General features: G+C 58.7%; 44 protein-coding genes. 32 read left to right on the forward strand and 12 right to left on the reverse strand.

The window, feature by feature from the left end; all coding sequences use genetic code 11:
- Window positions 1-5: 5 nt before the first annotated feature.
- From aat to infA, 3 genes are all read left to right on the forward strand, one after another.
- Entirely contained in the window at window positions 6-686 is a 681-nt protein-coding gene (gene aat, locus BI292_RS15250) for a leucyl/phenylalanyl-tRNA--protein transferase (protein WP_101208372.1), read from the forward strand.
- A 58-nt stretch (window positions 687-744) separates the two neighbouring features.
- On the forward strand, window positions 745-1,452 hold the full coding sequence (locus BI292_RS15255; RefSeq protein ID WP_092270039.1) for an arginyltransferase: 708 nt from the start codon (window positions 745-747) through the stop codon (window positions 1,450-1,452).
- A 111-nt stretch (window positions 1,453-1,563) separates the two neighbouring features.
- The gene (infA, locus tag BI292_RS15260) at window positions 1,564-1,782 is read left to right on the forward strand and encodes a translation initiation factor IF-1 (RefSeq protein ID WP_002553999.1); all 219 of its coding nucleotides are present in this window, start codon (window positions 1,564-1,566) and stop codon (window positions 1,780-1,782) included.
- 376 nt (window positions 1,783-2,158) lie between these two features.
- Here the strand turns inward: infA and clpA are convergent, their stop codons facing one another.
- Together clpA and clpS are read right to left on the reverse strand one after the other, a co-directional pair.
- On the reverse strand, window positions 2,159-4,429 hold the full coding sequence (gene clpA / locus BI292_RS15265) for an ATP-dependent Clp protease ATP-binding subunit ClpA (RefSeq protein ID WP_092270042.1): 2,271 nt from the start codon (window positions 4,427-4,429) through the stop codon (window positions 2,159-2,161).
- A 30-nt stretch (window positions 4,430-4,459) separates the two neighbouring features.
- On the reverse strand, window positions 4,460-4,843 hold the full coding sequence (gene clpS / locus BI292_RS15270; RefSeq protein ID WP_092270045.1) for an ATP-dependent Clp protease adapter ClpS: 384 nt from the start codon (window positions 4,841-4,843) through the stop codon (window positions 4,460-4,462).
- A 224-nt stretch (window positions 4,844-5,067) separates the two neighbouring features.
- Here clpS and cspD point away from each other — a divergent pair, with 224 nt between their 5' ends.
- Window positions 5,068-5,373, forward strand: a complete 306-nt coding sequence (cspD, locus tag BI292_RS15275; protein ID WP_256592696.1) for a cold shock domain-containing protein CspD — start codon at window positions 5,068-5,070, stop codon at window positions 5,371-5,373.
- Window positions 5,374-5,461: 88 nt separating this feature from the next.
- Here the strand turns inward: cspD and icd are convergent, their stop codons facing one another.
- Complete coding sequence (icd, locus tag BI292_RS15280; RefSeq protein ID WP_101208352.1) at window positions 5,462-6,718, reverse strand: NADP-dependent isocitrate dehydrogenase; 1,257 nt, start codon at window positions 6,716-6,718, stop codon at window positions 5,462-5,464.
- 493 nt (window positions 6,719-7,211) lie between these two features.
- On the opposite strand from icd, the gene BI292_RS15290 reads away from it, so the two are divergent.
- The 25 genes from BI292_RS15290 to BI292_RS15415 all read left to right on the forward strand — a co-directional run bounded on the left by BI292_RS15290 (window position 7,212) and on the right by BI292_RS15415 (window position 35,664).
- Complete coding sequence (locus BI292_RS15290; RefSeq protein ID WP_101208353.1) at window positions 7,212-9,437, forward strand: NADP-dependent isocitrate dehydrogenase; 2,226 nt, start codon at window positions 7,212-7,214, stop codon at window positions 9,435-9,437.
- A 234-nt stretch (window positions 9,438-9,671) separates the two neighbouring features.
- Window positions 9,672-10,118: an NUDIX hydrolase gene (locus BI292_RS15295; protein WP_101208354.1), complete on the forward strand. Its 447-nt coding sequence runs from the start codon at window positions 9,672-9,674 to the stop codon at window positions 10,116-10,118.
- Between the two features lie 59 nt (window positions 10,119-10,177).
- Complete coding sequence (gene mnmA, locus BI292_RS15300; protein ID WP_101208355.1) at window positions 10,178-11,323, forward strand: tRNA 2-thiouridine(34) synthase MnmA; 1,146 nt, start codon at window positions 10,178-10,180, stop codon at window positions 11,321-11,323.
- Entirely contained in the window at window positions 11,320-11,943 is a 624-nt protein-coding gene (hflD, locus tag BI292_RS15305) for a high frequency lysogenization protein HflD (RefSeq protein ID WP_092270065.1), read from the forward strand. The genes mnmA and hflD overlap by 4 nt, the downstream gene beginning before the upstream one ends.
- Window positions 11,944-12,069: 126 nt before the next feature.
- A complete protein-coding gene (gene purB, locus BI292_RS15310) occupies window positions 12,070-13,440 on the forward strand; it encodes an adenylosuccinate lyase (RefSeq protein ID WP_101208356.1) in 1,371 nt (456 codons plus the stop codon).
- Window positions 13,441-13,526: 86 nt separating this feature from the next.
- Entirely contained in the window at window positions 13,527-14,696 is a 1,170-nt protein-coding gene (locus tag BI292_RS15315; RefSeq protein ID WP_092270071.1) for a cupin domain-containing protein, read from the forward strand.
- Window positions 14,689-15,114, forward strand: a complete 426-nt coding sequence (locus BI292_RS15320; RefSeq protein ID WP_101208357.1) for a GNAT family N-acetyltransferase — start codon at window positions 14,689-14,691, stop codon at window positions 15,112-15,114. Before BI292_RS15315 ends, BI292_RS15320 begins: the two co-directional genes overlap by 8 nt.
- A gap of 348 nt (window positions 15,115-15,462) precedes the next feature.
- The gene (locus tag BI292_RS15330) at window positions 15,463-16,224 is read left to right on the forward strand and encodes a secretin N-terminal domain-containing protein (protein WP_101208358.1); all 762 of its coding nucleotides are present in this window, start codon (window positions 15,463-15,465) and stop codon (window positions 16,222-16,224) included.
- Window positions 16,225-16,696: 472 nt separating this feature from the next.
- The gene (gene aceA / locus BI292_RS15335; protein ID WP_008032724.1) at window positions 16,697-18,022 is read left to right on the forward strand and encodes an isocitrate lyase; all 1,326 of its coding nucleotides are present in this window, start codon (window positions 16,697-16,699) and stop codon (window positions 18,020-18,022) included.
- A gap of 681 nt (window positions 18,023-18,703) precedes the next feature.
- A complete protein-coding gene (locus BI292_RS15340; RefSeq protein ID WP_003223812.1) occupies window positions 18,704-19,117 on the forward strand; it encodes an NADH-quinone oxidoreductase subunit A in 414 nt (137 codons plus the stop codon).
- 10 nt (window positions 19,118-19,127) lie between these two features.
- Window positions 19,128-19,802 (forward strand): NADH-quinone oxidoreductase subunit B family protein, encoded by a 675-nt coding sequence (locus tag BI292_RS15345; RefSeq protein ID WP_008146035.1) that lies wholly within the window; start codon window positions 19,128-19,130, stop codon window positions 19,800-19,802.
- Between the two features lie 72 nt (window positions 19,803-19,874).
- Window positions 19,875-21,659, forward strand: a complete 1,785-nt coding sequence (gene nuoC / locus BI292_RS15350; protein WP_101208359.1) for an NADH-quinone oxidoreductase subunit C/D — start codon at window positions 19,875-19,877, stop codon at window positions 21,657-21,659.
- 2 nt (window positions 21,660-21,661) lie between these two features.
- Window positions 21,662-22,159: an NADH-quinone oxidoreductase subunit NuoE gene (gene nuoE, locus BI292_RS15355; protein ID WP_092270083.1), complete on the forward strand. Its 498-nt coding sequence runs from the start codon at window positions 21,662-21,664 to the stop codon at window positions 22,157-22,159.
- Window positions 22,156-23,511 (forward strand): NADH-quinone oxidoreductase subunit NuoF, encoded by a 1,356-nt coding sequence (gene nuoF, locus BI292_RS15360; protein WP_101208360.1) that lies wholly within the window; start codon window positions 22,156-22,158, stop codon window positions 23,509-23,511. Before nuoE ends, nuoF begins: the two co-directional genes overlap by 4 nt.
- 137 nt (window positions 23,512-23,648) lie before the next feature.
- On the forward strand, window positions 23,649-26,363 hold the full coding sequence (gene nuoG / locus BI292_RS15365) for an NADH-quinone oxidoreductase subunit NuoG (protein ID WP_101208361.1): 2,715 nt from the start codon (window positions 23,649-23,651) through the stop codon (window positions 26,361-26,363).
- Window positions 26,360-27,367, forward strand: a complete 1,008-nt coding sequence (gene nuoH / locus BI292_RS15370; RefSeq protein WP_028623953.1) for an NADH-quinone oxidoreductase subunit NuoH — start codon at window positions 26,360-26,362, stop codon at window positions 27,365-27,367. Before nuoG ends, nuoH begins: the two co-directional genes overlap by 4 nt.
- A 12-nt stretch (window positions 27,368-27,379) precedes the next feature.
- Window positions 27,380-27,925, forward strand: coding sequence for an NADH-quinone oxidoreductase subunit NuoI (gene nuoI / locus BI292_RS15375; RefSeq protein ID WP_178076584.1), 546 nt, complete (start codon window positions 27,380-27,382; stop codon window positions 27,923-27,925).
- A 9-nt stretch (window positions 27,926-27,934) separates the two neighbouring features.
- Window positions 27,935-28,438, forward strand: a complete 504-nt coding sequence (nuoJ, locus tag BI292_RS15380) for an NADH-quinone oxidoreductase subunit J (protein WP_092270096.1) — start codon at window positions 27,935-27,937, stop codon at window positions 28,436-28,438.
- 2 nt (window positions 28,439-28,440) lie between these two features.
- Window positions 28,441-28,749 (forward strand): NADH-quinone oxidoreductase subunit NuoK, encoded by a 309-nt coding sequence (gene nuoK / locus BI292_RS15385; RefSeq protein ID WP_003223790.1) that lies wholly within the window; start codon window positions 28,441-28,443, stop codon window positions 28,747-28,749.
- Window positions 28,746-30,599, forward strand: coding sequence for an NADH-quinone oxidoreductase subunit L (gene nuoL / locus BI292_RS15390; protein ID WP_092270100.1), 1,854 nt, complete (start codon window positions 28,746-28,748; stop codon window positions 30,597-30,599). The genes nuoK and nuoL overlap by 4 nt, the downstream gene beginning before the upstream one ends.
- A gap of 40 nt (window positions 30,600-30,639) precedes the next feature.
- Window positions 30,640-32,172, forward strand: coding sequence for an NADH-quinone oxidoreductase subunit M (gene nuoM, locus BI292_RS15395; protein ID WP_101208362.1), 1,533 nt, complete (start codon window positions 30,640-30,642; stop codon window positions 32,170-32,172).
- A 7-nt stretch (window positions 32,173-32,179) separates the two neighbouring features.
- Window positions 32,180-33,643, forward strand: a complete 1,464-nt coding sequence (gene nuoN, locus BI292_RS15400) for an NADH-quinone oxidoreductase subunit NuoN (RefSeq protein WP_092270106.1) — start codon at window positions 32,180-32,182, stop codon at window positions 33,641-33,643.
- A gap of 251 nt (window positions 33,644-33,894) precedes the next feature.
- A complete protein-coding gene (locus BI292_RS15405) occupies window positions 33,895-34,245 on the forward strand; it encodes a toxin (RefSeq protein WP_101208373.1) in 351 nt (116 codons plus the stop codon).
- The gene (locus BI292_RS15410; protein WP_101208363.1) at window positions 34,235-34,549 is read left to right on the forward strand and encodes a DNA-binding transcriptional regulator; all 315 of its coding nucleotides are present in this window, start codon (window positions 34,235-34,237) and stop codon (window positions 34,547-34,549) included. Before BI292_RS15405 ends, BI292_RS15410 begins: the two co-directional genes overlap by 11 nt.
- A 332-nt stretch (window positions 34,550-34,881) precedes the next feature.
- Complete coding sequence (locus BI292_RS15415; protein ID WP_101208364.1) at window positions 34,882-35,664, forward strand: hypothetical protein; 783 nt, start codon at window positions 34,882-34,884, stop codon at window positions 35,662-35,664.
- A 289-nt stretch (window positions 35,665-35,953) separates the two neighbouring features.
- Here BI292_RS15415 and BI292_RS15420 read toward each other — a convergent pair whose 3' ends face one another.
- From BI292_RS15420 to BI292_RS15445, 6 genes are read right to left on the reverse strand one after another with little or no spacing between them, the layout of a single operon-like run.
- Window positions 35,954-37,696 carry an ABC transporter substrate-binding protein gene (locus BI292_RS15420; RefSeq protein WP_101208365.1) on the reverse strand — a complete coding sequence of 581 codons (1,743 nt, stop codon included), beginning with the start codon at window positions 37,694-37,696 and terminating at the stop codon, window positions 35,954-35,956.
- Window positions 37,697-37,744: 48 nt separating this feature from the next.
- Window positions 37,745-38,017 carry a DUF2160 domain-containing protein gene (locus BI292_RS15425; protein WP_027925091.1) on the reverse strand — a complete coding sequence of 91 codons (273 nt, stop codon included), beginning with the start codon at window positions 38,015-38,017 and terminating at the stop codon, window positions 37,745-37,747.
- A 10-nt stretch (window positions 38,018-38,027) separates the two neighbouring features.
- The gene (locus BI292_RS15430; protein ID WP_003232361.1) at window positions 38,028-38,828 is read right to left on the reverse strand and encodes a carbohydrate ABC transporter permease; all 801 of its coding nucleotides are present in this window, start codon (window positions 38,826-38,828) and stop codon (window positions 38,028-38,030) included.
- Window positions 38,829-38,836: 8 nt separating this feature from the next.
- A complete protein-coding gene (locus BI292_RS15435; RefSeq protein WP_092270120.1) occupies window positions 38,837-39,703 on the reverse strand; it encodes a carbohydrate ABC transporter permease in 867 nt (288 codons plus the stop codon).
- Window positions 39,700-40,848: an ABC transporter ATP-binding protein gene (locus BI292_RS15440; protein WP_101208366.1), complete on the reverse strand. Its 1,149-nt coding sequence runs from the start codon at window positions 40,846-40,848 to the stop codon at window positions 39,700-39,702. The genes BI292_RS15435 and BI292_RS15440 overlap by 4 nt, the downstream gene beginning before the upstream one ends.
- Window positions 40,848-41,942 (reverse strand): ABC transporter ATP-binding protein, encoded by a 1,095-nt coding sequence (locus BI292_RS15445; RefSeq protein WP_092270126.1) that lies wholly within the window; start codon window positions 41,940-41,942, stop codon window positions 40,848-40,850. Before BI292_RS15445 ends, BI292_RS15440 begins: the two co-directional genes overlap by 1 nt.
- Before the next feature lie 362 nt (window positions 41,943-42,304).
- Here BI292_RS15445 and BI292_RS15450 point away from each other — a divergent pair, with 362 nt between their 5' ends.
- Window positions 42,305-44,137: a sigma-54-dependent Fis family transcriptional regulator gene (locus BI292_RS15450; protein WP_101208367.1), complete on the forward strand. Its 1,833-nt coding sequence runs from the start codon at window positions 42,305-42,307 to the stop codon at window positions 44,135-44,137.
- 213 nt (window positions 44,138-44,350) lie between these two features.
- Here BI292_RS15450 and cysS read toward each other — a convergent pair whose 3' ends face one another.
- Window positions 44,351-45,733 carry a cysteine--tRNA ligase gene (gene cysS, locus BI292_RS15455; protein WP_101208368.1) on the reverse strand — a complete coding sequence of 461 codons (1,383 nt, stop codon included), beginning with the start codon at window positions 45,731-45,733 and terminating at the stop codon, window positions 44,351-44,353.
- An 18-nt stretch (window positions 45,734-45,751) separates the two neighbouring features.
- Window positions 45,752-47,452 (reverse strand): glutamine--tRNA ligase/YqeY domain fusion protein, encoded by a 1,701-nt coding sequence (locus BI292_RS15460; protein ID WP_101208369.1) that lies wholly within the window; start codon window positions 47,450-47,452, stop codon window positions 45,752-45,754.
- A 265-nt stretch (window positions 47,453-47,717) separates the two neighbouring features.
- Between BI292_RS15460 and BI292_RS15465 the strand changes: the two genes are divergently transcribed.
- Both BI292_RS15465 and lpxH read left to right on the forward strand, forming a co-directional pair.
- The gene (locus BI292_RS15465) at window positions 47,718-48,224 is read left to right on the forward strand and encodes a peptidylprolyl isomerase (protein WP_092270138.1); all 507 of its coding nucleotides are present in this window, start codon (window positions 47,718-47,720) and stop codon (window positions 48,222-48,224) included.
- A complete protein-coding gene (lpxH, locus tag BI292_RS15470) occupies window positions 48,221-48,973 on the forward strand; it encodes a UDP-2,3-diacylglucosamine diphosphatase (protein ID WP_101208370.1) in 753 nt (250 codons plus the stop codon). The genes BI292_RS15465 and lpxH overlap by 4 nt, the downstream gene beginning before the upstream one ends.
- Before the next feature lie 573 nt (window positions 48,974-49,546).
- On the opposite strand, the gene BI292_RS15475 is transcribed toward lpxH, so the two are convergent.
- A partial coding sequence (locus tag BI292_RS15475; RefSeq protein WP_101208371.1) for a DHA2 family efflux MFS transporter permease subunit occupies window positions 49,547-50,918 on the reverse strand: 1,372 nt, incomplete at its 5' end.

The raw sequence follows: 50,918 nt of genomic DNA on the forward strand, positions 1-50,918 counted from the left end.
ACGCCATGCTGACTTGGTTACAACGCAATTCCCTGACTTTTCCGCCGCTGGAAAAAGCCATGCGCGAGCCCAACGGTTTGCTCGCCGCGGGCGGCGATTTGTCCGCCGACCGGCTGATCCAGGCGTATCGCCATGGCTGCTTTCCGTGGTTTTCCGAAGGCCAGCCGATTCTGTGGTGGTCGCCGGATCCGCGCACGGTGTTATTTCCCGACGAACTGCACGTTTCCCGCAGCCTGAATAAATTGCTCCGTCAGCAGCGCTATCAGGTGACTTTCGATCAGGATTTTGCCGCGGTCATCCGCGCCTGCGCTGCGCCTCGGGAATACGCCGATGGCACCTGGATCACCGACGCGATGCAGGAGGCTTACCTGCAATTGCACCGACGCGGGTTTGCCCATTCGGTTGAAGTCTGGGATCAGGGCGAGTTGGTCGGCGGTTTGTATGGCCTGGCGATGGGTCAGCTGTTTTTCGGCGAGTCGATGTTCAGTCGCGCCGACAACGCTTCCAAATTTGGCTTTGCCACACTGGTGCGACATCTGAAAGACTCAGGCTTCGTGCTGATCGACTGCCAAATGCCCACGGACCACTTGCACAGTCTCGGCGCACGCGCGATCCCGCGCCGCGAGTTTGCCGGCTATCTGGCGCATCACCTGGATCAGCCCAATCGCGCGACCTGGGTTTGCTGAGGCGACTTTTGCGCGCGTGGCTTACACTTAATGCAAACGCTTATCCCGAGGGTTGATCATGACCGAGTTGGCGCGCTTGAAGTTCTATGCCACTCAGCCCCACTCTTGCAGTTATCTGCCCGAGGAGCAGGCCACTACGCTGTTTCTCGATCCTAGCCAGCCCATGGATGTGCATGTCTACGCAGACCTGTCGGAAATGGGTTTCCGGCGCAGTGGCGATCACCTATACCGCCCGCACTGCCAGAATTGCAATGCGTGCGTGCCGGCGCGCATTCCGGTGGCGCAGTTCACACCGAATCGTCAGCAGAAACGCATTTTCAAGCGCAACGCCGATCTGCAGGTGCGCCCGGCGCGCCCTGGATTCAGCGAAGAATATTTCGATCTCTATCAACGCTACATCGAACAGCGCCACGCCGACGGCGACATGTACCCGCCGAGCCGCGATCAGTTTTCGACTTTCCTGGTACGCGACCTGCCGTTTTCGCGCTTCTACGAATTTCGCCTCGACGGGCGATTGGTAGCCATCGCGGTGACCGACCTGCTGCCCAATGGCTTGTCGGCGGTCTACACCTTTTACGAGCCGGCCGAAGACCATCGCAGCCTGGGTCGTTACGCGATCCTCTGGCAGATCGCCGAAGCCCAGCGCCTGGGACTGGAAGCGGTGTACCTCGGTTATTGGATCAAAAACTGCAAAAAGATGAACTACAAGACGCAATATCGGCCTATCGAACTGCTGATTAATCAGCGTTGGGTCGTCCTGAACTAGGACAATCCGTAAACCACTTGGCGTAAACCCCATTTTTCGGGCACAATGCACGCCGCTTTTGCCTGGCGCAGTTGCACCGGGCCATTCATTGGATACCGAGGGCTTTACTGCATGTCGAAAGAAGACAGCTTCGAAATGGAAGGCACTGTCGTCGACACCCTGCCCAACACCATGTTTCGTGTGGAGTTGGAAAATGGGCACGTCGTAACCGCGCATATTTCCGGCAAGATGCGCAAGAACTACATTCGTATTCTTACCGGTGACAAAGTGCGCGTCGAGCTGACGCCCTATGACTTGAGCAAAGGGCGCATTACCTACCGCGCTCGTTAATCAGGTCAATACAAGACGCCCGGTTATGCCGGGCGTTTTTGTGTCTGGGGTTTGGGGTTTTGCTTTGAGCGCTTATCCGTCGCTGCGGTGATGGCGGCTGCCGCGAATGCGGTGGGTCAGTTGATGGATGTGCCAGCAGGCATGACGCCTTCGCGGGCAAGCCTCGCTCCTACAAGGGAATGGTGGTGGGTTTGGGCTTGGCACCGCTCCTGCAGGAGCTGAGCTTGCTCGCGAAAGCGGTGGGTCAGCTGATGAGTCGCCGTAAGTGCGAAACCCTGATCAGCCGCTACCGCAGCAACGGATACACACCCAAAAAAACCAGCCAACAAAAAAGGCGCCCGAAGGCGCCTTTCGCTTTACAACAGATCAACAACCGTCAGGCCATCTCAGCAGTCGTCTCAAACTCAAAGGTCAACTCACCATCTTTGAGATCGATATGCACCACCCCACCATGATCAGCCAACTCACCGAAGAGAATCTCCTCAGCCAACGGACGCTTGATCTTGTCCTGAATCAAACGCGCCATCGGACGAGCCCCCATCGCTGAGTCATAACCGCCCGCCGCCAACCAACTACGCGCGGCGTCCGTGACCTCAAGCTGCACACGCTTGTCTTCCAACTGCGCCTGAAGCTCGGTAAGGAACTTGTCCACCACGCTCTTGATAACCTCATGACTGAGGCGACCAAACTGAATAATGGTGTCCAGACGGTTACGGAACTCTGGAGTGAAACTCTTCTTGATCACTTCCATCGCATCAGACGAGTGATCCTGATGAGTGAAACCGATCGAGGCACGCGCCGCAGTCTCGGCGCCGGCGTTAGTTGTCATGATAACGATCACATTGCGGAAATCCGCTTTGCGCCCGTTGTTATCAGTCAACGTACCGTGGTCCATGACCTGCAACAGCAAGTTGAAGACTTCCGGATGCGCCTTCTCGATTTCATCGAGCAGCAGCACGCAGTGCGGTTGCTTGGTGATCGCTTCGGTGAGCAAACCGCCCTGATCAAACCCGACATAACCTGGAGGCGCACCGATCAGACGCGATACGGTGTGGCGTTCCATGTACTCGGACATGTCGAAACGAACCAGCTCGATGCCCAGCGCCTTGGCCAACTGCCGCGCCGCTTCGGTTTTACCGACACCGGTAGGCCCTGCGAACAGGAACGAACCAACAGGCTTGTCAGGCGATTTGAGGCCGGCACGCGACAGTTTGATCGCAGTCGACAACGAATCGATCGCCGCATCCTGACCAAACACGGTCAATTTCAGGTCCCGCTCGAGGTTACGCAGCAACTCTCTGTCGGAGGTGTTGACGTGCTTAGGCGGAATCCGCGCGATTTTCGCAACGATGTCCTCAACCTCAGGCACATCAATGCGCTTCACGCGTTTTTCGACTGGCTGCAGACGCTGGTAGGCGCCCGCCTCGTCAATCACGTCGATAGCTTTGTCCGGCATGTGCCGATCATTGATGTAGCGCGAAGCCAGCTCAGCCGCTGCGCGCAGGGCCTCATCGCTGTATTCGATGCCGTGGTGCGTTTCAAAACGCCCTTTCAACCCGCGCAGGATGCTGATGGTGTCTTCCACCGACGGCTCCGACACATCGACTTTCTGGAAGCGACGTGCCAAGGCACGGTCCTTCTCGAAGATGCCACGGAATTCCTGGAACGTGGTCGAACCGATGCAGCGAATGTCGCCAGACGACAGCAGCGGTTTGAGCAGGTTCGAAGCGTCCATCACGCCACCGGAAGCGGCACCCGCACCAATGATGGTGTGGATCTCGTCGATGAACAGGATCGCTTGCGGACGTTTTTTCAGTTCATTGAGCAACGCCTTGAAGCGCTTCTCGAAATCGCCACGGTATTTGGTCCCGGCCAGCAAAGCGCCCAGATCCAGCGAATAAACCACGGCGTTGGCCAGCAGATCCGGCACTTGGTTGTCGACAATGCGCTTGGCCAGGCCTTCGGCAATCGCGGTTTTACCCACGCCTGCCTCGCCGACCAACAACGGATTGTTTTTGCGACGACGCGCGAGAATCTGCGCGACACGCTCGACTTCCATCTCACGGCCTACCAGCGGATCGATTCGACCCTGGCGCGCGAGTTCGTTGAGGTTGCTGGCATAAGCATCCAGAGGATTGCCTGAAGATGAAGACTCACCGCCCTCGTCGTCCTGCATATCTTGCTCACCTTCAGAGTGATCGCCGTGCCCCGGTACTTTGGAAATGCCATGGGCGATGTAGTTGACGACATCAATGCGCGCAACGCTCTGCTGTTTCAGCAGGAACACTGCCTGGCTTTCTTGCTCACTGAAGATTGCGACCAGCACGTTGGCGCCAGTCACTTCGCGTTTGCCCGAGCTCTGTACGTGAAAGACAGCACGCTGCAGAACACGCTGGAAGCCCAGTGTGGGTTGGGTCTCGCGATCCTCGTCATGGACGGGAATCAGCGGCGTGGTGGAGTCGATGAACTCCTGCAGGTCATGCTTGAGTTTGTCGAGGTTTGCGCCGCAGGCCCGTAAAACGGTGGCGGCAGCCTCATTATCCAATAGGGCCAACAGGAGATGTTCGACGGTCATGAACTCATGACGCTTCGAACGAGCCTCCTTGAAGGCTAAATTGAGGGTGACTTCGAGCTCGCGGTTTAACATAGCTTCACCTCATACCCAAGTGGTCGGCGATTAACCGTCCTTCTCGATTTCACAGAGTAGCGGATGCTGGCTTTCCCTGGCGTACTGGTTGACCTGCATGGCCTTAGTCTCGGCGATGTCGCGGGTAAACACTCCACATACTGCTCGTCCTTCTGTGTGGACGGCCAGCATGACCTTGGTCGCCAGCTCGCGATTCAGGTTAAAAAACACCTCGAGCACTTCGACGACGAAATCCATCGGTGTGTAGTCATCATTGAACAAAACCACCTTGTACATCGGCGGCGCCTGTAAAGCAGGCTTGGCCTCCTGAACAGCAATGCCTGCGGAATCGTCGTCGTGTTCCTCCGGGTGTTCTTTCTGGAGAGTCGGGCGATCCTGATTGAATGTTAGTCGAATCTGGCTAATTGCATGCATGGAAAGAAAGGTTCGTCAGTTGTGCAAATACAGTGGTGGGGGCGGCTATCAACGATTTCAACTCCGACTGCCCGGTCACCTTGACTATCGGGGAAACGGTGTTACAACCAATAGAGCCCACAGTGGGTAAAAAAGGTCCGCGGAGTCAATCTTATTTATCAGATAGATTGCGGATGAACTGGATGATACTCCAGTGATGGAGTCTGTTGCAGAGGGATATGGGTATGTCAGGCGTCAAGGTCAGCGGCAAGGTCAAATGGTTCAACAATGCCAAGGGTTACGGTTTTATCATCGAGGACGGAAAGAACGAAGACCTCTTCGCTCATTTTTCCGCGATCACCATGGAAGGTTATAAAACCCTGAAGGCCGGGCAGCCGGTGGACTTCGAGATCATTCAAGGCCCCAAAGGCCTGCACGCGGTGGCGATCTGCGCTCAATGCGAGAAGCACGAGGCTCACACCCACGGCGCTGCGACGACTGCCAGTGCGGGTGAAACAAAATCTGGCGAATCAGCAAAAGTACTCGCCTGAACACGTCAAGACTTCAGACATCCAGTCATAAAAAAACCGCCCGACTCAAGGATATGAGCCGGGCGGTTTTTTATTTGCTGCAAATCGCTTACATGTGCGAAATCAGCGCATCACCGAATGCCGAAGAAGACAGCAATTGCGCGCCGCCCATCAAACGGTGGAAATCATAAGTCACAGTTTTGGCGGAAATCGCGCCGTTGGTGCCCTTGATGATCAGGTCAGCAGCTTCGGTCCAGCCCATGTGCCGCAGCATCATCTCGGCGGAAAGGATCAGCGAACCCGGGTTGACCTGGTCCTTGCCGGCGTATTTCGGCGCAGTCCCGTGGGTTGCCTCGAACATCGCGATGGTGTCGGACAGGTTTGCACCTGGCGCGATACCGATACCGCCCACTTCGGCCGCGAGGGCGTCAGAGAGGTAGTCGCCGTTGAGGTTTAGGGTCGCGATCACATCGTATTCGGCCGGGCGCAGCAGGATCTGCTGGAGCATGGCGTCGGCGATGGCGTCCTTGACGATGACATTCTTGCCGGTTTTCGGGTTCTTGAACTGCATCCACGGCCCGCCGTCGAGCAGCGTTGCGCCGAATTCTTCAGCCGCCACTTCGTAGGCCCATTCCTTGAAGGCACCTTCGGTGAACTTCATGATGTTGCCTTTGTGGACGATGGTCAGCGAGTCGCGGTCGTTGTCGACCACATACTGCAGAGCCTTGCGCGCCAGACGCTTGGTGCCTTGCAGCGAAACCGGCTTGACGCCGATGCCGCAGTTTTCGTCGAAACGGATCTTGGTGACGCCCATTTCTTCTTTAAGGAATTTGATGACTTTGGTGGCTTCCGGCGAACCGGCCTTCCACTCGATGCCGGCGTAAATGTCTTCCGAGTTTTCGCGAAAGATCGTCATGTCGACGTCGCCAGGCTTTTTCACCGGGCTCGGCACGCCTTCAAACCAGCGCACCGGGCGCAGGCAGACGTAGAGGTCGAGTTGCTGACGCAGGGCCACGTTCAACGAACGGATGCCGCCGCCGACCGGGGTGGTCAGAGGGCCCTTGATGGAAACCACGTAATCTTTGACCGCGTCCAGGGTTTCCTGAGGTAGCCAGGTGTCCTGATCGTAAACCTGAGTCGCTTTCTCCCCGGCGAAGACTTCCATCCAGGAAATTTTGCGCTCGCCGCCGTAAGCCTTCTTCACAGCAGCATCGACAACCTTGATCATGACCGGGCTGATATCAACGCCAATACCGTCGCCTTCGATGAAGGGGATGATCGGGTTGTTAGGAACATTGAGAGAATGGTCCGCGTTGACGGTGATTTTGTCGCCGACTGCTGGAACCTGAATCTTCTTGTATCCCATGCTGAACTCCATTGTTTGGATTGAACATCTGGCTTCGTTCGAGCGTACCCCAGTTAAATCGGCGCGCAAACCCTATGTTCCACCCATCTGCGGCAAAGCTGCGCAGTTCATGTTCTACAAGCCTGAAAGCAAAGGGAAAAGCGCCAAACTCAAGCACGGTGCAAGACTCTACGCCCCACTCGCCCCTGCGACCTTTAGACCAATGGACGAGATTCGTTGCGTATGAACCATCGGCAGATTGCCAGCTACCTATGTATAATGCCGCCGCTGACCGAAGGGTCACACAGGCCGAGCTCTCTATTACGAGACTCTCAGCCAGATTGAAGCCGGGTTGTTACCGCAGCCCACCCGCTTGACGCTCGACTGATGCACCCAACATCACCGCGCACAAATCTCGACATTCGGCTCATGGACGACTTTGAACGAACGCGCTTATCCGGCGCCCCTCGAGTTTTCTGCGCATGCTTTAGCAAAGAAGAGAGTTAATCCGAATATGCCCACCCGCTCGAAGATCATCTATACCTTCACCGACGAAGCCCCAGCCCTCGCCACCTATTCACTGTTGCCTATCGTAGAGGCTTTCACCGCCTCCGCTGATATCGCCGTGGAAACCCGCGATATCTCTCTTGCAGGGCGCATCCTGGCCAGCTTCCCCGAGCAATTGGGTGACAAAGCCGTAGCCGACCACCTCGCCGAACTGGGCGACCTGGCCGTTACGCCTGAAGCCAACATCATCAAGTTGCCGAACATCAGTGCTTCGGTTCCGCAACTGCAAGCCGCGATCAAAGAGCTGCAAGCCCAGGGCTTCGCACTGCCGGACTACCCGGAAACCGTGAGCAGCGACGCCGACAAAGAAGCCAAGTCGCGTTACGACAAGATCAAGGGCAGCGCCGTGAACCCGGTACTGCGCGAAGGCAACTCCGATCGCCGCGCACCGCTGTCGGTCAAGAACTATGCACGCAAGCACCCGCACAAAATGGGCGCATGGGCTGCAGACTCCAAATCCCACGTTGCACACATGAGCACCGGCGATTTCTACGGCAGCGAAAAAGCTGCCCTGATCGACGCCGCTGACGCCGTGAAAATCGAACTGATCGCTCAGGACGGCACCGCCACCGTGCTGAAAGAAAAAACCAGCGTGCAAGCTGGTGAGATCCTCGATTGCGCGGTCATGAGCAAAAACGCTCTGCGCAGCTTCATCGCTGCCGAGATCGAAGACGCCAAAGCCAAAGGCGTGCTGCTGTCGGTTCACTTGAAAGCGACCATGATGAAGGTCTCCGACCCGATCATGTTCGGCCAGATCGTTGCCGAGTTCTATAAAGACGCACTGGCCAAGCACGCTGACGTGCTGGCACAGATCGGCTTCAACCTGAACAACGGCATCGGCGACCTGTACGCTCGCATCAAGGCCTTGCCGGCCGAGCAGCAAGCGCAGATCGAAGCGGACATTCAGGCGGTTTACGCCGTGCGTCCATCGTTGGCCATGGTCAACTCCGACAAAGGCATCACCAACCTGCACGTGCCAAGCGACGTTATCGTCGACGCCTCGATGCCGGCGATGATCCGTGACTCCGGCAAAATGTGGGGCACTGACGGTCAGTTGCACGACACCAAGGCTGTGATCCCGGATCGTTGCTACGCGACCATTTACCAGGCGGTCATCGAAGACTGCAAGGCCAACGGCGCGTTTGATCCGACCACCATGGGCAGCGTGCCAAACGTTGGCCTGATGGCGAAAAAAGCCGAAGAGTACGGCTCGCACGACAAGACTTTCCAGATCAAGGCCAACGGTGTCGTTCGCGTTACCGACAGCAAAGGCGCCCTGCTGCTGGAACAGTCGGTTGAAGCCGGCGACATCTTCCGCATGTGCCAGACCAAAGACGCACCGATCCAGGATTGGGTGAAACTGGCCGTCAACCGTGCTCGCGCCAGCAGCACCCCGGCGATTTTCTGGCTGGACCCAATGCGCGCTCACGATGGCGTAGTGATCGAGAAAGTTCAGGCTTACCTGAAGGATCACGACACTTCCGGCCTGGACATCCGCATCATGTCGCCAGTCGACGCGATGAAGTTCACCCTGGACCGCACTCGCGAAGGCAAGGACACCATTTCGGTGACCGGCAACGTATTGCGCGACTACCTGACTGACCTGTTCCCGATCATGGAACTGGGCACCAGCGCCAAGATGCTGTCGATCGTACCGCTGATGAATGGCGGCGGTCTGTTCGAAACCGGCGCTGGCGGTTCGGCACCGAAGCACGTTCAACAGCTGCTGGAAGAGAACTTCCTGCGCTGGGATTCGCTGGGCGAGTTCCTCGCACTGGCTGCTTCGCTTGAGCATCTGGGTGTGACGTACAACAACCCTAAAGCGCTGGTGTTGGCTAAAACGCTGGATCAGGCCACTGGTCAGTTCCTCGACAACAACAAGTCGCCATCGCGCAAAGTCGGCAACATCGACAACCGCGGCAGCCACTTCTACCTGGCGCTGTACTGGGCTCAAGCCCTGGCCGCCCAGTCCGAAGACACTGCACTGCAAGCGCAGTTCGGCCAACTGGCGAAAACCCTGACCGAGAACGAAGCGACCATCGTCGCCGAGCTCAACGCCGTTCAGGGCAAACCAGTGGACATCGGCGGTTACTACCACGCCAATGCCGAGCTGATCAGCAAGGCCATGCGCCCGAGCAACACCTTCAACGCTGCGATTGCTGCGTTGGTTTAAGGTTGTAAGGGAACATCACAAACCCCGGCCCCCGTGCCGGGGTTTGTGTTTCTGTCATGCGCAACACTTGTAGCAGCTGCCGAGCCTGCGAGGCTGCGTTCGGCGGCGGAGCCGTCGTAGAATCAGGCCCTGCGGTGTTTCAGACTGACCCCGGGCATAAGGTTTACGACTGCTGCGCAGCCGAACGCAGCCTCGCAGGCTCGGCAGCTGCTACAGACCACACGAGGTATTTTCATGACTTGGCTACCCCACATCACCGTCGCCACCATCGTCGAAGACAACGGTCGCTTCCTGATGGTCGAAGAACTCAAGGGCGGCCGCGCGGTGCTCAACCAGCCCGCCGGTCACCTCGACCCGAATGAAACCCTGATCGAAGCCGCCGTGCGCGAAACTCTTGAAGAAACCGGCTGGGACGTCGAGCCGACCGCCATCGTCGGCCTGTACCTCTACACCGCACCGAGCAACGGCGTGACTTATCAGCGCGTCTGCTTCATCGCCAAAGCGCTCAAACACCACCCCGACTATCAACTGGACGACGGTATTCTCGGCGCCAAATGGCTGACCCGTGACGAACTGCTGGCCCAGCGCGCAAACTGGCGCAGTGAGCTGATCATCCGCTGTATCGATGATTATCTGGACGGCAAGCACTTCGGTCTCGAACTGATCCGCCCTTCTCTTTAGCCTTGTGGGCTTCGGCCTGCTAGAATCGCGTCCTTTTTAAAGACACTCATTGAATCCCTATGCGTGATCCAGCCCCTTCTGACACACAAAAGAAGCGCGTCATTGTCGGCATGTCCGGCGGCGTGGACTCTTCCGTTTCCGCTCTCCTGCTGATCGAGCAGGGTTATGAGGTGGAAGGCCTGTTCATGAAGAACTGGGAAGAAGACGATGGAACGGAATACTGCACCGCCATGGACGACCTGGCGGATGCGCAGGCTGTGTGCGACAAAATTGGCATCAAGCTGCACACCGCCAATTTCGCCGCCGAGTACTGGGACAACGTGTTCGAGCACTTCCTGGCCGAATACAAGGCCGGCCGCACGCCGAACCCGGACATCCTGTGTAACCGCGAGATCAAGTTCAAGGCGTTCCTCGACTATGCCATGGTGCTCGGCGCCGACCTGATCGCCACCGGCCACTACGTGCGTCGCCGCGACATCGATGGCCGCACCGAACTGCTCAAGGGCCTCGATCCGAACAAGGACCAGAGTTATTTCCTGCACGCCGTCGGCGGTGAACAGATCGCCAAGACCCTGTTCCCGGTCGGCGAGCTGGAAAAACCGGAAGTGCGCGCGATTGCCGAGAAGCACGATCTGGCGACCGCGAAGAAGAAGGATTCCACCGGCATCTGCTTTATCGGCGAACGCCGTTTCAGCGACTTCCTCAAGCAGTACCTGCCGGCGCAACCGGGCGAAATCAAAACCACCGAAGGCGAAGTCATCGGCCGTCACCACGGCCTGATGTACCACACCATCGGCCAGCGTCAGGGCCTGGGCATCGGCGGTTTGAAAGACGCCAGCGACGAGCCGTGGTACGTGCTGATCAAGGACTTGGTGAACAACGAGCTGATCGTCGGCCAGGGCAATGATCACCCTTACCTGTTCTCCCGCGCCCTGCTCGCCTCGGACATCTATTGGGTCAACCCGATCGACCTGAGCCAGCCGCGACGCCTCACCGCCAAAGTGCGTTATCGCCAGAGCGACCAGCCGTGCACGCTGGAAAAAACCGCCAGCGGCTACCGCGCGACTTTCGATGACCCGCAACGCGCGGTCACTCCGGGGCAATCCGTGGTGTTTTATGACGGTGAAATCTGCCTCGGCGGCGGCGTGATCGAAGTTGCCGAACCGTGGACCCGCCAAGGCACTGCTCAAGGCGCGGCACAATGAGCCCGACTCAGGAGCAACTGACGGCACTCGGCGGCGTATTTCTCGCTGCGGTGCTGGTCGACAAGATCGCCAAGACCGGCCAGACCAGTGAAGCCGGTTTGGCCTGCATGCTCGGCAGTCTGCTGATCCGCGACCCCAAGGACACGCTGGAAGTTTACGGTGGCGACGACCTCAATCTGCGCGAAGGTTATCGCGCGTTGATCGGCGCCCTCGAACGCGACCCGAGCACGCTGCAGCGCGAACCGCTGCGTTACGCCTTGGCGATGCTCGGTCTGGAGCGGCAACTGGCCAAACGCGACGACATGCTCGACGTGATCGGCAAGCGTCTGCCGCAGATTCAGTCGCAGGTCGAGCACTTCGGCCCGGCCCACGAAAACGTGATTGCCGCGTGCGGCGCGCTGTACCAGGACACCCTGAGCACGCTGCGCCAACGCATTCAGGTGCACGGCGACATGCGCAACCTGCAGCAACCGAGCAACGCTTCGAAGATCCGCGCGCTGCTGCTCGCCGGGATTCGCTCGGCGCGGCTGTGGCGGCAGTTGGGCGGCCATCGCTGGCAGTTGGTGATCAGTCGTCGCAAGTTACTGAAAGAGCTTTACCCGCTGATGCGCAGCAGCTGAACCGCGCCCGCAAGACTGTTTCAGATCTGTAACGCGTAATACGCCGGTCAGTTGGCAACGGACCGGCGGATTTTTTCATGTATGATACGCGCCCCATTTCGTTGCCCGACTGTCCGAGAACACCCCATGCAGCTTTCTTCGCTCACTGCGGTTTCCCCTGTTGACGGCCGCTACGCCGGCAAAACCCAGGCCCTGCGCCCAATTTTCAGCGAATACGGTCTGATCCGTGCGCGCGTTCTGGTTGAAGTGCGCTGGCTCCAGCGCCTGGCCGCTCACCCAGGCATCAGCGAAGTGCCGGCGTTCTCCGCCGAAGCCGACGCGGTGTTGAACACCCTGGCAGACAACTTCGCTCTGGAGCACGCCGAGCGTGTCAAAGAGATCGAGCGCACCACCAACCACGACGTCAAAGCCATCGAATACCTGCTCAAAGAGCAAGCGGCCAAGCTGCCGGAATTGGCCAAGGTCAGCGAATTCATCCACTTTGCCTGCACCAGCGAGGACATCAACAACCTGTCCCACGCCCTGATGCTGCGCGAAGGCCGTGATGATGTAATGCTGCCGCTGATGCGCCAGACCGCTGAAGCCATCCGCGAACTGGCCGTGCGTTTCGCTGACGTGCCGATGCTTTCGCGCACTCACGGCCAACCAGCCTCCCCGACCACTCTGGGCAAAGAGCTGGCGAACGTGGTTTACCGTCTGGAGCGTCAAATTGCTCAGGTTGCTGCGGTGCCGCTGCTGGGCAAGATCAACGGCGCAGTCGGCAACTACAATGCGCACCTGTCGGCCTACCCGGAAATCGACTGGGAAGAAAATGCCCGCGCCTTCATCGAAGACGAGCTGGGCCTGGGCTTCAACCCGTACACCACGCAGATCGAACCGCACGACTACATTGCCGAGCTGTTCGACGCGATTGCGCGCTTCAACACCATCCTGATCGACTTCGACCGCGACATCTGGGGCTACATTTCCCTGGGTTATTTCAAACAGCGCACCATCGCTGGCGAAATCGGTTCGTCGACCATGCCGCACAAGGTCAACCCGATCGACTTCGAAAACTCCGAAGGCAACCTGGGTATCGCCAACGCACTGTTCCAGCATTTGGCGAGCAAACTGCCGATCTCCCGCTGGCAGCGCGACCTGACCGACTCCACCGTATTGCGCAACCTCGGTGTCGGCTTCGCCCACAGCGTGATTGCCTACGAAGCCAGCCTCAAAGGCATCAGCAAACTTGAGCTCAACGCGCAGAAGATTGCCGCTGACCTCGACGCGTGCTGGGAAGTGTTGGCCGAGCCGATCCAGACTGTCATGCGTCGCTACAACATCGAAAACCCGTACGAGAAGCTGAAAGAGTTGACCCGTGGCAAGGGCATCAGCCCTGAAGCGTTGCAAACTTTCATCGACGGCCTGGACATGCCAGCCGCGGCCAAAGCCGAGCTGAAATTGCTGACCCCGGCCAACTACATCGGCAACGCTGTAGAGCAAGCCAAACGCATCTGATCCAACGCTGTACCCGTTTGAGACGCCCGGCAGCGCCGGGCGTTTTTATTCCCGTCTGAAAAGTGCTTTTTTTCAATAGGTTACACATGAATCCTGACATTCCTCTTCAACTTCTGGGCGGCATCACGGCGCGCGAATTCCTGCGTGACTACTGGCAGAAAAAACCACTGCTGATCCGCCAGGCAATGCCTGATTTCGAAAGCCCGATCGACCCGGACGAACTGGCCGGCCTGGCGCTGGAAGAAGAAGTTGAATCGCGTCTGGTGATCGAGCACGGCGAGCGTCCCTGGGAAATGCGTCGCGGCCCGTTCGCTGAAGACGAGTTCAGCAAATTGCCGGAAACCGAGTGGACCTTGCTGGTCCAAGCGGTCGATCAGTTCGTGCCGGAAGTCAGCGAACTGCTGGAAAACTTCCGTTTCCTGCCGAGCTGGCGCGTCGATGACGTGATGATCAGCTTCGCTGCACCGGGTGGCAGCGTGGGTCCGCACTTCGACAACTACGACGTGTTCCTGCTGCAAGGTCACGGCAAGCGCAATTGGAAAATCGGCCAGATGTGCGACTCCGAGAGCACCCTGCTGCCGCACGCAGACCTGCGCATTCTTGCCGACTTCGAAGCCACCGATGAGTGGGTTCTGGAGCCGGGCGACATGCTTTATCTGCCGCCGCGTCTGGCCCATTGCGGCGTTGCGGTTGACGACTGCATGACCTACTCGGTCGGCTTCCGCGCACCGAGCGCCTCGGAAGTGCTGACGCATTTCACCGACTTCCTCAGCCAGTTCCTGACTGACGAAGAGCGCTACACCGATGCCGACGCTCTGCCGGCAGTCGATCCACACCAGATTCAGCACGACGCGCTTGATCGCTTGAAAGCCTTGCTGGCCGAGCACATGAGCGACGAGCGCCTGCTGCTGACCTGGTTCGGCCAGTACATGACCGAGCCGCGCTACCCGGAATTGGTGGTTGGCCCGGAAGAAATCGAAGAAGAGGACTTCCTCGCCAGCCTCGAAGAAGGCGCAGTGCTGATCCGCAACCCGAGTGCGCGCATGGCGTGGTCCGAAGTCGATGACGATTTGCTGTTGTTCGCCAGCGGCCAGAGCCGCTACCTGCCGGGCAAACTGCGCGAATTGCTGAAGCTGATCTGCGCGGCTGACGCTCTGCACAGCGATAACCTCGGCGCATGGCTGAGCGATGAAGACGGTCGCGGCTTGCTGTGCGAATTGGTCAAGCAAGGCAGCCTGGGGTTTGCTGATGAATAAAATCCACGTTCGTGTCGCAGACTGGCAAAAGGATATCGCCGAGATCCGGCGCATTCGTGAGACGGTGTTCATCGCCGAGCAATCCGTTCCACCTGAACTGGAATGGGATGCCGATGACGCCACAGCGGTGCATTTCCTCGCATACGAAGGCGACTTTCCGATTGGCACCGCGCGCCTGTTGCCCGATGGGCACATTGGTCGCGTGTCGGTGCTCAAAGACTGGCGCGGTTTGAAAGTGGGAGATGCGCTGATGCAAGCAGTGATCGGCGAAGCTGAAAAACGCGGGCTGAAGCAGCAAATGCTCAGCGCGCAGGTGCAGGCCACGGCGTTCTATGAGCGTTTGGGCTTCAGCCTGGTCAGTGAGGAATTCCTCGAAGCCGGGATTCCACATGTAGACATGGTCCGGCATTCGGCCTGACACCTTGTGGTGAGAAGGACTGCCTGTGGCAAGGGGGCCTGCCTGTAGCAAAAGGGCTTGCCTGTGGCAAAAGGGCTTGCCTGTAGCAAAAGGGCTTGCCTGTGGCAAGAGGGCTTGCCTGTGGCGAGGGGGCTTGCCCCCGTTGGGTCGCGCAGCGGCCCCAAGATTTTAGGCCTGCTGCGCAGCCCAACGGGGGCAAGCCCCCTCGCCACAACGGCCCGAATGAACATCCCAAAACGCCCCGCCATCACCCGATGTCGGGGCGTTTTGCTGTGCGCGATTCAACTTGCCCCACCGCGTGCCGACAAACTGGCAATATCAAGCCTTTCGAAAGCGGAGATAACGGACATGTCCCTACGCACCCTGCTCACCACGCTGCTGCTGACCTGCAGTTTTTCGGTCATGGCCGCCACCGAGATTGTGCCCCTGAGCTACCACACCAGCGCCGACATGCTGCCGATGGCGCAGGATTTCATCGGCAAGGATGGCCAGGTCAGCGCCTACGGCAATCAACTGATCGTCAACGCTGATCAACGCAAGATCGACGAACTCAAAGCGCTGATCGCGCAGTTGGATACCCAACCCAAGCGCCTGCTGATCACCGTCGACACCAACGAAAACAATTACCAGGGCGATCAGGGTTATTCGGTGAATGGCGTCAAGCCGAGCCAGACCCGCATCATCAACCGCAGCACCAACAGCCGTGATGGCGGCGTCCAGCAGATCCAGGCCAGCGAAGGTTCACCGGCGCTGATCCAGGTCGGCCAAAGCGTGCCGTTGACCAGCAGCCAGACCGATTCTTACGGTGATTTGCGCAGCCAGACCGAATATCGCAACGTCACACAGGGTTTCTACGTCACTGCCAGCATCACCGGTGACATCGTTCACTTGGCAATCAGTACCAATCGTGACCGCATGAGCCAGGAACGTCCCGATGTAGTGAATGTGCAAAGTACCGACACAACTGTCACCGGGCGCCTGGGCGAGTGGATCACCCTCGCCGGCGTGAACCGGCAGACTCAGGCCGACAAACAGGGCCTGACCCGCAGCTACTCTACTCAGGGCCGCGATGACATGACGTTGCGGGTGAAAGTCGACACGCTGGACTAAAGCACCGAAAACTGACTGATTAGTCGTATTAGACTAAAGATGTAGTGCTTGAAAAAAAGCACTACAAAACGTTTGACGGGCTAAAAAAGCAAAGGCATGATGGCCTCGCTCCCGCTAATCAGGGGCCCTGGAAAGGGCCTTCGGATCGACGCCTGCATCTACCCCGCAAGCCGATTCGTGTCTGTACCGCCCACAAGGTGTGTTTGACGAGGTTGCCGACTGGAACGAAGTTGTCCCGAGGGACGGAAGCGTAATTAGGTAACCCGGCTCCACGCTGATGTTTGTATGAAGGCCCACGACGCCCGAATGCGCTCGCCAGTTCGCCCTTACCTGCTCACTTCCCCTCGAGCCCATCGTTCATCCCGTCGCCACCCCCGCCGAATCCGACTTGAGCACCTAAGCTTCTGGTCAGCGAGCATGAATTTTTCACCCAAGACGACTTTTCATACAAGACGCGACGAGGTTTAACTCCATGGCACTGACACGCGAACAGCAAATTGCAGCCCTCGAAAAAGACTGGGCTGAAAACCCACGCTGGAAAGGCGTGACACGCGCTTACTCCGCTGCTGACGTCGTCCGCCTGCGCGGTTCGGTTCAACCTGAGCACACCTTTGCAAAACTCGGCGCCGAAAAGCTCTGGAACCTGGTCACCCAAGGCGCCAAGCCGTCCTTCCGTCCTGAGAAAGATTTCGTCAACTGCATGGGCGCCCTGACTGGCGGCCAGGCTGTTCAGCAAGTCAAAGCCGGTATCCAGGCTATTTACCTGTCGGGCTGGCAAGTGGCTGCGGACAACAACTCCGCCGAATCGATGTACCCGGACCAGTCGCTGTACCCGGTGGACTCGGTGCCAACCGTGGTCAAGCGCATCAACAACTCGTTCCGTCGTGCTGACCAGATCCAGTGGAAAGCCGGTAAAGGTCCGGGCGACGAAGGCTACATCGACTACTTCGCACCAATCGTGGCTGACGCCGAAGCCGGTTTCGGCGGCGTACTGAACGCTTACGAATTGATGAAAAGCATGATCGAGGCAGGCGCCGCGGGCGTTCACTTCGAAGACCAGCTGGCTTCCGTGAAAAAATGCGGGCACATGGGCGGCAAAGTACTGGTTCCTACCCAGGAAGCCGTACAGAAGCTGACCGCTGCTCGTCTGGCGGCTGACGTTGCCGGCACGCCGACCATCATTCTGGCGCGTACCGACGCTAACGCAGCTGACCTGCTGACCTCTGATTGCGACCCGTACGACCAGCCATTCGTGACTGGCGAACGCACCCAGGAAGGTTTCTACAAAGTGCGCGCCGGTCTCGACCAGGCAATCGCTCGCGGTCTGGCCTACGCGCCGTACGCCGACCTGATCTGGTGCGAAACCGCCAAGCCGGATCTGGACGAAGCTCGTCGCTTCGCTGAAGCGATCAAAAAGGAATACCCGGACCAACTGCTGTCGTACAACTGCTCGCCTTCCTTCAACTGGAAGAAAAACCTGGACGACGCGACCATCGCCAAGTTCCAGCGCGAACTGTCCGCCATGGGTTACAAGCACCAGTTCATCACCCTGGCCGGCATTCACAACATGTGGCACAGCATGTTCAACCTGGCGCACGACTACGCCCGCAACGACATGACTGCTTACGTGAAGCTGCAAGAGCAGGAATTCGCTGACGCCGCCAAGGGTTACACCTTCGTTGCGCACCAGCAGGAAGTGGGCACCGGCTACTTCGACGACATGACCACCGTGATTCAGGGCGGCTCGTCTTCGGTCACCGCGCTGACCGGTTCGACTGAAGAAGAACAGTTCCACTGATAGCTGAGCAAACGGCCGCTGCGTACCGATAAAAAGCTAACCGCAACGCCGCATATCTAACGCCCCGACTGGTTCGGGGCGTTTTTTTTGCGTGGGATTTCTTCCGCCCCACCTCCCCTGTAGCAGCTGCCGAAGGCTGCGTTCGAGGACGAAGTTCTCGCTGATCCCACGAATTGAATTCACCTGAAAAACGTCACCGCTTGATTAACGACTGCTGCGCAGCCGAACGCAGCCTTCGGCAGCTGCTACAGGGATGTGCGCGTAGCGGACCTTGCGCGAAAAAACATTGATCCAGAGCGGTATCGCAATCGCCAAAACCGGGTAAAACCTGCCCACGTGCAACTTGCAGTAACGGCTATATAAGACAACTTCCCACTCACTCGCCCGTTAAACACTTTGAAAACCGCCGCAAACAATATTGATTATCATTCAGCAACAACTTTGTTCGTTACATTTGCCACAAAACAATATTGATGAAATGCCGGCTAATGCCCGGAGCGCATGGGTCGCAGGGCTGTGGAGGTACGCTATGTCTTTATTCCGCTAAATAATTTCGCCACAGGAATTTTACTTGCACGGTGTTGTGCCATAAAATCACCGCGATTGATTGCTGCGACATATCGTCACTGCTTTGTTTCTATCAAGCTCAGAGACCTTTGCTCTCTGTTAAGGATTACCAGCATGCCCGAAGCGACAGGACTCATGGCCCACAACTGGGGCTTTGCCATTTTCCTTCTGGGCGTCGTCGGCCTCTGCGCCTTCATGCTCGGCGTCTCCAGCCTCCTCGGGTCAAAAGCCTGGGGCCGCAGCAAAAACGAACCGTTCGAGTCCGGCATGCTACCTACAGGTGGCGCCCGCTTGCGGCTCTCAGCCAAATTCTATCTGGTCGCGATGCTCTTCGTGATCTTCGATATCGAAGCCCTATTTCTCTTTGCCTGGTCTGTGTCCGTCCGCGAAAGCGGCTGGACCGGATTCGTCGAAGCTCTCGTTTTCATAGCAATTCTGTTGGCAGGTCTTGTCTACCTGTTCCGAGTGGGCGCCCTTGACTGGGCTCCGGAAGCTCGTCGCAAGCGGCAGGCGAAGCTGAAACAATGAGGCTTTGGCAATGCAATACAATCTCACCAGGATCGACCCCGATGCTCCTAACGAGCAGTATCCGATTGGCGAGCGGGAAACCGTTTCCGATCCGTTAGAAGATCAAGTTCACAAAAACATCTTCATGGGCAAGCTCGAAGACGTGCTTAACGGCACGATCAACTGGGGGCGCAAGAACTCCCTGTGGCCGTACAACTTCGGTCTTTCGTGCTGCTACGTGGAAATGACCACCGCCTTCACGGCGCCCCATGACATCGCGCGCTTTGGCGCCGAAGTTATCCGGGCATCGCCACGTCAGGCGGACTTCATGGTTATCGCCGGTACCTGCTTCATCAAGATGGCGCCGATCATTCAGCGTCTCTACGAGCAAATGCTCGAGCCTAAATGGGTTATTTCCATGGGCTCGTGCGCCAACTCCGGTGGCATGTACGACATCTACTCCGTCGTTCAAGGGGTGGACAAGTTCCTGCCCGTGGACGTCTACGTGCCTGGCTGCCCGCCCCGTCCGGAAGCTTTTCTGCAAGGCTTGATGCTCTTGCAAGAGTCGATTGGACAGGAGCGTCGTCCGCTTTCCTGGGTCGTCGGTGATCAAGGCGTGTATCGCGCCGAGATGCCTTCGCAAAAGGAACAGCGCCGCGAACAGCGAATCGCAGTCACCAACCTGCGCAGCCCCGACGAAGTCTGATCCAGCTCCCCTTCTTAAATAGAACGAGAACCTGGCTTCATTCTTTACGTTGACCGAAAGCGATAAATAACCATGACTACAGGCAGTGCTCTGTACATCCCGCCTTATAAGGCAGACGACCAGGATGTGGTCGTCGAACTGAACAACCGTTTTGGCCCCGAGGCGTTCACCGCCCAGCCGACCCGCACCGGCATGCCGGTGCTTTGGGTTGCCCGCGCCAAACTCGTCGAAGTCCTGACGTTCCTGCGCAACCTGCCCAAGCCGTACGTCATGCTTTATGACCTGCACGGCGTGGACGAGCGCCTGCGCACCAAGCGTCAAGGGCTGCCAAGCGGCGCCGACTTCACCGTGTTCTATCACCTGATGTCGATCGAACGTAACAGCGACGTGATGATCAAGGTCGCCTTGTCCGAGAGCGACCTTAGCCTGCCGACCGTTACCGGCATCTGGCCCAACGCCAACTGGTACGAGCGTGAAGTCTGGGACATGTACGGGATCGACTTCAAAGGTCACCCGCACCTGACCCGCATCATGATGCCGCCGACCTGGGAAGGTCACCCGCTGCGCAAGGACTTCCCGGCGCGTGCCACCGAGTTCGACCCGTTCACCCTGACCCTCGCCAAGCAACAGCTTGAGGAAGAAGCCGCGCGCTTCAAGCCTGAAGACTGGGGCATGAAGCGTTCCGGGGCGAACGAGGACTACATGTTCCTCAACCTCGGCCCGAACCACCCTTCGGCGCACGGTGCATTCCGCATCATCCTGCAACTGGACGGTGAAGAAATCGTCGATTGCGTGCCGGACGTCGGTTACCACCACCGTGGTGCCGAGAAAATGGCCGAACGCCAGTCGTGGCACAGCTTCATCCCGTACACCGACCGTATCGATTACCTCGGCGGCGTGATGAACAACCTGCCCTACGTGCTCTCGGTCGAGAAGCTCGCTGGCATCAAGGTGCCCGAGAAGGTCGACGTCATCCGCATCATGATGGCCGAGTTCTTCCGGATCACCAGCCACCTGCTGTTCCTCGGGACGTACATCCAGGACGTCGGCGCCATGACTCCGGTGTTCTTCACCTTCACCGACCGCCAGAAGGCGTACACGGTGATCGAAGCCATCACCGGCTTCCGTCTGCACCCGGCCTGGTACCGCATCGGTGGCGTCGCCCACGACCTGCCGCGCGGCTGGGAAAAACTGGTTAAAGACTTCGTCGAGTGGATGCCCAAGCGTCTGGACGAATACCAGAAAGCTGCGCTCGACAACAGCATCCTCAAGGGCCGGACCATCGGCGTCGCTGCCTACAACACCAAAGAAGCCCTGGAATGGGGCGTCACCGGTGCCGGCCTGCGTTCGACCGGTTGCGATTTCGACCTGCGTAAAGCGCGTCCTTATTCGGGCTACGAGAACTTCGAATTCGAAGTGCCGCTGGCGGCCAACGGCGATGCCTACGACCGCTGCATCGTGCGTGTCGAAGAAATGCGCCAGAGCCTGAAAATCATCGAGCAGTGCATGCGCAACATGCCGGAAGGCCCGTACAAGGCGGATCACCCGCTGACCACGCCGCCGCCCAAAGAGCGCACGTTGCAGCACATCGAGACCTTGATCACGCACTTCCTGCAAGTTTCGTGGGGCCCGGTCATGCCGGCCAACGAATCCTTCCAGATGATCGAAGCGACCAAGGGCATCAACAGTTATTACCTGACGAGCGATGGCGGCACCATGAGCTACCGCACCCGGATTCGTACCCCAAGCTTCCCGCACTTGCAGCAGATCCCTTCGGTGATCAAAGGCAGCATGGTCGCGGACTTGATCGCGTACCTGGGTAGTATCGATTTCGTTATGGCCGACGTGGACCGCTAAGCATGAACAGCACGCTTATCCAGACAGACCGTTTCACTTTGAGTGAAACCGAGCGCTCGGCCATCGAGCACGAGCTGCATCACTACGAAGACCCGCGCGCGGCGTCGATCGAAGCCCTGAAGATCGTCCAGAAGGAACGCGGCTGGGTGCCGGATGGCGCCCTGTACGCGATCGGCGAGATCCTCGGCATCCCGGCCAGCGACGTTGAAGGCGTGGCGACGTTCTATAGCCAGATCTTCCGTCAGCCGGTCGGCCGCCACATCATTCGCGTCTGCGACAGCATGGTCTGCTACATCGGCGGCCACGAGTCGGTGGTCAGCGAAATCCAGAGCAATCTGGGGATCGGCCTGGGTCAGACCACCGCCGACGGTCGTTTCACCCTGCTGCCGGTCTGCTGCCTCGGCAACTGCGACAAGGCGCCGGCGTTGATGATCGACGACGACACATTCGGTGACGTGCAGCCTGCTGGCGTCGCCCAATTGCTCGAGGGCTACGTATGACCCTGACTTCCTTCGGTCCTGCCAACCGCATCAAGCGTTCGGCCGAGACTCACCCGCTGACCTGGCGTCTGCGCGACGACGGCGAGGCCGTGTGGCTCGACGAATACCAGGCCAAGAACGGTTACGCCGCTGCGCGCAAAGCCTTCGCCGACATGGCCCAGGACGACATCGTCCAGACCGTGAAAGACGCCGGCCTCAAGGGTCGCGGCGGCGCAGGCTTCCCCACTGGCGTGAAGTGGGGCCTGATGCCCAAAGACGAATCCATCAACATCCGCTACCTGCTGTGCAACGCGGATGAAATGGAGCCGAACACCTGGAAAGACCGCATGCTGATGGAGCAACTGCCCCATCTGCTGATCGAAGGCATGCTGATCAGTGCCCGCGCGCTGAAAACCTACCGTGGCTACATCTTCCTGCGTGGCGAATACACCACCGCCGCCAAGCACCTTAACCGTGCCGTGGAAGAAGCCAAGGCAGCCGGCCTGCTGGGCAAGAACATCCTGGGCAGCGGCTTCGATTTTGAACTGTTCGTCCACACCGGCGCCGGGCGTTACATCTGCGGTGAAGAAACCGCGCTGATCAACTCCCTCGAAGGCCGCCGCGCCAACCCGCGTTCCAAGCCGCCCTTCCCTGCCGCCGTCGGCGTGTGGGGCAAGCCGACTTGCGTGAACAACGTTGAAACCCTGTGCAACGTGCCGGCGATCATTGCCGACGGCGTCGACTGGTACAAATCGTTGGCGCGTGAAGGCAGTGAAGACATGGGCACCAAGCTCATGGGCTTCTCCGGCAAGGTCATGAACCCGGGCCTGTGGGAATTGCCATTCGGCGTCACCGGTCGCGAGTTGTTCGAAGACTACGCCGGCGGCATGCGCGACGGCTTCAAGCTCAAGTGCTGGCAGCCTGGCGGCGCCGGTACCGGTTTCCTGTTGCCGGAACACCTCGACGCGCAAATGTACGCCGGCGGCATCGCCAAAGTGGGCACCCGCATGGGTACCGGCCTGGCCATGGCGGTCGACGACAGCGTCAACATGGTGTCCTTGCTGCGCAACATGGAAGAGTTCTTCTCCCGTGAATCCTGCGGTTTCTGCACCCCGTGCCGTGACGGCTTGCCGTGGAGCGTCAAGCTGCTGCGCGCAATCGAAAACGGTGAAGGACAGGCCGGCGATATCGAGACCCTGCTGGGTCTGGTCGGTTTCCTCGGCCCGGGCAAGACCTTCTGTGCTCACGCACCGGGCGCCGTGGAGCCGTTGGGCAGCGCAATCAAATACTTCCGTTCAGAGTTCGAAGCCGGCATCGCGCCCACCAGCGCCGCCGTCCCGCCTCTGGCAAGGCCGATCGTAGTCGGCGCGTAAACGCTTAAAAAAACGAAGGGTCCGTGCCCTTCGTTTTCTCGTGTGATGACGCCGCAAGCGGCTGTGTTGATTCACTCGAATAACAAGATTCCATTAGCCACGCCCGCTGACACCGGGCCAACGAAGACCTTTGAACCATGGCCACTATCCACGTAGACGGCAAAGAGCTCGAAGTCGATGGGGCAGACAACCTGTTACAGGCATGTCTGTCGCTAGGCCTCGATATCCCTTATTTCTGCTGGCACCCAGCCCTCGGCAGCGTTGGCGCTTGCCGCCAATGCGCGGTCAAGCAGTACACCGACGCCAACGACACCCGTGGTCGGATCGTCATGTCCTGCATGACACCCGCCACTGACGGCAGCTGGATCTCCATCGAAGACGAAGAAGCGAAAGTGTTTCGCGCCAGCGTCGTCGAATGGCTGATGACCAACCACCCTCACGACTGCCCGGTCTGTGAAGAAGGCGGTCACTGCCACCTGCAAGACATGACGGTAATGACCGGCCACAACGAGCGCCGTTACCGCTTCACCAAGCGCACTCACCAGAACCAGCAACTGGGCCCGTTCATTTCCCACGAAATGAACCGCTGCATCGCTTGCTACCGCTGCGTGCGTTTCTATAAGGATTACGCCGGCGGCACTGACCTCGGTGTATTCGGCGCCCACGACAACGTGTACTTCGGTCGCGTTGAAGACGGCACCCTCGAAAGTGAGTTCTCCGGCAACCTCACCGAGGTCTGCCCGACCGGTGTGTTCACCGACAAGACTCACTCCGAGCGTTACAACCGCAAGTGGGACATGCAGTTCTCGCCGAGCATCTGCCATGGCTGCTCCAGCGGTTGCAACATCTCGCCGGGCGAGCGCTACGGTGAACTGCGTCGGATCGAAAACCGCTTCAACGGTTCGGTCAACCAGTACTTCCTGTGCGACCGTGGCCGTTTCGGCTACGGCTACGTCAACCGCGAAGACCGCCCGCGTCAGCCACTGCTGGCCAACGGCGCCAAGCTGAGCCTCGACGAAGCGCTGGATAAAGCGGCTGACCTGCTGCGCGGTCGCAACATCGTCGGTATCGGCTCGCCGCGCGCCAGCCTCGAAAGCAACTATGCGTTGCGCGAACTGGTCGGCGCCGAGCACTTTTACTCCGGCATCGAAGCCGCCGAGCTGGAACGCATTCGCCTGGTCCTGCAAGTCCTGAACGACAGCCCGCTGCCGGTTCCGAACATGCGCGAAATCGAAGACCACGACGCGATCTTCGTCCTCGGCGAAGACCTGACCCAGACCGCTGCGCGCATGGCGTTGTCCTTGCGCCAATCGGTCAAGGGCAAGGCTGAAGACATGGCCGATGCGATGCGCGTCCAGCCGTGGCTCGACGCTGCGGTGAAAAACATCGGCCAGCACGAGCTGAACCCGCTGTTCATCGCCAGCCTCGCTGAAACCAAGCTCGACGACATCGCCGAAGAATGCGTACACGCCGCGCCGGACGACCTCGCTCGCATCGGTTTCGCCGTGGCTCACGCCCTCGACGCCAGCGCGCCAGCGGTTGAAGGCCTGGACACTGAAGCCCTTGACCTGGCCCAGCGCATTGCCGACGCCCTGCTCGCGGCCAAGCGTCCGCTGATCATTGCCGGTACTTCGCTGGGTTCGAAAGCGCTGATCGAAGCCGCGGCGAACATCGCCAAAGCCTTGAAGCTGCGCGACAAGAACGGTTCCATCAGCCTGATCGTGCCAGAGGCCAACAGCCTCGGTCTGGCCATGCTCGGTGGCGACTCGGTCGACGACGCGCTGCAAGCAGTGATCGATGGCCGCGCCGACGCCCTCGTCGTGCTCGAAAACGACCTGTACACCCGCACTGACAAAGCCCTGGTCGATGCCGCCCTGAACGCCGCGAAAGTGTTGATCGTCGCCGACCATCAGAAGACCGCCACCAGTGATCGCGCGCACCTGGTTCTGCCAGCCGCAAGCTTCGCGGAAGGTGACGGTACGCTGGTCAGCCAGGAAGGTCGCGCGCAGCGCTTCTTCCAGGTCTTCGATCCGAAATACATGGACGCGAGCATTCTGGTGCACGAAGGCTGGCGCTGGCTGCATGCCCTGCGCGCGACCCTGCTGGACCAGCCAATCGACTGGACCCAACTGGACCACGTCACCGCAGCCGTCGCGGCGAGCCGGCCACAACTGGCGCGCATCGTCGATGCCGCTCCGTCCGCCGCGTTCCGCATCAAAGGCATGAAACTGGCGCGCGAACCGCTGCGTTACTCCGGGCGTACCGCCATGCGCGCTGACATCAGCGTGCACGAACCACGTACTCCGCAGGACAACGACACCGCGTTCAACTTCTCGATGGAAGGTTACTCGGGCTCGGCCGAACCGCGTCAGCAAGTGCCATTCGCCTGGTCGCCGGGCTGGAACTCGCCGCAAGCCTGGAACAAGTTCCAGGACGAAGTCGGTGGTCACATCCGCGCTGGCGACCCGGGCACCCGCCTGATCGAAAGCACCGGTGATTCGCTGAACTGGTTCGCCAGTGCGACGCGCGCGTTCAACCCGGCGCCGGGAACTTGGCAAGTGGTGCCGTTCTTCCACCTGCTCGGCAGTGAAGAGACCTCGGCAAAAGCCGCACCGGTTCAGGAACGCATTCCGGCGCCTTACGTCGCTTTGGCCAAATCCGAAGCCGATCGTCTTGGCGTCAATGACGGCGCCCTGCTCAGCTTCAATGTTGCCGGCCAGACCCTGCGTCTGCCGCTGCGCATCAACGAAGAACTCGGTGCCGGCCTGGTGGCCTTGCCGGCAGGTATCGCCGGCATTCCAGCGGCGATCTTTGGCAAAACCGTTGACGGTCTGCAGGAGGCAGCTCAATGACCTGGTTCACGCCTGAAGTGATTGACGTGATCATCGCGGTCCTCAAGGCCATCGTGATTCTGCTCGCCGTGGTGGTGTGCGGCGCGCTGCTGAGCTGGGTCGAGCGTCGTCTGCTCGCCCTCTGGCAGGATCGCTACGGTCCGAACCGCGTCGGCCCGTTCGGCGCGTTCCAGATCGCTGCCGACATGATCAAGATGTTCTTCAAGGAAGACTGGACGCCGCCGTTCGCCGACAAGATGATCTTCACCCTGGCACCGGTAGTCGCCATGAGCGCTCTGCTGATTGCCTTCGCGATCATCCCGATCACCCCGACCTGGGGCGTCGCGGACATCAACATCGGCATCCTGTTCTTCTTCGCCATGGCCGGTCTTTCGGTGTACGCGGTGTTGTTCGCCGGTTGGTCGAGCAACAACAAGTTCGCCCTGCTGGGCAGCTTGCGGGCCTCGGCACAAACCGTGTCGTACGAAGTGTTCATGGGCCTGTCGCTGATGGGCATCGTGATTCAGGTCGGCTCGTTCAACATGCGCGACATCGTTGAATACCAAGCGCAGAACCTGTGGTTCATCATTCCGCAGATCTTCGGGTTCCTGACCTTCTTCATCGCTGGCGTCGCCGTGACTCACCGTCACCCGTTCGACCAGCCGGAAGCGGAACAGGAACTGGCCGACGGTTACCACATTGAATATGCCGGCATGAAATGGGGCATGTTCTTCGTTGGCGAGTACATCGGCATCGTGTTGATTTCGGCGTTGCTGGTGACCTTGTTCTTCGGTGGCTGGCACGGCCCGTTCGGCATTCTGCCGCAGATCCCGTTCATCTGGTTCGCGCTCAAGACCGCGTTCTTCATCATGATCTTCATTCTGTTGCGCGCCTCGATTCCGCGCCCACGGTATGACCAAGTGATGGATTTTAGCTGGAAGTTCTGCCTGCCGCTGACCCTCGTCAACATGCTGGTGACCGCTGCGATCGTGTTGCTCAACACGCCCGCCGTCGCGGCTCAGTGAGGATAGAGAATCATGAAGTACATATTTGACATCGTGCATGGCTTCTTCACCCAGCTTCGCAGCCTGGTGATGATCTTCGGCCATGCCTTCCGCAAGCGCGACACGCTGCAGTACCCGGAAGAGCAGGTCTACCTGCCGCCGCGCTACCGTGGCCGGATCGTCCTGACCCGCGACCCGGATGGCGAAGAGCGTTGTGTAGCCTGCAACCTGTGCGCCGTGGCTTGCCCGGTCGGTTGCATTTCGCTGCAGAAAGCCGAAACCGAAGACGGTCGCTGGTACCCGGACTTCTTCCGCATCAACTTCTCGCGCTGCATCTTTTGCGGCCTCTGCGAGGAAGCCTGCCCGACCACCGCGATCCAGCTGACACCGGATTTCGAGATGGCCGAGTTCAAACGTCAGGACCTGGTTTACGAGAAAGAAGATCTGCTGATCTCCGGCCCCGGCAAAAACCCTGATTACAACTTCTATCGTGTTGCAGGTATGGCGATTGCCGGGAAGCCGAAAGGCGCCGCGCAGAATGAAGCCGAACCGATCAACGTGAAGAGCTTGCTGCCTTAAGGAAGAAAGATGGAATTCGCTTTCTATTTCGCATCGGGTATCGCTGTGGTGTCCACGCTTCGCGTGATCACCAACACCAACCCTGTGCACGCCCTGCTCTACCTGATCATTTCGCTGATTGCCGTGGCGATGACGTTTTTCGCCCTCGGCGCACCGTTTGCCGGTGTGCTGGAAGTGATCGCCTACGCTGGCGCCATCATGGTGCTGTTCGTGTTCGTGGTGATGATGCTGAACCTTGGCCCGGCCTCGGTTCAGCAGGAACGCGTGTGGCTCAAGCCCGGCATCTGGATCGGCCCGGTAGTGCTCGGCGCGCTGCTGCTGGCGGAACTGCTGTACGTATTGTTCAGCGATGCCAGCGGTCAGGCCATCGGCCACACCACCGTAGACGCGAAAGCCGTGGGCATCAGCCTGTTCGGTCCGTACCTGCTGGTGGTCGAACTCGCCTCGATGTTGCTGCTTGCCGCAGCGGTCACGGCGTTCCACTTGGGCCGTAACGAAGCCAAGGAGCAATGACGATGCCTGCTATCCCTCTGGAGCATGGTCTGGCGGTCGCCGGCATCCTGTTCTGCCTCGGTCTGGTCGGCCTGATGGTCCGGCGCAACATTCTTTTCGTGCTGATGAGCCTGGAGGTGATGATGAATGCCTCCGCGTTGGCGTTCATCGTTGCCGGTGCCCGTTGGGGTCAGCCGGATGGACAGATCATGTTCATCCTGGTGATCAGCCTCGCGGCCGCCGAGGCCAGTATTGGCCTGGCGATTCTGTTGCAGCTGTACCGCCGCTTCCACACTCTCGATATCGACGCTGCCAGCGAGATGCGCGGATGAATCTTCTCTATCTGACTTTCGTATTCCCTCTCATCGGTTTCCTGCTGCTGTCGTTCTCACGCGGCCGCTTCTCGGAAAACCTCTCGGCGCTGATTGGCGTCGGTTCCATCGGCCTGTCTGCCATCGTCACCGCTTACGTGATCTGGCAATTCAACGTCGCCCCGCCAGAAGGCGGTCACTACACCCAGGTGTTGTGGCAGTGGATGGCGGTTGAAGGCTTTACGCCGAACTTCGCGCTGTACCTGGATGGCCTGTCGGTGACCATGCTTGGCGTGGTGGTCGGTGTCGGCTTCCTGATCCACCTGTTCGCGTCCTGGTACATGCGCGGTGAAGACGGTTACTCGCGCTTCTTCGCGTACACCAACCTGTTTATCGCCAGCATGCTGTTCCTGATCCTCGGCGATAACCTGTTGTTCCTGTACTTCGGCTGGGAAGGCGTGGGCCTGTGCTCGTACCTGTTGATCGGTTTCTACTACAGCAACCGCAACAACGGTAACGCCGCACTCAAAGCCTTTATCGTCACCCGCATCGGCGACGTGTTCATGGCCATCGGCCTGTTCATTCTGTTCCAGCAACTGGGCACGCTGAACGTCCAGGAACTGCTGGTGCTGGCGCCGCAGAAATTCCAGGTCGGTGACTTCTGGATTGTCCTGGCGACGCTGATGCTGCTGGGTGGCGCTGTTGGTAAATCCGCGCAACTGCCGCTGCAAACCTGGCTGGCGGATGCGATGGCCGGTCCTACCCCGGTTTCGGCACTGATCCACGCCGCAACCATGGTGACCGCCGGCGTTTACCTGATCGCCCGTACCCACGGTCTGTTTGCGTTGGCGCCGGATATCCTGCACCTCGTCGGCATCGTTGGCGGCGTGACCCTGGTGCTGGCCGGTTTTGCCGCACTGGTGCAAACCGACATCAAACGTATCCTCGCCTACTCGACCATGAGCCAGATCGGCTACATGTTCCTGGCGCTGGGCGTCGGTGCCTGGGATGGCGCGATTTTCCACTTGATGACTCACGCATTCTTCAAGGCGCTGCTGTTCCTTGCCTCCGGTGCGGTGATCGTTGCCTGCCACCACGAGCAGAACATCTTCAAGATGGGCGGCCTGTGGAAGAAACTGCCACTGGCCTACGCCAGCTTCATCGTCGGCGGCGCGGCTCTGTCGGCCCTGCCACTGGTGACTGCAGGCTTCTACTCCAAGGACGAAATCCTCTGGGAAGCGTTCGCCAGCGGCAACCACGCTCTGCTTTATGCAGGTCTGGTCGGCGCGTTCATGACTTCGCTGTACACCTTCCGCCTGATCTTCATCGCGTTCCACGGTGAAGCGAAGACCGAAGCGCACGCCGGTCATGGCATCGCCCACTGGCTGCCACTGTCGGTGCTGATCGTACTGTCGACTTTCGTCGGCGCGATGATCGTGCCACCGCTGCACGGCGTGTTGCCGCAAAGCGTCGGGCATGCCGGCGGCGAAGCCAAGCACAGTCTGGAAATCGCTTCGGGCGCTATCGCTCTGGCGGGTATCCTGCTGGCCGCGCTGCTGTTCCTCGGCAAGCGTCGTTTCGTCACTGCAATCGCCAACAGCGGCATCGGCCGCTTCCTCTCGGCCTGGTGGTTCGCTGCCTGGGGCTTCGACTGGATCTACGACAAACTGTTCGTCAAGCCATACCTTGCGATCAGCCACGTACTGCGCAAAGACCCGCTCGATCAGACCATCGGTTTGATCCCACGGATGGCCAAGGGTGGTCACACCGCCCTCAGCCGTACCGAAACCGGTCAACTGCGCTGGTACGCGGCATCGATGGCAGCCGGCTCCGTGCTGGTCATCGGCGCCATCGTGCTGGTAGCGGTCTGAATATGAACCTTGCGAACTTGCGAAAGGAATTGAGCCCGTCATGATTCTGCCTTGGCTAATCCTGATCCCCTTCATCGGCGGCCTGCTGTGCTGGATGGGTGAGCGCTTCGGCGCTACCCTCCCGCGCTGGATTGCGCTGTTGACCATGACCCTGGAACTCGCACTCGGCCTCTGGCTGTGGGCCCACGGTGATTATTCATTTGCTCCGGCGCCTGGCGCCGATCCGACCTGGGCGCTTGAGTTCAAGCACATCTGGATCCAGCGCTTCGGCATCAGCGTGCACCTGGCGCTGGATGGCCTGTCGCTGCTGATGATCCTGCTGACCGGTCTGCTGGGTATCCTCTCGGTACTCTGCTCGTGGAAAGAGATCCAGCGTCACGTCGGTTTCTTCCACTTGAACCTGATGTGGATCCTGGGCGGTGTCGTCGGCGTGTTCCTCGCCCTCGACCTGTTCATGTTCTTCTTCTTCTGGGAAATGATGCTGGTGCCGATGTACTTCCTCATCGCGCTCTGGGGTCACAGTTCTTCGGACGGCAAGAAAACCCGGATCTACGCGGCGACCAAGTTCTTCATCTTCACCCAGGCCTCCGGCCTGATCATGTTGGTGGCGATCCTCGGTCTGGTGCTGGTCAACTTCAACAGCACCGGCGTGATCACCTTCAACTACGCCGACCTGCTGAAAACCAAGATGTCGCTCACTACCGAGTACATCCTGATGCTCGGCTTCTTTATCGCGTTCGCGGTGAAGCTGCCGGTCGTGCCGTTCCACTCCTGGTTGCCTGATGCTCACGCCCAGGCGCCAACCGCTGGTTCGGTCGACCTCGCCGGTATCTTGCTGAAAACCGCTGCCTACGGCCTGCTGCGTTTTGCCCTGCCGCTGTTTCCGAATGCCTCGGCCGAGTTTGCGCCGATCGCCATGACCCTCGGTCTGATCGGGATTTTCTACGGCGCGTTCCTCGCATTCGCACAAACCGACATCAAGCGTCTGATCGCCTTCTCGTCCGTTTCCCACATGGGTTTCGTACTGATCGGCATCTACTCCGGCAGCCAACTGGCGCTGCAGGGCGCGGTGATGCAGATGCTGGCGCACGGTGTTTCCGCCGCCGCACTGTTTATCCTCAGCGGTCAGTTGTACGAGCGCACCCACACCCGCGACATGCGTCAGATGGGTGGCTTGTGGTCGAAGATCGCTTACCTGCCGGCCATCAGCCTGTTCTTCGCGGCCGCGTCCTTGGGCTTGCCGGGCACTGGTAACTTTGTCGGTGAGTTCCTGATCCTGCTCGGCACCTTCGCCGCAGCGCCATGGATCACCGCGATTGCAACGTCCGGCCTGGTGTTCGGTTCGGTCTACTCGCTGATCATGATTCACCGCGCCTACTTCGGCCCGTCGAAGTCGGATGCGGTGTTGCATGGCATGGATGCTCGCGAACTGATCATGGTGGTCGGTCTGGCGGTACTGCTGATCTACATCGGCGTGTACCCGCAGCCGTTCCTCGACACTTCTGCCGCGACGATGCATGGCGTGCAGCAGTGGCTCGGTACCGCCTTCACTCAACTCGCTTCGGCCCGGTAAGAGCGCTATGGAATTCACGACTCAACACTTTATCGCGCTCGCGCCGTTGTTGATCACCACCGCCACGATCATCGTGGTGATGCTGGCCATCGCGTGGCGTCGCAACCACTCGCAGACCTTCCTGATTTCCGTGGCGGGTTTGAACCTGGCATTGCTGTCGATCCTGCCAGCCTTGAAAGTCGCGCCCCTGGCCGTGACCCCGTTGCTGCAAATCGATAGCTTCGCTTGTCTTTATATGGCGCTGATCCTGGTCGCCACCCTCGCGTGTGTCACCCTCGCCCACGCCTACCTCGGCGATGGCGGTTCGGGTTACCCGGGCAACCGTGAAGAACTTTACCTGCTGATCCTGATGTCGGCCCTTGGCGGTCTGGTGTTGGTTAGCGCGCAACACTTGGCCGGGTTGTTCATCGGTCTGGAACTGTTGTCGGTGCCGGTCTACGGTCTGGTGGCGTATGCCTTCTTCAACAAGCGTTCGCTGGAAGCCGGCATCAAGTACATGGTGCTGTCGGCCGCCGGTTCTGCGTTCCTGTTGTTCGGTATGGCCCTGCTCTACGCCGACTCCGGCAGCCTGAGCTTCGTCGGTATCGGTCAAGCCCTCGCGGCCACTGGCCTGCCAAGCTCGCTGGCGCAAATGGGCCTGGGCATGATGTTGATCGGTCTGGCGTTCAAGCTGTCGCTGGTACCGTTCCACCTCTGGACCCCGGACGTTTACGAAGGTGCTCCGGCGCCGGTTGCAGCGTTCCTCGCGACCGCTTCCAAAGTGGCGGTGTTTGCGGTGATGGTGCGGTTGTTCCAGATCTCGCCGGCGGCAAGCAGCGGTGTCCTCAGCGACGTACTGACCGTCATCGCCATCGCGTCGATCCTGTTCGGTAACCTGCTGGCACTGACCCAAAGCAACCTCAAGCGTCTGCTCGGTTACTCGTCCATCGCCCACTTCGGTTACCTGCTGATCGCCCTGGTGGCGAGCAAAGGCCTGGCCGTGGAAGCCATCGGCGTGTACCTGGTCACCTACGTGATCACCAGCCTCGGCGCGTTCGGCGTGATCACGCTGATGTCCTCGCCGTACAACGGCCGTGACGCCGACGCTCTGTACGAATACCGCGGCCTGTTCTGGCGCCGTCCGTACCTGACCGCCGTGCTGACCGTGATGATGCTGTCGCTGGCCGGTATCCCGCTGACCGCTGGCTTCATCGGCAAGTTCTACATCATCGCCACCGGCGTCGAGTCGCACCAATGGTGGCTGGTCGGTTCGCTGGTGTTGGGCAGCGCCATCGGCGTCTTCTACTACCTGCGCGTGATGGTGACTCTGTACCTGATCGAGCCAAACCTGCGTCGCCACGACGCCCAACTGCACTGGGAACAAAAGGCTGGCGGCGTGATGCTGCTGGCCATCGCCGCCCTGGCGTTCTTCCTCGGCCTGTACCCGCAACCGTTGCTGGTACTGGTGCAGCAGGCAGTGTTGGCGGGTTGATGGTTTAGCAGTAAAAGCAGCAAACAGAAACGGCACCTATGGGTGCCGTTTTTGCGTCTGGGCTAAAAATTCAAGACACCTCGCCCTCCTCCTCGCCCATATGCAGAAATGCCCCGCAGGCAAATCCGCCGCGTCCTACATCCTTTTCGCGATACGCAACTTACCGTAATGACTTGACCGAATTGGCCGGAACAGATGCTTTGACCAATCCGATTCTTGTGATAGAAATATACGCAGGTAACGTACAGAACATGGATGCTCTCTTTATCGAATTACCCGTATTTGCAAAACACCGTAGCGACTACCTGGACGATGACCTGTTCGGGCTGTTTCAACAGGAGCTGCTGAAAAACCCGGAAGCTGGGGATGTCATTGAAGGCACCGGAGGTCTGCGCAAGATTCGTGTTATCGATCAACGACGAAAAAAGGGCAAGCGTGGCGGGTTGAGAGTGATTTATTACTGGTGGTCCGGCTTCAACCAATTCTGGCTGTTTACCTTGTATGGCAAAAACGAGCAGGACGATCTGACGTCATCCCAGAAACAACTGCTCAAACAAATGCTGCATCGAGAAATCAACGCGAGAATAAACGATGAAACGTGAGATCTTTTCCGAGCTGGTAGAGGGCTTCGACGCCTTGGCCGATGAGCGCCAAGGCAAAATCACACTGCGCACCCACAAAGTAAAGCTGGCCAAGCTTGCCCCCATCACGGCAGAAGAAGTGGTGGCTGTACGTCAGCAACTGAACCTGTCCCGTCCGGTGTTTGCCATGTACCTGCGCACCAACACCCGCACCCTGGAAAACTGGGAACAGGGCCGAGCCCAGCCGAATGCACAGGCAACTACCCTGATCCGCCTGGTCGAGCGCTTTCCGGAGACGGTCGAGCAATTGGCGGCATTGTCCTGATAGCAGCGCGACGGCTGGTGACGTCGTCGCGAGCAGGCTCGCGAAGACGGTAGATCCCGCGCACTCAGCGTTGCGCCTAACTTCAATGCAAGCAGGCAATTCAAGAGAAGAGTTGCCCTCAAAAGGCTGTGATCACATCAGACGCAAAACAGAAACGGCACCTACTGGTGCCTTTTTTGAGATTGTGGGATTTATTACCGCCAATCACGCACACCTCCCAATCACCGAAAGCTCCGGCTGGATTTACCGCTTCGTCCTACAGCCAGAAGTACGCCATCCGCTCTATCGTGATCTACGGTTAATAGGCTGCGCAGCACGTGAGGAGAAACTTTGTGAGCAATAACGATATAGGAGCAACCTACGAAAAAATGTATCTGCATGAAGAGGAAATAAAAAACAGTCTTGCGATTAAAACCCAAGTGATTTTTACAGCCATATTCGCCCTCGTTTCGACAACAATTTATCTTGCTCGCTTTTTAGATTTCTCATCCAGACCCGACATTGCTTTAGCCATTTCATTAATGATCATTCTGGTCGTAACAACCGCGATGATTTCAACGTATTTCAACTTCAAAGCTTTTAGCGGGTCAGAATTCAAACGAATGCCGTATGCCGCAAAGGTCAAAGATTATTATGACGAGCAAATTCAATACAATATTGAGCTCGATCGCTATAACGCCAAGGTTACTCAGCATGAAAGAATATCTTTGATTGACCCAACCAAAGAGACTGAAAACTTTATATCGAACACTTACGTTTCGTGCTCGACGCATAACGCGCTGGCCAATGAAAAGCGTTCAAGATGGCTTTTCCAGGCTATTGTGGCTTTCTTGTTAGCCTGCATTCCTCTCGCATTCGCCAGCCTGCTTTTTGTGCTCTTCGACATGGATACATCTTCCCCCAGGAAAAATTTCGCAACTAAAGATGCCTATGTAGGCGGAGAAATCGCCTCATTAAAAAACCATCTATTAAATATTACCAAGAATGGCGATATCGCAGAATTGGAAAGAAGGATCCAAATTATTGAGAGCGGGCTCTCGGAAAGATCAACAATTGATTCAAACCTAATTGAACACGTTAATATCGTAATCAAAAATCTGCGTGAATCGCACTGACTGTTTCATCCTCGAAAATAATGTACGATGAGCCCCATGGTGGCTCCAGCAGGAATAAAGAATGAAACCCAACGACGGTCAATCCAAACCAAACAATTCTACCAAGCCCACACCGCCGAAGAGGCCGTCGGCGCCGGTTGTACGGCGAGTCGTGAACGAGAAAGTTATCAATAGCAGGGAAATAGCGTTAGAGATTCGCTGATATCCTCCTTGCGCACTTGCTTTCAGTAGCAGGGCCCAAAAAAAACGGCACCTCCCGGTGCCGTTCGCCTTTCAAAATATAACCCGCTTATTTGCGTGCATCTGCCCACGATTTCAGCAGTTCGGTGTAGCTCACGGTTTCCCCTTTTGGCTTCTCATTCGCCAGTTTAGGTTTCGGTGCGCCCGGCTGATCAAACCAGTACTGCGCGTCGCGTTCCGGGTTCATTTTTGGTCCGCAGACCGGTTGCACTTTGGAGCGTTCGAGGCGCGCCATGATTGCGTCCTGATCTTTGGCCAGGCCGTCGAGCGCCTGCTGCGGGGTTTTCTCGCCGCTGGCGGCTTCGGCGATGTGGCTCCACCACAGTTGCGCCAACCGAGGATAATCCGGCACGTTGGTCCCGGTCGGGGTCCATTGCACGCGGGCCGGGCTGCGGTAGAACTCGACCAGGCCACCGAGTTTTGGTGCGAGGTCGGTCATCGCTTGCGAGTTGATGTCGGATTCGCGGATCGGTGTCAGGCCGACGATGGTTTTCTTCAGTGAGACGGTTTTCGAGGTCACGAACTGCGCGTACAGCCACGCGGCAAGTTTTTGTTTTTCAGGCGTGGACTTGAGGAACGTCCAGGAACCCACGTCCTGATAACCGAGCTTCATGCCCTCTTCCCAATACGGGCCACGCGGCGACGGTGCCATGCGCCACTTCGGCGTGCCATCGGCGTTCATGACCGGCAGGCCAGCCTTGGTCATGTCGGCGGTAAACGCGGTGTACCAGAAGATTTGTTGGGCGATGTTGCCTTGCGATGGCACCGGACCGGACTCGGAGAATGTCATGCCCGCCGCTTCCGGTGGCGCGTAGGCTTTCATCCAATCGACGTATTTTTGCGTAGCGAACACAGCCGCTGGGCCGTTGGTGTCGCCGCCGCGGGTGACGCTGGAACCGACCGGGTGGCAATCCTCGACGCGAATCCCCCACTCGTCCACCGGCAAGCCGTTGGGCAAACCCTTGTCGCCGCCACCGGCCATGGAGAACCAGGCATCGGTGAAGCGCCAGCCCAGCGACGGGTCTTTCTTGCCGTAGTCCATGTGCCCGTAGACACGTTTGCCGTCGATTTCCTTGACGTCTTCGCTGAAGAATTTGGCGATGTCTTCATAGGCCGACCAGTTCACCGGGACGCCCAATTCGTATCCGTACTTTTCCTTGAACTTGGCTTTAAGGTCCGCGCGCTCAAACCAGTCGGCGCGGAACCAGTACAGGTTGGCGAACTGCTGGTCGGGCAATTGATAGATCTTGCCGTCCGGCGCAGTAGTGAAGGAAATCCCGATGAAGTCCTTGAGGTCCAGCGTTGGCGAGGTGTAGGCCTTGCCTTCGTTGGCCATCAGATCGGTGATCGATTCAGTCTTGCCATAGCGAAAATGCGTGCCGATCAGGTCCGAGTCGTTGACCCAGCCGTCATAAATGCTCTTGTCCGATTGCATCTGGGTTTGCAGCTTTTCCACCACGTCGCCTTCTTGCAGCAAGTCGTGGGTCAACTTGATCCCGGTGATTTCGGAAAACGCCTTGGCCAGCACTTTCGACTCATATTCGTGGGTGGTCAGGGTTTCCGAAACCACTTTGATGTTCATCCCGCGAAACGGCTCGGCCGCTTTGATGAACCACTTCAATTCCTCGAGCTGCTGATCGGCCGTGAGGGTGGACGGTTTGAATTCGCTGCCGATCCACTTTTTCGCCGCGTCTTCGTAGGCATCCGCCCAGGCAGATGCGCTCAAACCGCTGAGTGCCAGCATGGCTGCCAATGAAATGCTATGTCGCAGCTTATTGTTTTTGTCGAACATAGAGACCTCCTGTTGAGTTTTTGGGAGCAACTTTGCCGAGCGATTCGACTAGCCCCAACGCATCACAGCCAACAGCCACACCAGGGACAACGCGGACGCGACCCAGATGCTCCAGTCGGTGACGCCGATTACCAGCAAATGCAGGTAGGCGCTGCCGAGAAGACCGATAAACAAGCGATCGCCACGGGTGGTGGCAATCGGCAATAAACCCCGCCGAAGAATGCTCGGCGAACGCAATTCCCAAGTCGTCATGCCGACCAGGATCAGGCCGATGACGATGAAAAACGCTGCGGTCGGAACCGTCCAACTCATCCATTCCATCATCAGCTCCTCAGACCCGACCGAGGGCAAAGCCCTTGGCCACGTGGTTGCGAACAAACCAGATCACCAGCATGCCCGGGAGGATGGTCAACACCCCCGCCGCTGCCAGCACGCCCCAATCGATGCCGGACGCCGAAACCGTGCGGGTCATTACCGCCGCGATCGGCTTGGCGTTGACCGAGGTCAGCGTGCGCGCCAGGAGCAATTCGACCCAGGAAAACATGAAGCAGAAGAACGCCGTGACGCCGATCCCCGAGCCAATCAACGGGATGAAAATCTTCACGAAGAACTTCGGAAAACTATAGCCATCAATGTAGGCCGTTTCGTCGATTTCTTTGGGAACCCCGGACATGAAGCCTTCCAGAATCCACACCGCCAGCGGCACGTTGAACAGGCAATGCGCGAGTGCCACAGCGATGTGCGTGTCGAACAGACCAATCGATGAATAGAGCTGGAAGAACGGCAGCAGAAACACTGCCGGCGGCGCCATGCGGTTGGTCAGCAACCAGAAGAACAGGTGTTTGTCGCCCAAAAAGCGATAACGCGAAAACGCATACGCCGCCGGTAACGCCACGCTCAGCGAGATCACCGTGTTCAGGCTCACGTAATACAGCGAGTTCAGGTAACCGGTGTACCAACTCGGGTCGGTGAAGATCACCTTGTAGTTCGCCAGGGTGAAATCCTGTGGGAAAAGGGTCAAACCGCCGAGGATTTCGGTGTTGCTCTTGAAGGACATGTTCAGCAGCCAGTAGATCGGCACCAGCAGGAACAGGATGTAGATCAGCAATGGGATGAGCTTTCTTTTACTCATGGCAGACCTCAGCGGTTGGCGTCAGAGTGAGTCATGGCGGTATAGAACAGCCAGGACACCAACAGGATGATCAGGAAGTACACCAGCGAGAAAGCCGCCGCCGGGCCGAGGTCGAATTGCCCTACAGCCATTTGCGTCAGCGTCTGACTCAAGAAGGTTGTGGCATTGCCCGGACCGCCGCCCGTCAGCACAAACGGCTCGGTGTAAATCATGAAACTGTCCATGAAGCGCAACATCACCGCGATCAGCAGCACGCTCTTGAGTTTGGGCAACTGGATGTGTCGGAACACCGCCCAGGACGATGCGCGATCAATCCGCGCAGCCTGGTAATACACATCGGGAATCGCGCGCAATCCGGAGAAACACAACAGCGCCACCAGCGAGGTCCAGTGCCACACGTCCATCACCAACACCGTGACCCAGGCGTCCATGGTGTTCGAGGCATAGTTGTAGTTGATGCCCATCGCGTTGAGGCTCGAACCGAGCAAGCCGATGTCGGCGCGGCCAAAAATCTGCCAGATCGTGCCAACCACGTTCCACGGAATCAGCAGCGGAATCGCGAGGATGATCAGCACCAGCGACGACCAGCGGCCCTTGGTCGGCATGGTCAGGGCGATGGCGATGCCGAGCGGGATTTCGATCAGCAGCACACACGCCGAATAGATGAACTGGCGCAGCAGCGAGTCGTGCAAGCGTGGGTCGAGCAGCACTTGCTTGTACCAGTCGGCGCCGACGAAGTAGCGGCTGGACTGGTCGAAGATGTCCTGCACCGAGTAATTGACCACGGTCATCATCGGGATCACCGCGCTGAACGCCACCAGCAAAAACACCGGCAACACCAGCCACCAGGCCTTGTTGTTCTGCACCTTGTTCATGGCTGCGCTCCGTTATTCGCCTGCACGGGGCTGCCTTGCGCAGGGCTATTGGCCTGCGCGGGCAACAGATAATCGTCGGCGTAGACCATCAGCCATTGCGCCGGAAAACTGATATACGCCGTGCCTTCCGGCACCGGTTTGTCCTCGGCCAAACGCACTTTCAACGGCGCGCCGTCGAGGTTGAGGGTCATGATTTTGTAGGTGCCGAGGTCTTCGACGTGTACGACGTTTGCCTGCATCGCGTCGTCAAACGGCTCGTCCCAGACATGCACGAACTCGGGGCGGATCCCGACTTTGAGGGTTTGCCATTGCTTGTCGGCGATTTGCTGTTGCATCGCCTCGGACAGCGGCAAGTGCGTCGAGGCAAAACCGACGCCACCCGGCTGCGGCTGTACGTCGATCAGGTTCATCCCCGGGCTGCCGATGAAATAGCCGACAAACGTGTGGCTCGGCCGCTCGAACAACTCGCGCGGTGTGCCGAATTGCACAATCTGGCCGCCATACATCACCGCGATTTTGTCGGCGAACGTCGACGCTTCAAGTTGATCGTGGGTGACGTAGACCATGGTGATGTTGAACTGCTCGTGAATCTGCTTGAGCTTGCGCCGCAGCTTCCACTTCAGGTGCGGGTCGATCACCGTCAGCGGTTCGTCGAAGAGGATCGCCGAGACGTCGTCGCGCACCAGTCCACGGCCCATCGAGACTTTCTGTTTTTCGTCGGCGGTGAGGTTGCGCGCCTTTTTGCTCAGCAGTGCCTGCAGGTCGAGGACCTCGGCAATTTCCTGCACCTTGCTGTGCACTTTCGCCTCGTTCATTCCCTGATTTCGCAGAGGGAACGCCAGATTGTCGAACACCGTCATGGTGTCGTAGACCACCGGGAACTGGAAAACCTGGGCGATGTTGCGCTTCTCCGGGGTCAGGTCGTTGACCTCTTTGCCGTCAAACAGCACCTGGCCCTGCGACGGGCTGAGCAACCCGGAAATGATGTTGAGCAACGTCGATTTGCCGCAACCCGATGGCCCGAGCAACGCATAGGCACCGCCCTGCTCCCAGATGTGGTTCATCTCGCGGATCGCGTAATCCTCGGGGCCGCTCGGCGTGCGGGTGTAGCTGTGGGCGAGGTTTTGCAAACGAATTTCGGCCATCAGGCAACCCTCGCGATACGGCGACCGGGCGCCTGGACCAGCCGGCCCTGCATATCGAAGACAAACAGTTTGTGGGTCGGGATGTAGATGCGGATCGGCGCATCGACGTCGTATTCGTGCACGCCCGGCAGGTGCAGCACCAACAGGAAATGCTCGTTGCGCACGTGCAGAAAGGTTTCCGAACCGCTGATCTCGGCGACTTCGACGGTGACCGCCAATTCGAGGTCATCGTCGTTGCTCGGCACCAGCGAAATGTGGCTCGGGCGCACGCCAAAACGGAATTCGCCTTCACCCACCGGGCGCAAATCGACGTTCAGCGGGAAGTGCACAAAATTGGCGAAACTCACTTCGTTGCCAGCAATGCGTCCCGGCATCAAGTTGATCGGCGGCTCGGAAAACAGCTCGGCGGCCAATACGGTTTGTGGCTGGTGATAAACCTCGGAGGACTTGCCGCTCTGGATCACCCGGCCTTCGTGAAGAATCGTCGTCGTGCCGCCCAGCGCCAACGCTTCGTTGGGCTCGGTGGTGGCGTAGATCGCGATGGTGTGCCGCGCCTTGAACAGCTCGCGCATTTCCTGGCGCAGCTCTTCGCGCAATTTGTAATCGAGGTTGACCAGCGGCTCGTCGAAGAGGATCAGCTCGGCGTCCTTGACCAGCGCCCGCGCCATCGCCGTGCGCTGTTGCTGACCACCGGAAAGCTCCAGCGGATAGCGCTTGAGGAATTTCTCGATGCGCAGCATTTTCGCGGTTTCGAGCACTTTGCTCTGGATCAGTTCGTTGGACGCCCCGCCCTGCCGCAGCGGCGAAGCGATGTTCTCGAACACCGTCATGGTCGGGTAGTTGATGAACTGCTGATAAACCATCGAGACGTTGCGCAAACGCACCGGGCGTTGCGTGACATCCACGCCGTTCATCAGGATGCGACCGCTGTCAGGCTTGTCGAGGCCGGCCATCAGGCGCATGAGGCTGGTCTTGCCGGACAGCGTGCGCCCGAGCAAAACGTTGAATGATCCGGGTTCGAAAACCAGGCACGCATCGTCGATCCAGGTCTGGCCCTCGACGGTACGGCTGACGTGCTCCAGGGTGAGTGACATGGCTCGGCCTTTTTTATTATTTGGAGTCAAGCGACCGAAACGATAGAGCGACATTCGTGCCAGAAAATGCAAGTGCTTGATGCGCTTCGCAAATCCGTGAAATGAGCGAAAAATGGCGTTCGTTGCTGAACAGAAATGAACAATCGCGGCTGAACAATTGAACAGTCGGGCGGTTGACAATGAACAATAGTGAACAACACTCTACGAACGCATTTTGACCCTGTAGGAGCATGGCTTGCCCGCGATGGCGTTATCGAAATCGCCATCGCGGGCAAGCCTTGCTCCCACCGGGTAATGTGGCGCCTCGAACGTTGTGTAACACCCATAAAAACAATAAAAGCTTTGCTCAGAGATCGACTGCCATGGCCGTACCCGCCTCGCCGCTCTCCCACGACGCCATCATTCAGGACTCCTGGTCGCGCTGTCGTGCGTTCGGCCTCGACCATCACAGCGTGCCGACCTTCGATCAGCTACCCGCCGCCGGCATCGCGCAATTGCTCGAGAGCCAGCATTCGCTGGTGCAGACCACGCATCAGGAAGTGCTGCCGTATTACGAAAATATCCTCAGCAACTCCAATTGCCTGATCATGCTCGCCGACAATCAGGGCCAGGTGCTCACCTCTTGGGGCACCCAGCGCTTTATCGAGCCAAGCCTGACCCGCGGTTTCAGCGCCGGCGCCAGTTGGATCGAGCGTTGCAGCGGCACCAATGCGATCGGCACCGCCCTCGCCTGCGAGCAAGCCGTGCACATTGAGCACGACGAACATTTTCTGAAAGCCAACCGTTTCATGACCGGCTCCGCCGCGCCGATTTTCGATGCCGAGCGCAAAGTCATCGCGGTGCTCGACGTGTCCAGCGACAGCTATCTGCCGCCGTCGCACACGTTGGGCATGGTCAAAATGATGAGCCAGACCGTGGAGAATCGGCTGATTCTGAATCTGTTCCATGGCCAGCACTTTCAACTGACCTTCAACACCGGGCTAAACAACCTCGACAGCCAATGGGCCGGTTTGCTGATCTTTGACGAGACCGGGCAAGTGCTCTCGGCTAATCGCCGGGCCGATAATTTGCTGGGCATCAGCCTGTCGCGGGTCAGCATCGAGAGCTTGTTCAAGGTGTCATTACTGGAATTGCTCAACCAACCGGAGGGCTTGCCATTTGCGTTGCAAGCGTCCGGGCGCAACCGTTTTCAGTGTTTGTTGAAACGGCCGAAACAGGTGCCGATTCAAGCGAGAGTGTTCGCTGAACCGACGGTTTCGCCCCCCGCCGCGATCAGCCTGACCACCCTGCACTTCGGCGATAGCCGCGTCGAAAAAGCCGTGCGCCAGGCCGAGCGTTTGCTGGAGAAAGACATTCCGCTACTGATCCACGGCGAGACCGGGGTCGGCAAGGAAGTGTTTGTCAAAGCGTTGCACCACGCCAGCTCGCGCAGCAAACAACCGTTCATTGCCGTCAACTGTGCAGCGATCCCCGCCGAACTGGTGGAATCCGAGTTGTTTGGCTACGAGAAAGGCGCGTTCACCGGTGCCAATCAAAAGGGCAGCATCGGCCTGATCCGCAAGGCTGACAAAGGCACGCTGTTCCTCGATGAAATCGGCGACATGCCGCTGCCGACGCAGGCCCGATTGCTGAGGGTGTTGCAGGAGCGTTGCGTGCAACCGGTGGGCAGCAGCGAGTTGTTTGCGGTGGATATCCGGATTATTTCGGCGACCAACCGCTCGTTGCGCGAACAAGTGCAGTTGGGGCGTTTCCGCGAGGATTTGTATTACCGGATTGGCGGTTTGACCCTCGAGCTGCCGCCATTACGCGAACGCAGTGATAAAGAAGCCTTGTTCAAACGCCTGTGGGAACAGCACCGCGAACCGGCGCAATGGGCCGGGTTGAGCCGCGAGGTCATGGCGTTGTTCAACCGTCATCCGTGGCCGGGGAATTTGCGTCAGGTCAGCAGCGTGATGCAGGTTGCACTGGCCATGGCTGAGGAGCAACCGGTGAAACCCGAGCATTTGCCGGATGATTTTTTTGTCGACCTGGAGATGGAACCGGTAGAGACGCCGGAACCGTTGGCGGTGGATTTGAATGATGCCGAGGATTTGAATCGGCTGTTGCAGGCGGCTGGGGGCAATATTTCGCATCTGGCCCGCAGGCTCGGGGTGAGCCGCAACACCCTGTACAAGCGGTTGCGCCAAACGGAGTGACCAGTAAGCACTATTAGCGGTGTTTGGCTCCAGACCATTCGCGGGCAAGCCTCGCTCCTACAGGGCCGAGTCGTACGCCATATCGCCAACGACACAACATTGTAGGAGCGAGGCTCGCCCGCGAAGGCGTCAGCCCTGTCACCACCGGACTTGGAACCTGTACATAAACAAAAACCCGCACAAGGCGGGTTTTGTTCGTAGCGAGCGCAGCAATCAGTCAGCCAAGCGCCAGGTCGTGCCGCCCTTGCCGTCTTCCAGCACCACGCCCATGGCGGTGAGCTGGTCGCGGATGCGGTCGGATTCGGCCCAGTCCTTGTTACTGCGAGCCGCCAGACGCGCAGCAATCAGCGCGTCAACTTCAGCTGCATCGACCCGCCCTTCAGCGCCAGCCTGCAAGAAGTCATCGGCTTCAAGCTGCAACACGCCGAGCACGCTGGCCAGTTCCTTCAAACGCGCCGCCAGACCGGCCGCCGCGTTCAGATCGCTCTCGCGCAGACGGTTGATCTCGCGGACCATCTCGAACAGCACCGCGCAGGCTTCCGGCGTACCGAAGTCGTCGTTCATCACCTGAGTGAAGCGCTCGACAAACGCTTCGCCGCCCGCCGGAGCGACACTCGGCAGACCTTTCAACGCATGGTAGAAACGCTCGAGTGCGCCTTTGGCGTCCTTGAGGTTGTCTTCCGAATAGTTGATCGCGCTGCGGTAATGGCTCGACACCAGCAAGTAACGCACGACTTCCGGGTGATACTTTTCCAGCACGTCGCGAATGGTGAAGAAGTTGTTCAACGACTTCGACATCTTCTCGCCGTTGATCCGAATCATCCCGCAATGCATCCACGCGTTGGCGTAGGTCTTGCCGGTGGCCGCTTCGCTTTGGGCGATTTCGTTTTCGTGGTGCGGGAACTCAAGGTCGCTGCCGCCGCCATGAATATCGAAAGTCTCGCCGAGGCAGCAGGTCGACATCACCGAGCATTCGATGTGCCAGCCCGGACGCCCGTCGCCCCACGGCGAAGGCCAGCTCGGCTCGCCCGGTTTGGTGGCTTTCCACAATACAAAGTCCAGCGGGTCCTGCTTCGACTCGTCGACCTCGATCCGCGCGCCGATGCGCAGGTCTTCGATCTTCTTGCGCGACAGCTTGCCGTAGCCCATGAACTTGGCGACGCGGTAATACACGTCGCCATTGTTCGCGGCATAGGCGTAACCCTTGTCGATCAAGGTCTGGATCATGCTGAGCATGCCCGGAATATGATCGGTGGCACGCGGCTCCATGTCCGGCTTCTTGATGTTCAGGCGCGCTTCGTCTTCGTGCATCGCAGTGATCATGCGCTCGGTCAGCACGTCGAACGGTTCGCCGTTCTCCTTGGCCCGATTGATGATTTTGTCTTCGATGTCGGTGATGTTGCGCACATACGTCAGGTTGTAACCGCTGAAGCGCAACCAGCGAGTCACCAGGTCGAACGCAACCATGCTGCGGCCGTGGCCAATGTGGCAGTAGTCGTAAACGGTCATCCCGCAGACGTACATGCGCACATTGTTGCCATCCAGCGGTTTGAAAACTTCTTTGCTCTTGGTGAGCGTGTTGTAGATCGTCAGCACTTTAGTGGTTTCCTTGAATCACTGGCCCCACGAATCACGCAAGGTCACGGTACGGTTGAAGACCGGAGCGCCCGGTTTCGAGTCCTTGATATCCGCGCAGAAGTAACCTTCGCGCTCGAACTGGAAACGGTCTTCCGGCTGTGCATTGGCCAACGAAGGCTCGGCACGACAACCAGTGAGAACTTGCAGTGATTGAGGGTTGATGTTGTCGAGGAAACTGGCGCTGTCCTCAGCCTTTTCAGGGTTCGGCGAGCGGAACAGGCGATCGTACAGACGCACTTCACACTCAATGCTGGCCGCTGCTGGGACCCAGTGCACAACGCCTTTGACCTTGCGGCCCTCAGGGTTTTTGCCAAGTGTTTCCGGATCGTAGGAGCAACGCAGCTCGACGATGTTGCCGTCGGCGTCCTTGATCGCTTCTTCGGCACGGATCACGTAGCTGCCGCGCAGACGCACTTCGCCATTCGGCTCCAGGCGCTTGTAGCCTTTTGGCGGCTCTTCCATGAAGTCATCGTGGTCGATGTAGATTTCACGGGCGAACGGCAGCTGGCGCACGCCGAGTTCTTCTTTCTGCGGATGACGCGGCAGTTCAAGGTTCTCGACCTGGTCTTCCGGGTAGTTGGTGATCACGACTTTCAGCGGACGCAGCACACACATGGCGCGCGGAGCGTTCTGGTCCAGATCCTGACGGATGCTGAATTCGAGCATGCCGAAATCAACCACGCCGTCGGAACGGTTGGTGCCGACCATGTCGCAGAAATTGCGAATCGACGCAGGCGTGTAGCCACGACGGCGGAAACCCGACAGCGTCGACATGCGCGGATCGTCCCAACCGAACACGTGCTTTTCATCGACCAGTTGCTTGAGCTTGCGCTTGCTGGTGATCGTGTAGTTCAGGTTGAGGCGGCTGAATTCGTACTGGCGCGGATGCGCCGGCACTGGCAACGCGTCGAGGAACCATTCGTACAGCGGACGATGGCTTTCGAATTCCAGGGTGCAGATCGAGTGCGTGATGCCTTCGATGGCGTCCGACTGACCGTGGGTGAAGTCATAGTTCGGGTAGATGCACCACTTGTCACCGGTCTGGTGGTGATGGGCGTGGCGGATGCGGTACATGATCGGGTCGCGCAGGTTCATGTTCGGCGAGGCCATGTCGATCTTGGCCCGCAGCACGCGTGCGCCGTCCTGGAATTCGCCGGCCTTCATGCGGGCGAACCAGTCGAGGTTTTCTTCCACGGAGCGGTCGCGGAACGGGCTGTTCTTGCCCGGCTCGGTCAGCGTGCCGCGGTATTCCTTGGCTTGCTCCGGGCTCAGGTCATCAACGTAAGCCTTGCCGGCCTTGATCAGCTCGACGGCCCAGTCGTGCAACTGGTCGAAATACTGCGAGGCGTAGCGCACTTCACCGGACCATTCGAAGCCCAGCCATTTGATGTCGCTTTCGATCGCGTCGATGTATTCCTGGTCTTCCTTGGCCGGGTTGGTGTCGTCGAAACGCAGGTGCGTGACGCCGCCAAATTCCTGGGCCAGACCGAAGTTCACGCAAATCGACTTGGCGTGACCGATGTGCAGGTAGCCGTTGGGCTCAGGCGGGAAACGGGTGACGATCTGCGTGTGCTTACCCGAGTCCAGGTCCGCCTGGATGATCGGGCGCAGGAAATTGACCGGCACGGCAGGGCCAGTCTTGGAATTCGAGGTAGGGTCGACAGTGGGCTTGCTCATAGGATCCTTGAACGTACGAGTGCGCGGCCGGAACTAAAGGCCTGACAAAACAAAGCCGCTATCATAGCCGATGCTGTCAAGCCGCTGACAGAGCAGGCCTTAAATCAGCTGCGTTTAATCGACCTGTTTTGAAAAACTGCCTCGAAATTAACGCCTGTCGCGCTAAACTGCGCACCTTGGTCGAAACTGACCAGAGCGGTTGCCGGCGAACGCGCGGCAAACCACGAATTCCTTTCAAACGCTTCTTTTATAAAGAGTCCCGATCATGACCCAAGTCAAACTGACCACCAACCATGGCGACATCGTCCTGGAACTGAACGCTGAAAAGGCTCCGCTGACCGTTGCCAACTTCATCGAATACGTCAAAGCCGGGCACTACGAAAACACCGTTTTCCACCGCGTCATCGGTAACTTCATGATCCAGGGCGGCGGTTTCGAGCCAGGCATGAAAGAAAAGAAAGACAAGCGCCCAAGCATCCAGAACGAAGCTGACAACGGTCTGCCGAACGAGAAGTACACCGTCGCCATGGCCCGTACCATGGAGCCGCATTCGGCCTCCGCGCAGTTCTTCATCAACGTTGCTGACAACAGCTTCCTCAACCACAGCGCCAAGACCACTCAGGGCTGGGGCTACGCGGTATTCGCCAAAGTGGTTTCCGGTACTGAAGTTGTCGACAAGATCAAAGGTGTTTCCACCACCATGAAATCCGGCCACCAGGACGTGCCAGCAGAAGACGTGATCATCGAGAAAGCCGAGATCATCGAAGCGTGATACTGCTGATTTCAGATTTACATCTGGAAGAGGAGCGCCCGGACATAACCCGGGCGTTTCTGGATTTGCTCGCCGGACGCGCCCGCTCGGCGAGTGCGTTGTACATTCTCGGCGACTTTTTCGAGGCATGGATTGGCGACGACGCCATGACGCCTTTCCAGCGCTCCATCTGCCAGGCCCTGCGCGATCTCAGCGAAAGCGGCACGGCAATTTTTCTGATGCACGGTAATCGCGACTTCCTGCTCGGCAAGGCCTTCTGCAAACAGGCCGGCTGCACGTTGTTGAGAGACCCGAGCGTCGTGCAACTCGCAGGCGAGCCGGTGCTATTGATGCACGGCGACAGCCTGTGCACCCGCGATGTCGGCTATATGAAGCTGCGTCGTTATCTGCGCAATCCGATCACCCTGTTTATCCTGCGGCACCTGCCCCTGAGCACCCGGCACAAACTGGCGCGCAAACTGCGCAGCGAAAGCCGTGCGCAGACGCGGATGAAGGCCAACGACATTGTCGATGTCACGCCCGAGGAAGTGCCGCGGATCATGCAGGAATTCGGCGTGAAAACGCTGATCCACGGCCACACCCACCGCCCGGCGATCCATAAGTTGCAGATCGGCGAACAAGCGGCCAGGCGCATTGTGCTGGGGGATTGGGATCGCCAGGGCTGGGCGCTGCAGGTGGATGAGAACGGCTTTGCCTTGGCACCGTTCGACTTCGGAACACCGCCGCAGCTTGCATTGCCTAACGGCTAAGAGCCACCCCTCACCCCAGCCCTCTCCCCAGGGGAGAGACGGGGAAAGGGAGCCGATCTCCATCGTTTTCCAGACCTGAGTTCGGCTCGAACTTTTAGGTCGGGACACCGCCGCAGCTTGCATTGCCTGACGGCTAAGAGCCACCCCTCACCCCAGCCCTCTCCCCAAAGGGGAGAGGGGGAAAGGGAGCCGATCTCCAGCGTTTTCCAGACCTGAGTTCGGCTCGAACTTTCAGGTCGGGACATCGCCGCAGCTTGCATTGCCTAACGGCTAAGAGCCACCCCTCACCCCAGCCCTCTCCCCAAAGGGGAGAGGGGGAAAGGGAGCCGATCTCCATCGTTTTCCAGACCTGAGTTCGACTCGAACTTTCAGGTCGATGTAGCTCAAAAGAACGCCTCGGTCGGTCCCCTCGCCCTCTGGGGAGAGGGGGAAAGGGAGCCGAGCTTCATCGTTTTCCAGATCTGAATTCGGCTCGAACTTTCAGGTCGATGTAGCTCAAAAGAACGCCTCGATCAGTCCCCTCGCCCCTCTGGGGAGAGGGTTAGGGAGAGGGGTCGATCTCAAGCCCTGCATTCAATGCCCAGACGCCGCTGGCCCGGCCTTCGCGGCAAACGGTGGTTTCGCCAGCCATACAATCAGGATCAAACCGACAAACCCCCAGCCCAGCAGCGTGAAGTAATCCACGGTGGAGAGCATGTACGCCTGGCTTGTCAGCACCTGATCGAGTTGCGCATAGGCCGGCGTACTCGCCCCGCCCAGCGCGTGCAAGGCATCGCGCGTGGCCGGTTCATAGGTGGTGATGCTTTCACTCAGATACGCGTGATGCTGATCGGCCCGGCGAATCCAGATCCACGTCGTCAGCGACGCCGCGAAACTGCCGCCCAAGGTCCGCAGGAACGTCGCCAGGCCCGCGCCATCGGCGATCTGGCTTGGCGGCAAGTCCGACATCAAGATGCTCAGCGTCGGCATAAAGAACAGCGCCACGCCAATCCCCATGAACAACTGCACCAACGCGATGTGCTGGAAGTCCACTTCATTGGTGAACCCGGCGCGCATGAAGCAGCTCAGGCCGATACACAGGAACGCGCCACCGGCGAGCAAACGCAGATCAAACTTGTGCGCGTATTTGCCGACGAAGGGCGACATCAACACCGGCAGAATCCCGATTGGCGCCACCGCCAGACCGGCCCAGGTCGCGGTATAGCCCATCTGCGTCTGCAGCCATTGCGGCAGAATCAGGTTGATACCAAAGAACCCGGCATAACCCAGCACCAGCACGATGGTGCCGATGCGGAAGTTGCGATAGGCGAACAACCGCAAATTAACCACCGGATGCGCGTCGGTCATCTCCCAGATCACAAACACCGCCAGCGCCACCACGGAAATCGCCGCGCCGATGATGATGAAATTCGACTCGAACCAATCGAGGTCATTGCCCTTGTCGAGGATCACCTGCAACGCCCCGACGCCGATGATCAGCGTGATCAAACCGACGTAATCCATCGGCTGGCGACTGGTAACCACCGGGCGCTCCTTGAGCTGCTGGCGCACCACCATCACCGCAAAAATCCCGATCGGCACGTTGATAAAGAAAATCCATGGCCAACTGTAGCTGTCGGTAATCCAGCCGCCGAGGATCGGCCCGGCAATTGGCGCGACCACCGTGACCATCGCCAGCAGCGCCAGGGCCATCCCCCGTTTGGCTGGCGGATACACCGCGATCAGCAGCGTCTGGGTCATCGGGTACAACGGCCCCGCCACCAGACCTTGCAACACACGGAAACCGATCAATTCCGGCATCGAGGTCGAGATGCCGCAGAGAAATGAAGCCAGCACGAACAGAATCGTTGCCCAGAGAAACAGCTTCACTTCGCCGAAACGCCGGCTCAGCCACCCGGTCAGCGGCAGCGCAATCGCGTTACTGACGGCGAACGAAGTGATCACC

The organism is Pseudomonas sp. 43NM1 (assembly GCF_002836905.1).
Classification (GTDB): domain Bacteria; phylum Pseudomonadota; class Gammaproteobacteria; order Pseudomonadales; family Pseudomonadaceae; genus Aquipseudomonas; species Aquipseudomonas prosekii.

Coding starts and splice junctions, on each gene's coding strand:
- BI292_RS15340 (WP_003223812.1), top strand. CDS start 18,704: ATGCCCGAAGCGACAGGACTCATGGCCCACAACTGGGGCTTTGCCATT.
- nuoI (WP_178076584.1), top strand. CDS start 27,380: ATGAAGTACATATTTGACATCGTGCATGGCTTCTTCACCCAGCTTCGC.
- BI292_RS15330 (WP_101208358.1), top strand. CDS start 15,463: ATGTCCCTACGCACCCTGCTCACCACGCTGCTGCTGACCTGCAGTTTT.
- nuoK (WP_003223790.1), top strand. CDS start 28,441: ATGCCTGCTATCCCTCTGGAGCATGGTCTGGCGGTCGCCGGCATCCTG.
- nuoC (WP_101208359.1), top strand. CDS start 19,875: ATGACTACAGGCAGTGCTCTGTACATCCCGCCTTATAAGGCAGACGAC.
- BI292_RS15425 (WP_027925091.1), bottom strand. CDS start 38,017: ATGGAATGGATGAGTTGGACGGTTCCGACCGCAGCGTTTTTCATCGTC.
- cspD (WP_256592696.1), top strand. CDS start 5,068: ATGTCAGGCGTCAAGGTCAGCGGCAAGGTCAAATGGTTCAACAATGCC.
- BI292_RS15345 (WP_008146035.1), top strand. CDS start 19,128: ATGCAATACAATCTCACCAGGATCGACCCCGATGCTCCTAACGAGCAG.
- BI292_RS15440 (WP_101208366.1), bottom strand. CDS start 40,848: ATGGCCGAAATTCGTTTGCAAAACCTCGCCCACAGCTACACCCGCACG.
- infA (WP_002553999.1), top strand. CDS start 1,564: ATGTCGAAAGAAGACAGCTTCGAAATGGAAGGCACTGTCGTCGACACC.
- BI292_RS15445 (WP_092270126.1), bottom strand. CDS start 41,942: ATGTCACTCACCCTGGAGCACGTCAGCCGTACCGTCGAGGGCCAGACC.
- nuoG (WP_101208361.1), top strand. CDS start 23,649: ATGGCCACTATCCACGTAGACGGCAAAGAGCTCGAAGTCGATGGGGCA.
- hflD (WP_092270065.1), top strand. CDS start 11,320: ATGAGCCCGACTCAGGAGCAACTGACGGCACTCGGCGGCGTATTTCTC.
- BI292_RS15405 (WP_101208373.1), top strand. CDS start 33,895: ATGGATGCTCTCTTTATCGAATTACCCGTATTTGCAAAACACCGTAGC.
- nuoL (WP_092270100.1), top strand. CDS start 28,746: ATGAATCTTCTCTATCTGACTTTCGTATTCCCTCTCATCGGTTTCCTG.
- BI292_RS15420 (WP_101208365.1), bottom strand. CDS start 37,696: ATGTTCGACAAAAACAATAAGCTGCGACATAGCATTTCATTGGCAGCC.
- BI292_RS15435 (WP_092270120.1), bottom strand. CDS start 39,703: ATGAACAAGGTGCAGAACAACAAGGCCTGGTGGCTGGTGTTGCCGGTG.
- BI292_RS15450 (WP_101208367.1), top strand. CDS start 42,305: ATGGCCGTACCCGCCTCGCCGCTCTCCCACGACGCCATCATTCAGGAC.
- icd (WP_101208352.1), bottom strand. CDS start 6,718: ATGGGATACAAGAAGATTCAGGTTCCAGCAGTCGGCGACAAAATCACC.
- nuoN (WP_092270106.1), top strand. CDS start 32,180: ATGGAATTCACGACTCAACACTTTATCGCGCTCGCGCCGTTGTTGATC.
- nuoH (WP_028623953.1), top strand. CDS start 26,360: ATGACCTGGTTCACGCCTGAAGTGATTGACGTGATCATCGCGGTCCTC.
- nuoE (WP_092270083.1), top strand. CDS start 21,662: ATGAACAGCACGCTTATCCAGACAGACCGTTTCACTTTGAGTGAAACC.
- aat (WP_101208372.1), top strand. CDS start 6: ATGCTGACTTGGTTACAACGCAATTCCCTGACTTTTCCGCCGCTGGAA.
- clpS (WP_092270045.1), bottom strand. CDS start 4,843: ATGCATGCAATTAGCCAGATTCGACTAACATTCAATCAGGATCGCCCG.
- purB (WP_101208356.1), top strand. CDS start 12,070: ATGCAGCTTTCTTCGCTCACTGCGGTTTCCCCTGTTGACGGCCGCTAC.
- BI292_RS15320 (WP_101208357.1), top strand. CDS start 14,689: ATGAATAAAATCCACGTTCGTGTCGCAGACTGGCAAAAGGATATCGCC.
- BI292_RS15290 (WP_101208353.1), top strand. CDS start 7,212: ATGCCCACCCGCTCGAAGATCATCTATACCTTCACCGACGAAGCCCCA.
- nuoM (WP_101208362.1), top strand. CDS start 30,640: ATGATTCTGCCTTGGCTAATCCTGATCCCCTTCATCGGCGGCCTGCTG.
- BI292_RS15430 (WP_003232361.1), bottom strand. CDS start 38,828: ATGAGTAAAAGAAAGCTCATCCCATTGCTGATCTACATCCTGTTCCTG.
- BI292_RS15315 (WP_092270071.1), top strand. CDS start 13,527: ATGAATCCTGACATTCCTCTTCAACTTCTGGGCGGCATCACGGCGCGC.
- BI292_RS15460 (WP_101208369.1), bottom strand. CDS start 47,452: ATGAGCAAGCCCACTGTCGACCCTACCTCGAATTCCAAGACTGGCCCT.
- BI292_RS15465 (WP_092270138.1), top strand. CDS start 47,718: ATGACCCAAGTCAAACTGACCACCAACCATGGCGACATCGTCCTGGAA.
- BI292_RS15295 (WP_101208354.1), top strand. CDS start 9,672: ATGACTTGGCTACCCCACATCACCGTCGCCACCATCGTCGAAGACAAC.
- BI292_RS15410 (WP_101208363.1), top strand. CDS start 34,235: ATGAAACGTGAGATCTTTTCCGAGCTGGTAGAGGGCTTCGACGCCTTG.
- aceA (WP_008032724.1), top strand. CDS start 16,697: ATGGCACTGACACGCGAACAGCAAATTGCAGCCCTCGAAAAAGACTGG.
- nuoJ (WP_092270096.1), top strand. CDS start 27,935: ATGGAATTCGCTTTCTATTTCGCATCGGGTATCGCTGTGGTGTCCACG.
- BI292_RS15255 (WP_092270039.1), top strand. CDS start 745: ATGACCGAGTTGGCGCGCTTGAAGTTCTATGCCACTCAGCCCCACTCT.
- clpA (WP_092270042.1), bottom strand. CDS start 4,429: ATGTTAAACCGCGAGCTCGAAGTCACCCTCAATTTAGCCTTCAAGGAG.
- nuoF (WP_101208360.1), top strand. CDS start 22,156: ATGACCCTGACTTCCTTCGGTCCTGCCAACCGCATCAAGCGTTCGGCC.
- mnmA (WP_101208355.1), top strand. CDS start 10,178: ATGCGTGATCCAGCCCCTTCTGACACACAAAAGAAGCGCGTCATTGTC.